This window comes from Hydrocarboniphaga daqingensis (assembly GCF_900129825.1).
In the GTDB taxonomy this organism is placed as follows: domain Bacteria; phylum Pseudomonadota; class Gammaproteobacteria; order Nevskiales; family Nevskiaceae; genus Hydrocarboniphaga; species Hydrocarboniphaga daqingensis.
In genome coordinates this window covers 317354-375024 of record NZ_FQWZ01000004.1, presented here as the reverse complement: position 1 = coordinate 375024, position 57671 = coordinate 317354, and the positions used below count along the sequence as shown (strand labels likewise).

Below are 57671 nucleotides of genomic sequence, written 5' to 3'. Positions count from 1 at the left end.
CCGGCCGCACGGATACGCAGCGTTAATGCGGCGCCCGACTCGATCACCACCGCCACGCTGACGCGATCGACGACGGTCTGCTCGGAATCGGCCGCCTGCAGCATGAACGTCGCCAGTCCGGGCGCGCGGGCGGCGGTCGACACGACAAAGCCGCCATCAGCCGCCGGTGTGGCACGGTCGACGATCTGCCCCGCCGGATCGCGCAGCAGCACCTGGCGGACGCCCGGCGCGACACGGCCACGCAGCCTCCATTGCGTGCCGGCGCGCGCCCGCGGTGCGGCGTCCAAGGCCGTGATGCCGAACGGCGGTGCGGCGTCGAAATGCAGCGAGCGCCCGCGCGTGGCGTCGAGATCGCGCGGCGGCAGGCCGGCGCCGACCACGTCGATGCGCTGTGCGCTGCGATGCCGGCGCAGCGCCGTGGCCAGGTCCGGCGCGTACTCGGCGCCAGACGGCAAGCCCACCCGCTCGCTGCCCGGCAGCACGATCAGCGACTGCGTGCGCGGCAGCGCGTCGAGCTGTGCGTCGCTGGCGCCGGGCGTCAGCACGGTGATCGCATCCATCCGCAGCGTGCTCAGCGGCGGCGCCAGCATCAGCGCGAAGGCCAGCGCAGCGCCCAACTGCAACGCCGCCGACAGCGCGCGGCTCGCGCCGCTGTGCGTGCGCTGCATCGCCGTGCGTAGCATCGCGTACAGCGATGCAACGGCAACCAAGGCCAGCGCCGCGATCGTCAGCGGCGTCATAGCGGGCATCGTGATGGCGCTGATCAGGCTGCTCATCGCGCGGCCCCCGGCAACGGCGCGGATGCGGCAGCCGGCAGCGCTTGCAGATACGTGGCCGCGCGCGCGTCCGGCGCCGCGCGCGGCTGCAGCGCGGTGCCGGCGGGCGGCAGCAGCGGCCACAGCTGCGCGGCCAGCGCGTCACGGCAATCGCGGCAGCGGGGATCGCGGCCGACGCGCTCGACGTCGCGCAGCAGCGTCAGCCGGTCGGGCACCGCGTTAGCGTGGTCGCGAACCCAGGCCTTGATCGCGTCGATGTCGGGCGTCGCGCCCTGCTGCAGCGCCTGCCAGGCGCGCGCGGGCTCCGACAGGCTCGTCGCAAGCGGCGATGGCGGCGGCGGGTCGACCAAGCCCGCGCGCTCGCCCGTCAGACGCCGCGTCTCGTCCACCGGCGGCAAGTCCTGGCCGACGCGCGCCAGATAGATTCGCGTCGATTGCTGCACCTGCTTGATCGCGTCGAGCGCGCGCAACTCATGCGGCAGCGCGGCTTCCGGTTGCGCGGTGCGCAACTGCCCTTCGGCACTCCACATCTCGCCGAGCGCGGCGCGCAGCAGCGTCCGCGTTGCATCGTCGAGCAGCGTCGCCGCTTCTTCGATGTCGTGCGTGTGGCCGAATTCGTGCAGCACTGCATCACTGGAGCCGGGTGGTGGCTCATCGGGCGCAGCATCCTCATCGTGGTGCTCGCTGTCGCCCGGTGCCGCGGGCTCATCCCCTTCGGCTTCTTCGCCAAGGAACTGGCCGTAGCGCAGCCGTAGCAAGCGCTGATCGACGCCGATCGCGCTGGCGCGTTGTTCAAACTCGTCGGCGTCGAGTTGCCCGCGCGCGGCGATCAGCGCCTCGGTGTCGATGATGATCTGCCGTTGACTGCGAAAGTAAGCCGGCATCGTCTTCTTGACCAAGCCGTCCATGCCGGCGCTGTCGCTGCTCGGCTCTGGCGGCCAGCGCAGGATGAAGCTGGCGCTGCGCGCGCGGTTGGGCTCGGGCTCGCGACGGTCGCTGACGCTGAGCCGCACGATCAAGTCATCGCCTTGGGCAAAGCCAAGCGCGGCGAGGTCGAGCGTGCGCTGGTAGCGGCGCTCGCGCGCGTTGCCGTCGCCCATGATCGCCTCGTTGCGCTGCGTCACTTCGATGCTCTCGCCCGATCCCTGCGCGAGTGCGATCGACAGCTCCGCATCGCCCAAACCGTAGTCGTCACGCGCCTCGAAGCTCAGCTGCCACTGCGGCTGCGCCGCGTCGATCACGCTCAGTGTCCGCTCCGGCGCGCGCACGGTGATATCGGGCGCGCGATCGACGATCACGTCGAGCCGATAACTCAGGTCGTCGGTGTCCGCTCCGGGGGCCTCGATCCGGTACAGCATCGCCGCTTCGACGGTTCGCGTTGCGTTCCAACGGCCACCGCTGCGCGTCAGCGGGACACGGCCGCCGTCGTCGAACACCAGCGCCGCCGATGCCGGCTCGCGCGCAAACGCGAGGCTCCATTGCACTTGGCTGCGTTCGGGTACGCGCAAATCGAGTGTGCGCTCGCGACGCGGGTCAAGCCCGGTATAAGCCGGTGGTTGCACGGTGATCCGCGCGTCGATGCCGCCCACCGTCGCGATTGCGGCCGCCGATGACGACGACGTGCGTTCGCACGCTGACCACAGCGCAGACCAATACGGCAGGCTCAGCGACAGCGCGGTCAGCAGCAGCGCGATGCTGGTTGCCATCAGCAGCCGCCGACGCGGCCACGGTGGCGCCAGCGACGGCAGCGGCTGCGAGCTAAGCCGCTGCACAACGCGGTGCGCCTGCAAGCGACGCAGCGTCGGGCCGTCGTCGGGGTCGTCGTCGGCATCCCAGACCAGCTCGGCGCTGTCGTCGAGATCGGGCCGCAACGCGTTCAAGCGCCGCGTCAGCCAGCGCCGGTCGTAGTGCCGCAAGCGCCAAACGCAGCCAGCCAGCAGCGTCAGCGCGCCGGCGGCAAGCCACACGATCGCAATCACGTGATGCAGTCGCCACGCCATCAGCGTGCTGGCGATCAGCAGCGGCAGCCACTGCCGCAGCCAGCTGGCGACGACGCGCCAACGCACACGGCGCAGCGCGCGATTCAGTTCGGCTTGCAGCGGTGCGGAACTCATCGGCGTGACAGGCCAGCCGCCAGCGCGCGTTCGGCAGCGAACAGCGCGGCAGCGATCAGCAGCAGAAAGGGATCGAGCGGATCACCGGGTGCGCGGCCGGCGCGCGCGCCATTCAGCGGCGCCACACTGGCGGCGTAGGCCGGCAATGCGAGATCCGGCAACAACACAGCGCCAAGCCGCGACGGCAATGTGGCATCGCGCAGCGCCGCATCACGCGACGCGTCGAACGTCCCCGGCCAGCGCCACCAGCGGCCCGAACCGAGCCGCTGCACAGCGTCGGCGGCATCGGCGCTCAGTGCCGTACCGGTCGCATCGTCCGGTACAGCGACTAGGGCGCGGCCGCTGCGTCGCAGCCAGCCGAGTTTGGCTGCATCGAGCTCGCCACCGAGTTGGAACAGCAGATCGTTATCGGATGCGATCGGCGCGCTAAGGTCCGCGACGTCGACAACGATGGCGCGACCCGCACTGCGCCAGGCGTCGATGACCGCTTGCGCCGTGGCGCGCTGTGCCTCGTCGTCGCTGCGCACGGCGACGCGCAGCGCTGCGGCGGGTGCGGCAGCGCCGCCACCGGCTTGGATCTGCCAGCTGACATCGCGGCTCAGCCGCAGCCGCTCGGCATCCAGACCGTCGAGCACTTCAGGCACCTGAACCGTCAGCGCCGTTCCCGGTGACAGCTCGGCGTCGATCTGTCGCAGCGCGCTGGCCGGCTCGCGAGGATCGAGCGAGGGCGTCGCGGCATCGGCTGCCGCGCCGGGCCAAGCCACGGTCATGGCCGGCGTCGGCTCGGCATCGCGATACCAGACCAGCTGCGACAACAGCAATGCAATAACGGCGATCAGCAACAGCCGCAATACCAGCAGCAGCCAGTGGCGCAGACGCAAGCGTTCGCGCGGGCGCGCCGGCTCGAGCAAATAGCGCCAGGCCGCAAACGGCAGCACGCGGTCTTCGGGCCGGCGCAACAAATGAATCACCAGCGGCACCAGCATCGCCGCCAGCGCAGCGAGCCCCAGCGGCGCCAGCAGGCCGATCATGCCGACACCGCCAGCGCCCGCTTCAACAACGCATCGATTGGCTCGTCGAGCACGTGTTCGTGCAGCGGCACGCCAGCGCGAGCGAGTCGCTGGCGCAACTCCAGCCGGGCGGCGCCAAAGCGCTGCAGAAAGCCGCTACGCGCGGCTTGTGCATCGACACGACGCGACAGCGCCGGCTGCTCGGGATCGCAGAATCGGGGGCTGCCGTCGATCGCGAAGTCACGCTCATCGACAGTCAGCAGCCGCAGATAGACCAGATCACGATTCGCTGCCGACAGCTGCGCGGCAAGCTGCAGGACACCGTCGTCGAAGCCGTCGGACAGCAACACGACGCGCTGCGGCGCCGCGATCTTTTCCCAGACCGGACGCAACGTGGCGGCTGCCGGAAACACGCCGCGCGGCTCGATCCGGCGCAGTGCAAAGTCGATCCGGTCGCGCTGGCGTCGACCGCCGCCGGCATCGATCACCTGCAATCCGTCGCCGCCGGCCACGATCAAGCCGATACGATCGTTCTGCCGTAGCGCCAGCTCGGCGATACACGCGGCGATGGTCCTCGCCACGCTGATGCGGCTGCGCTCGGGCGTGGCGGCATCGGACTGTGCCATCGATGCGCTTGCATCGATCAACACCCAGACCGTCAGCGGGCTGTCGCGCTCGGCCTCGCGAACGAAGAAGCGGTCGGATCGTGCGTAGAGCTTCCAGTCGACGCGGCGCGGCTCATCGCCGGGTTCGTAGCCCCGATACTGCGCGAACTCCAGGCCTGCGCCGCGCGCGCGGCTGCTATGCGCGCCGATGCCATGGCCGGTCGCCAGCCGCGCCGACAGCCGCACGCTCGCCAGGCGCGCGATCAGATCAGCTGGAATCAGCGGCGTCATGCGCAGCTCGGACCGTTATGAATCGGCGCGCCTCGCAATCAGCCGGGGAACGGCAGGCTACGCAACAGCGCGGCGACGACGTCATCGGTGCTGCGGCGCTCGGCCTCGGCCGCGAACGACAGCAGCAGCCGGTGGCGCAGCACCGGCGCCGCCAGCGCCTGCACGTCGTCGCGCGTCGCCGCAAAGCGACCATGCAACAGCGCACGCGCTTTGGACGCCAGCACCAGCGACTGCCCGGCACGCGGCCCTGCGCCCCAGCGCACCCAGTCGCGCACTTCGGCGACGGTGCTCGTCTGCGGGCGCGTGGCCCGTACCAGCGACGTGATCCAGCCGAGCACGTCGTCGCCGACGTGGACCTGGCGCGTCAGCCGCTGCAGCGCCAGCACTTGATCGGCGTCCATCACCGCCTCGACCTTGGCGCCACGGGTGCCGGTGGTCTGCGTGATGATCGCGCGCTCCTCGGCTTCGCTCGGGTAATCGACGCGCACATGCAGCAGGAAGCGGTCGAGCTGCGCTTCGGGCAGCGGATAGGTACCCGCGTTCTCCAGCGGGTTCTGCGTCGCCAGCACGAAGAACGGCTCCGGCAGCGGATACGTTGTGCCGGCATAGCTGACGGTGTGCTCCTGCATCGCTTCGAGCAGCGCGGCCTGTGTCTTCGGCGGTGTGCGATTCAACTCGTCGGCCAGCAGCAGGTTGGTGAACACCGGCCCTTGCTGGAACTTGAAGTAGCGCTTGCCGGTACCGTGGTCTTCTTCGAGGATTTCGGTACCGAGGATATCGCTGGGCATCAGGTCGGGCGTGAACTGCACGCGTCGAAAGCCAAGCTTCAAAGCCTCGCCCAAGGTACGCACCAGCAGCGTCTTGCCCAGGCCCGGCACGCCTTCAAGCAAGCAGTGCCCACCGGCGAGCAAGCCGATCAGCAGTTGTTCGACCGTTTCGGTTTGGCCGACGATCGTCTGCGCGATCGCCGTTTTGACGGCGCCCAGACGGGCAAGCTGTTCGGCGACATCGGCTTCGTTCAGAGCAGCAGGGTTCACGGCATCAGACTCAGGTGGTGAGCGCGTAAGTGACGATGTTGACGGCGAAGCGGGTCACGTCTTCGCCCTGGAAGCGCTTGTTGCGCCAGTCGAAGTCCCATTCGCAGCCATAGTCTTTGTTGCTGTACAGCAGGCCGAGACGGCCGTTGACGCTGACGCCCTTCAAGTAGTCATGCACCAGATCATCGCCCCAGCCGTTGAGCTCGAAGCCGGTGGCGGGCGGCTTGTCGAAGTTGAAGAACGCGCGATAGATCGGATGATCGGCCGGCAGCTTCTGCAAGGCCTCGGCGCCGAACATCGTGGCGACTTCAGCTTCGAAGGAGCGCGCGAACAGCCCGTCGATGTCGTGGTTGCAATCGTCGACCAGTACGAAGCCACCGTTGTCGACATAGGCTTTGAAATTGGCGCGTTCCTCGGGGCTGAACTCGACCAGCTTGTGTCCCGTCAGATAACAGAACGGCGCCGACAGCATGCGTCGGTCCGACAACGGCAGCACGTGCTCGACCGGGTCGACCCGCAAGGTCGTGTACTGCAGCAGCGCATCGGCGATGTTCGACGGCATCCGCGCGTCGACGTCCCAGTCGCCGGACTCGTACATCAGCCGCGTCAGCCAGAAATCGTAGGCCGCGCGGCCGGCGGCGACGGCGCGCGGTAGCGGCAGCATCCAGCCTGCCGCTACCGCCAGCGACGCGCGCAGAAACTCCGATCGGGTCATCGCAGGCGGGGCGCCATCGACGCCCGATCGGAACCAATGCGCGGCATCGACGGTGCCTAGACCGCGTCCGACAGCGACGTGAACGTGAACTCGCGGATCTTCATCGGCGGGATCATCATCACGAACGGCGACTCGTCGTCGGCGACACGCTCCGGCTTGCCGATCTCGTCGACGTTGTTGAGCATGATCACCGGCGATTCGTTGAACCGGAAATTCTTAATCGGATACTTGATCTCGCCGTTCTCGATGTAGAACGTGCCGTCGCGCGTCAGGCCGGTCAGTAGAACGGTCTGCGGATCGACCATGCGGATGTACCAGGTGCGCGTGACCAGCACGCCCTTCTTGGTGCTCTTGACCAGATCCATCGTCGACTTGTCGCCGCCGACCATGATCAAGTTGCCCGGCTGGCCAACGGCCTTTTTGCCCTGCTTCTTGGCCCAGTAGCGCGAATACGCCAGGTAGTCGACGACGCCCTTGTTGACGATGCTGGTGCGCTCGCGCGGCAGGCCGTCTTCATCCCACGGCATCACGGCCGCGCCGGGCGCTGCCGGGTCGGCGTACAGCGTGACGCGCTCGTCGAACACTTTCTCGCCGACTTTGTTGCCGCCGCCCTTCTTGGTCAGAAAGCTGCGGCCTTCGTCGGCGCGCCGCGCATCGAAGCCGAACATCATGAACGAGATCAGGCCGGCACTGGCCGCCGGTTCCATGATCACCGTGTACTTGCCGGGCTCCAGCGCCTTGGCTTCGGCCGAACGTGAGGCCTTGTCCATTGCGATCTGGATGTCGCTCTTGGCGCTGAAGTCCCGGATGTCGGCGACGTTGCGCGCAACCCAGCCCGAGCCGCGACCGTCGTCGGTACGCACGGTGCAAGTAAAGTCCGCCGCCGTCGACTGCTGGTAGCCGAAATTGCCCTTGCTGTTGGCGATCGCGGAAAAGCGATGCGCGTCGGACAGAAAGCCGGCCGCGACCAGCTTGTTGGCCTTGCACGGCGCGATGCAATCCGCAGCGACTTGTGCGCGATAGTCGGGCGTGATCGCCGCCGTGCTGGCGACGAAGGTATCGGTCGGCTTGTAGGTCTGCTTGGCGATGGCCGGCATGAACTCCGGGTTTTCCGGTGCCAGCCGCGCCAACTCTTCGGCACGCTGCACGACGCGCAGCAGCGAGGCGTCATCGAATTCGTTGATCGTGGCGATGCCGACACGCTTGCCGAAAGCGACCTGCACGGCCAGCTCGGCGTTGCTGATGATGCCGCTGGTGCTGACGCTGTTGCGGGCAAAGCGGATGTTGCCGTTGATCGAGCCTTCGATCGTGGCCGTGCACTCGTCGGCCTTCGACAGCTTGATCACTTTCTGCAGCAGGGTCTTGGCGTCCTGCTCGGTGTAAATCGTCATGGGCGGGATTCCTTAGCCGAGGCTGCGAGCCGTATTGATGACATTGATGCCGTCGAAGCGCGCCGTCGACGAGCCGTGCGACACCGCCGATACCTGGCTGGGCTGGCCCTTGCCGTCGAAGAAGCTGCCGCCGAAGCGGTAATCGCGCTCGTCACAGACGGCGCTGCAGGCGTTCCAGAATTCCGGCGTGCGGATCTGGTAGGCCACGTCTTCGATCTGCTCGGTGATCTGGCCGTTCTTGATCTCGTAGAACAGCTGGCCACCGAACTGCGCGTTGTAGCGCTGCTGGTCGATCGAGAACGAGCCGTCGCCGATGATGTAGATGCCGTTCTCGACGTTCTTGATCATGTCGGCCACCGACAGCGGCGTCTTGCCGGCCGCCAGCGACACGTTGGCCATGCGCTGGAACTGCACGTTGGACCAGGAATCGGCATAGCAGCAGCCCTGCGATTCCTTCAGGCCCAGGATATGTGCCTGATCGCGGATCGCCTGGTAGTTGACCAGCACGCCGTCCTTGACCAGATCCCAGCGGCCGGTCTTGACGCCTTCGTCGTCGTAGGCAACCGCGCCGAGCGTGGTCGGCTGCACCTTGTCGGCGAACAGCGTGACCTTGTCGCTGCCGTACTTGAAGTTCTTGCTCTGCCACTTGTCGATCGTCGCAAAGCTGGTACCGGCGTAGTTGGCCTCGTAGCCCAGCACGCGATCCAGCTCCAGCGGATGGCCGACCGATTCGTGGATCGTCAGCCACAGATGCGTCGGGTCGAGCACCAGGTCGTAGCGACCCGGCTTGACCGAGCGCGCCTTGAGCTTGTTGCGCGCCTGCTTGGCGGCTGCGACCGCGTCGTCGATCATGTTGTAGGCGCTGCCATAGACCACGGCGCCGCCCGGCAGCGCGATGCCCTTGCTGCGGGTGTCGAGATACTCATAGCCCATGCCGCGTGGCCCACCGAGTTCTTCGCGCGTGCGGAACTTGCCGGTGGCCTTGTCGATCACGGTGACTTCCATCGGCGCCCAGATCCGATGCACGTCCTGATCGATGTACGAGCCGTCGGTGCTGGCGAAGTACTTCTGCTCGTTGACCAGGAACAGCGTCGAGCGGATGTAGTCGGCACCGGCTTTCATCGCCGCGCCGTTGACCGACATCAGCAGATCGACTTTCTCCTTCAGCGGGACTTCCATCGAATTCTTGACGATCGGCGTCTTCCAGCTGACGTCGCCGACGCCCTTGACCGGCGCCAATTGCACCGGCTCGGTCTGGAACTTGGAATTGGCCTTGGCGATCTGCGTGGCCTGCACGGCCGCCTTGGCGATGCCGTCTTCGCTGAAATCGCTGGTGGCCGCAAAGCCCCAGGTGCCGTTGACGATCACGCGGATGCCAGTACCCATCGACTCGGTGTTGACCACGTTCTCGACACGGTCTTCACGGGTGATGACGAACTGGCGCAGGTAGCGGCCGATGCGCACATCGCAATAGCTGGCGCCATTCTTGGTGGCCGCATTCAGCGCCACGGTGGCCATCTTCTTTTTGGTGGCGACGTCCATCGTCGTCGCCAGCACGTCGGCGGCCACGGCGCGGCCGTAGATCGGCAGCATCAAGGCACCCGCACCGGCGCCACTCATCTTCAGAAATTCGCGTCTGAGCATCGCTACTCCCTAACGGTTGGTTCGGCACGGCACCGCGCACGCGGGCCGCAAGCCCCATCGCAGGCACGAAGTGCGCCCGCAGCTGACGGTGGCTCAGGATGCACAATGCAGCCGGTGCGGCAAGAGTGAAACCCCGGCCGAAGATCGCCCCATTCGCGCCGAGTCGATGGCGATCGGTACGACCGCCGACACGCCGCGCGTTGCCGACCGCCGACATCGCCTGTCCGCTGCCGCCGGCGACGGCGTCCGCCCACTGTCCGCGGACAGTGGGCGGACACCTCCGTGGTCACGACGACGCTTTGCAAGCTGCAATCCGGCGACCGGCGAGCCCGGCAAATTGCGTCGATGCCAATCGGCGCCAAATGGACGCCAAAGCCTATCGTGCTGATTCGTCGGCGATTTACTGCCGGTTATTGACGGCATGAAACTTGTTGCGCTGCACCGACGATGAAGGACATCACCCATCACGACGCGGACTACGGCGCCCATGCGGTCACGCGCGATGCCGCGCCGGAGGGTCCGCGCCGAGCACCGCTGCGCCTGATCGCAAGCCGCGTTTACGACGATACGGACCCGGCCTTGGGCGACAGCCATCGAGCCGGCTCGGTGCCGCGCGCACCGGGTCGCCCGGCATTTTTGCGGCGCGATCCGGCATTCATGCGTCACCACGTCTGCGCCGCCTTCAGCCGGGTACGCCGCCGCGGTCACTACGTGTTCCACTGCTAGTGGCGGCTTGCGCGGTGCCGTTGGCGTCACCGCTATCATCGAGGTCGAACGGGTCCAGAGCCGCACGCCGATGATCGTTACCAAACACCTCACGAGTTGCGTCACCGTTTGCCCGGCGGCAGGCCATTGATGCGCCCGACCGGCCCGATCAAGTGCCTGATCGTCGACGACGTCAACGAGAATCTGACCGCGCTGGAAGCGCTGCTGCGCAGCGACGACATCGAGGTCTTGAGTGCGCACTCGGGCTTCGAGGCGCTGGAACTACTGCTCAAGCATGATGTGGCGCTGGCCTTGCTCGACGTCCACATGCCCGACATGGACGGATTCGAGCTGGCCGAGTTGATGCGCGGCGCCGAGCGGTCACGCCACGTTCCGATCATCTTCGTCACGGCGGCGTCGCGCGAAACGCAACGCGTGTTTCGCGGTTACGAAACCGGCGCCGTCGACTTTCTGTTCAAGCCGATCGACCCGAATATCCTTCGGCACAAGGCCGATACGTTCTTCGCACTGTATCGACGCAAGCAGGAACTGGCGCGGGCACTGCAGGTGCGCGATGACGTCCTGGCCGTGGTGTCGCATGATCTTCGCGACCCGCTCAACGTCGTGGCGATGGCGGGGTCGATGCTGCAGCAGCTCGGCACGATGCGGAGTGATCCGCAATCGCTGGAAATCGCCGGCATGCTGCAACGCTCGGTCGACCGGATGCAGCGGATGATCAGCGACCTGCTCGACATGGCGACGCTGCGCACCGGCCAGCTGTCCATTCAGCGGCAAGCGAACGAAGCCCGCAGCCTGATCACCGAAGCGATACAGGCGCATCAGCCGGCAGCCCGACACAAACGCATTGAATTGCGATGCGAGCTACCGGCTGAAGCACTGCCGCTGGAGTGCGATCGCCAACGACTGCTGCAGGTATTCGCCAATCTGATCGGCAACGCGATCAAGTTCTGCGATGCCGGCGCTCAAGTCACCGTTCGGCTGATGATGCACGCCGACAATATCGAAGTCGCCGTCGAAGATACCGGCCCCGGGATCAAAGAAACGGACTTCGAAAAGCTGTTCGACCCTTACTGGTCCGGTGGGCGCGAAGCCCGCGGCGGTACCGGCCTGGGTTTGTACATCACACGCGGCATCGTCGAAGCGCATGGCGGTTGCATCTGGGCCGAGAACCGTAGCGGCGGCGGAGCGGCGCTGCGCTTCGTACTGCCGCGCCCGCTATCGCCGATTTGACCGCTAGCGTGGCAACTGCAGGCTCACTTCCAGACCGCCGCCCGGGATGTTGACGGCATCGACGCGGCCACCATGGGCGGTCGCGACACGCTGCACAATGGCCAGACCCAGCCCGTGGCCGTCGGCACGCGCGGCATTTCCACCGCGAAAGAACGGCCGGAACAATCTCGGCAGGTCCGCTTCGGGAACGCCCGGGCCCTGATCGCGTACGCGCAGCGTCGTCTGCACCGCATCAACAGTCCACTCCACCGAGATGCATCCGCCGCGATCGCTGAATTTGATTGCGTTGGACAGCAGATTATCGACGGCGCGGCCGATCAGCATCGCACTGCCCGGCACCACCACCGATGTCGTCGTCAGCAGATCAAGGCGCACGCCGCGCTCCGTCGCCTGCAGTTGCCAATCGGCCACGCGCTCTCGGACGAGATCGAGCAGCTCGACCGGCTGACGTTCCTCTCCCGGCAAGCCGGACTCAAGCCGCGACAACGCCAGCGCTTGGCCGATCAACTCGTCGAGCCGGCCGATCTCGTGCTCAGCACGGTCAAAGTGGGTGGCGGCTTGATCGCCTCCGCTACGCCGCGCCATGTCGAGCAGCAGATGCAGTCGCGCCAGCGGCGAGCGCAGTTCGTGCGACACGTCCTGCAGAACGCCGCGTTCGGTCGTCACCAGCGTTTCGATCCGGGCCGCCATTCGGTCGAAGTCGCGTGCCAGATCACCCACTTCGTCACGCGATCCACTGTGATGGGCCGGCACGCGCGCCGCCAGATCGCCGTTGGCAAAGCGGCGCGCCGCCTCGCGTACGGCGGCGATCGGTCGCGCGATCGAAAGCGCCAGCCACCAGCCCACGACGGCAATGACCAGGATCGACAGCGCGATCTGCACGACCAGCAACAACTCGGGCCGTGGCGGCGTACCCGGATGACGAACTACGACCAAGTGACGTGGGACGCCATCACTGCCGATCGCACGCTGACCAATGAAGCGCAGCCCCGGACGCGGCCGGAACTCCACGCTTTCCGACTCCAGCATCTGCGGCAGCAAGCGGCCGATCGGCAGGCGCTGCGACGACAGATTGCGCCGGCCCTCCATCAGCGTCATCTCGATGCCGCGGCGGTCGTGAGCGCGCAGCCATTGATCGAGCGCGGCCGTACCACCTGCGATGTAAGCCGTGTTGGCCTGCTGCGCATACTCAGACCAATCCGGGTCGTCCCCCATCGCATGGCGGGCAATACGCTGCGTCAGATAGACGCTGACCAGCAAGGTCACGATGTTGGCGACGACGAACCACAGCAGCAGCCGCAGATAAAGCCGGCTCATGCGCCGGGACCGCCCGAGCCCTGCAGGATCAGCTGATAGCCGGCGCCGCGAATCGCTTCGATCCTAGGGGCATGGGTCGAGGCTTCGCCGAGCTTGCGGCGCAAGCGCGACAAGTGGACGTCGACACTGCGATCGAAGCGTTCGATCTCGCGTCCCAGTGCCTCGCGTGTCAGCAGTGCCTTGTCGACGATCTGTCCCGCACGCTGCGCCAGTGCGAGCAACAACGAATACTCGGCACCGGTCAGGTCCAGCTCGGCGTCGTCGATCAAGGCGCGACGCTCGGCCGGATACAAACGCAGCGGACCGGCATGGACGGCCTGCGGCTGGGACGACAACGGCGGTCGCAGCCGCGCACGCACTCGCGCCAGCAGCTCTCGGGGCAGACAGGGCTTGGCCAAGTAATCGTCGGCACCCAGTTCCAAGCCGACGACGCGATCGACTGGCTCCCCGCGTGCCGACAACATGATCACCGGCAAGCCGTGGCGGGCGCGCAGCTCCGACAGCGTCTGCAGGCCGTCGCGCCCGGGCATCATCACATCGAGGATCAACAGGTCGGGTCGTCGCGCTGGATCGCCGAGGCGATCCAGCGCCGCTTGCCCGTCGTGGACCGCATCGACATCGAAGCCTTCGAGCCGCAGGTAGTCCTGCAGCAGTCCGCAGAGTTCGCGATCGTCGTCCACGATCAAGATGCGGCTGCGGTTGCGGGCTGCGGGCTGCAGGAGTTCGCGGTTCATGGGCCTACTGTTGCCGGTGTGACGGTGCATCGCAAGGACGGCAGGATGCGTTTACCGATCTTTACGCGCGCGCAACGCTTCGCCAAGCGCCGTCGGGCTCCAATACTCGGGCAGACGACCCGCATCACCCACCCCCTTCTTCCTGGAGATCATCATGCGCCGCACTCTGATTACGACATCCTTGCTACTCGGTCTGACGCTGTCCGGCGCGGCGAGCGCAGGTCCCGACCACGGTCGCGACGGCCGCGAACACGGCCCCGGCCGTGGCATGCCCCTGATGCGTGAACTGCGCGAGCTCGATCTGAGCGATGAGCAGCGCGCGCAGATCAAACAGCTCGCGCAAGCCACGCACCAGCAGTCGCAGACGCAGCGCGACGCGCTGGCAGAACTGCACCATCGGTTCACGCTGGCCACACCCGGCAGCAGTGAGTTCCGCGCGCTGACCACGCAGCTGGCCGATGCCGAATCGACGCAGGCGCGGCAGCGGGTCACGGCGATGGCCGAACTGCGCACGCAGATCGACGCCCTGCTGACGCCGGCTCAGCGCACGCAGCTCGCCACTGAGTTGGCCAAGATGCCGCCGCCAGACGAACGCGAGCATCGTCGCCGCTAAGGGGCCGTCGACCGGCGCCACGGCCCGAAAGGCAACGGCGCCGGTGTTAGACAAATGCTCAGTGGCTCTGGTGGGTCCGTATCATCGGTTGCTACACGACACGTATCGGCACCGACCGGATGGCTCTTTTTGCAAGGCTCAAGGACGAGACCGAGCCCGATCATCGTCGGCTTGAGCAAGAACTCGATCTGACCCGCGACGGGCTGACGCTGGATCGCTACCGAGAACGACTGCAAGCGTTCCACGGCTTCGTCAGCGTCTATGAGCCCGCACTCGAGTCCGGCGCGCCAGCGTCGTGGATCCCGCTGATGCAGGCACGACGCCGGTGTCACTGGCTGCGCCAGGATCTGCTGACGCTGGGCCTTGGGCCCGGTGACATCGACGACTTGCCTTGCATTCAGAGGCTGCCACCCATGCAGTCGCTCGCCGAGCGACTGGGCTGTATGTATGTAATGGAAGGCTCGACACTCGGCGGACTGATCATCGCCAAGCAGTTGCAACGATACCTGTCCGGCCAAGCTCAATCCGCCAGCCGTTACTTCACTTCATACGGGTCCGACACCGCACGCAACTGGCACGAATTCCGTCGCCACATGGACGATGCACTGCTCGGCGCCGAACACGACGAGGCGATTGCCGCAGCACGCGGCTGCTTTGAATCACTGCTGGCGTGGTTCATCGCCACACGGCATCACGTCGCGTGCGCGTGATGCCGGCCGCGGTCGCGCCACCGACGATCGGGCCCAACGGCTGCGAGCACGAGCCGATTCATATTCCCGGCGCGATTCAGCCCCATGGCCTGTTGCTGGTGCTGTCCGACCCTGGCATGCAGATCATCCAGATCAGCGCCAACGCAATGCAATGGTCGGGCTTGGCGGCAGAAGCGCTGCTGGGGCAACCAGTATCGGTACTGATCGATGATGCGCTGCAGGCAGGCTTGCATCACCAGCTCGGCGAACCCGCCGCGCTGGAACAACCACACTACTTGGGCGCCACCGCGATTGGCTCGCAGCGCTGCGATGTCGTTGCACATCGCCGCGGCGGTCAGCTGATCCTGGAGCTGGAGCCTCAGCCGGTGGATGCCGGCATGGGCGTTGATCTGGGATGGACCAATACGATCTATCCGCAGGTGCGTTCCTTCGTCGCGCAGTTGCCCAGCTGCCACGCACTGGAACCGCTCTGCATGCTGGCGGCCGACGAAGTCCGGCTTATGACCGGCTTCGGACGCGTGCTGATCTATCGCTTCGAGGATGATGATCACGGCTGCGTGCTGGCCGAGTCACGACAACCCGACTACGACTCGTATCTCGGGCTGCATTTTCCGGAAAGCGACATTCCACGGCAGGCTCGCGAGCTGTATCGGCTCAACCCGATTCGACTGATCGCAGACGCCCACTATCAGCCGGTGCCGCTGATCCCCGCGCATCACCCGCAGACCGGCGCTGCGACCGACCTGAGCTTGGCGGCGCTACGCAGCGTATCGCCGCTGCACCTACAGTACATGCGCAACATGGGCACGCTGGCATCGATGTCGATCTCGATCATCGTGGGCGGCCGGCTCTGGGGCTTGATCGCCTGCCATCACGCCCAGCCGCGGCACGTCGCGTTGCCGATACGGATGGCCTGCGAGCACTTGGGACAGATTCTGTCGCTGCAGATCGAAGCCAAACAGGACAATGAAGAGGCACAACACGGCCGCGACTTGAGCCGGGTGCTGGTTCGGCTGCTGGCATCGATGGCCGAGCGCGACAGTCTCGTCGACGGATTGACCGCGATGCCAAACGAACTGCTGCAGCTGGCCGGTGCCGACGGCGCGGCGGTGGTTTCATCCGGACGCTGCGTGCGGATCGGCGATGCACCGACCGAATCGGCGATTGTCGATCTGGTCGATTGGCTGTCTCGCCAGGACGTCGGCGGCCGCTACAGCAGCGAACATCTGGAGGCTGACTATCCGGGAGGCTCCGCGTCGCTATCACCGGCAGCTGGCGTACTGGCGATATCGATTTCGCAGCTGCACCGACACTACGTGCTGTGGTTTCGTCACGAAATCGTGCGCACCGTGGACTGGGCTGGCGACCCGACCAAGACCGGTCATAGCCAGGACGGCGAGGCTGCATTGACGCCGCGCAGCAGCTTTGCCCGTTGGCGACAGACGCTGCACGGCTACGCGCGGCGCTGGCGCGCCAGCGAGATCGATGCAGCCGATCAGCTGCGCCACGCCATTCTGGCCGTGGCCTTGCGCCGGGCCGAGGAGATGGCCGCGCTCAACGAAGAGCTGACTCGATCCAACCGTGAACTCGAAGCCTTCTCGTATTCGGTATCACACGACTTGCGAGCGCCGCTGCGGCACATCGTCGGCTATGCCGATCTGCTGCGGGAATTCGATGGCGAGCGGCTATCGGAGCGCGGTCAGCGCTTCTTGAGCAACATCACCGAAGCCTCGCACTTCGCCGGCACGCTGGTCGACGACTTGCTGACGTTCTCGCAAATGGGACGCGCCGCGCTACGCCGTGTACCGGTCGCGATGAACGACCTGGTCAGCAGCGTCGTGCGCGACTTGGGCGACGAGATCATTGACCGGGATCTGCAGTGGCAGATCGGTGTGCTGCCCGTGGTGGTGGCCGACTCAGCATTCCTTCAGCTGGCACTACGCAACCTATTGGCCAATGCGGTCAAGTACACGCGCACGCGCACGCCCGCCGTCATCACCATCAGCGCCGAAGATCAGCCCGACGCCTGGGTGTTCCATGTGCGCGACAACGGTGTCGGATTCAACATGAAGTACAGCGACAAGTTGTTCGGCGTGTTCCAACGTCTGCATCGAATGGAGGAATTCGAGGGCACAGGCATCGGCCTGGCCAATGTGCGGCGCATCGTCGAGCGCCACGATGGTCGCGTCTGGGCGCATGGTGAACCCGATTGCGGAGCGACGTTTTCGTTTTCGCTGCCCAAGCGATCTCGGCCTTGATTGTCTTGACGGAGCGCCGCCCATGCTAAAGCCGATACTGCTGGTCGAGGATGATCCCAAAGACCTCGAACTGACGCTGATCGCGCTCGAGAAGAGCCAACTGGCCAACGAGGTGATCATTGCGCGCGACGGCGACGAAGCGCTGGACTACCTGCTGTGCGGCGGTCGTCACAGCGATCGCGCCTCGGGCAATCCAGCGGTGATCTTGCTCGACTTGAAGTTGCCCAAAGTTGACGGCATCGAAGTGCTACAGCGCGTCCGCGCGACGACTTCGCTGAAGAGCATACCGGTGGTGATGCTGACCTCGTCACGCGAGGAGAAGGATCTGCTGCGCAGCTACGAGTTCGGCGCCAATGCCTATGTCGTCAAGCCCGTTGCGTTTCGGGACTTCGTCGAGGCGATCAGCGATCTGGGCGTGTTCTGGGCTGTCGTCAACGAGCCGCCGCCAGGCTCAGCCCGCATTGCCAGGAAGGTCAATCCCCTGTGACCCAGCCGCCACCGATCTGGCCTAGCCGGCTCAAAGTATTGCTGGTGGAAGACAATCTGCTGGACGCCGAGCTGACGCTTGCACGCCTGTCGACGATGGATTGCCAATGCGACGTGACCCGCATCGACACGGAAGCCCAATTGCGTGAGCAACTCCGCAACGAGGTGTATGACGTGATCCTGGCGGACTTCATGCTGCCGATGTTTTCCGGGCCCGAGGCGCTGGCGATTGCGCAGCAGCAAGCACCGGATGTTCCTTTCATCTTTGTCTCCGGCGTGCTGGGCGAAGAGCATGCCGTCGACATGCTCAAACAGGGCGCAACCGATTACGTATTGAAGCAGCGCTTGCAGCGCCTGCCGATGACCGTTCGCCGTGCGATCGGCGAGGCGCAGGAGCGGCGCAGCCGCATCAAGGCCGAGAGTGCCTTACGCGAGTATGAGACCGGCTTTCGACTGCTGGTCGACGCGCTGCGCGACTACGCGGTGATCGGCCTGGATCGCAACGGCAGCATCCGTAGCTGGAACAGCGCTGCTGAGCGGCTACTGGGCTATCGCGCCGATGAAATCACCGGCGAATCGGTCAGCCGCCTTTATGCCGGAGAGCCCAACAACGGCAGTGACGAGGTGCTGCAGTCGCTCAACGGTGCGCTGCAAAAAGGCAGCTACGTGCGCGACCGCTGGCTGACCAGCCGCACCGGCAAGGTGTTCTTCGCCTCGATGGTGACCACGGCGATCCGCAATGACGAAGGCGATTTGATCGGGTTTTCGAAGATCATCCGCGACACCACCGAGGAGCGGCGCGCCGGCGACGCGCTGCGTTTGGCCAAGGAGCAAGCCGAGGCCGCCAACGCGGCAAAGGATCGGTTTCTGGCCATGCTGTCGCATGAACTGCGCACGCCGCTGACGCCTATACTGGCGGCCACGACGTTCATCGAACAACGCTTCATCGATCAAGGCGCGCCGCTGCCGGATGGTTTGTCCGAGCTGCTGCCGCTGATCCGCCGCAACATCGAACTGGAGGCCCGCCTGATCGACGACCTGCTCGACCTGAACACGATCTCGCACGGCAAGCTCAGCCTGGAGCTGGCGCCGATGGACCTGCACGAGGCCATGCAGGACCTGATACGGACGGCGCGTATCGAGGCGGCCGACAAGAATCTGCAGATCAACACGAGACTCGACGCGGCCCGCTGCTGTATCAACGGTGATGCCGCGCGAGTCCAGCAGATCATCTGGAACCTACTGCGCAACGCCATCAAGTTCACGCCGACCGATGGCGGGGTATTGATCGAAACCCGCAATCCCGACGACGCGCACATCGCCATCCGTGTCACCGACAGCGGCATCGGCATCGGAGACGCGGCGATGCCACGTATTTTTTCGGCCTTTGAGCAGGCCGATACCTCGATCACCCGGCAGTTCGGCGGGCTGGGCCTGGGGTTGGCGATCGCTCACGCGCTGACCTTGCGCCACGGCGGCAGCCTGCAGGCCTACAGCGCGGGCGAAGGGCTCGGCGCCAGCTTCACGGTAACGCTGCCGCTGACCGACGCAATTCCAGTGGAGCGCGCCGCGCCGACGCTGAGTCGCGGCGATGGCGGGCCATTGCGGATTCTGCTGGTGGAAGACAATCAGGACACGACGCTGGCCATGGTCACGCTACTCGGCATGAGCGGCCACTCGGTCGACGCCGCGGCCACCGTCGCCGACGCGCGATCGATGGCGTCCAACGGACGCTACGATCTATTGATCAGCGATCTGGGCCTGCCTGACGGCAACGGCATGGATGTGGTGCGCGCATTTGCACAGCATCAATCCGCGCCGTCCATCGCCATGACCGGCTACGGCATGGACGAAGATATCCGCCGCTGTCGCGATGCCGGCTTCACTGCCCACGTCACCAAGCCTGTGGGCTTCGACCGACTCAACGAGTTGATCGTATCGCTGACCGTGCAGCGGTGACGCTCGATACACGGCCCTCATCGGCTCAATAAAAACGCCGCGCCCCCGGTTGGCGGCGCGGCGTCTCGGAATACAGCGGTCGCATCGCGACCGCGCGGCGGCTTCAGGTGCCCGCTTTGGCCAAAGCGACGATACGGCCGCGATCGGACACAACCGTGCCGCCCGGCTGTTCGACAGTGACCGCGAACATGGCCGCGTTACGAACCGGGATCGGCACGCGAATCCACAATTCCAGCTCGCCGTCCTTCGACACGTTGAACAGACCGCCGTCGACCGGGTAGCGCTGGTCGCGGGTGCCGTCGAATACCCACAGCTGGTACTGCTCGCGCTTCGGATCATTGACCGGCAAGCCGCGCAGCTTCAGGTAGCCGCCGCTGCTGCGCGGGTCCCAGACGACTTCGCCGCGAACGGCGCTGCCGGCAGCATCAGGGCCGGGCTGTACCGGGTAGTGCGCCGCCTGGTCGAGCGCGATCTGCGGCTCGTCGACACCGGGAGCGACCGCCTGAGGCAGCATCGCCAGCCGGACAGCCAACGCCACGGCCACGAAACTGGCAAAGCTTGCCGATCCCCAAGCGAGCCCGACGCTGGCCCACAGGCTGCGACGCGGCGCGGTGGGCGCAGCGGCAGGCTGGGTCAGCGCATCGGCGGCCGCCATCAGCTTGTCGGTCAGCGAGGCCGGCATCGGTTCGAGCGTGCCCAGCTGCGCCAGCGAGTACATCGCGGCGGCGGCTTCGGCCTCGAACTGCTCGTCATCGAGCCGGCTGAAATCGATCTGACTGCGCCGATCCTGCGTCAGCCACGACAGCACCTCGTCGTCGAGCATTGCTTGATGCTCGGGAGTGGAAGGCTTACGAATCATAATCAAGCCTCCTGGCCGTTGGTGGGATTGACGGAAACGCCCATGTACTCACGCAGCCGTATTAAACCGCGGCGCATATGCGACTTGACGGTACCCAAGGGCATGCCGGTCTGTTCCACGATCTCAGACTGCGTCATGCCATAAACGAAACCCAGGTCCAACACCTTACGTTCCTCGGGCTTAAGTAGTTTCAGCCCCTGCCGTACCGCGCCGTAGTCGGCGCCGATTTCGGCCTCATGCGACGGGCTGTCCTCCGAGGGCAGCTCGACATCGGCAATGTCGACGGTCTCTGGCGCTCGTGCCCGAAATCGGTCGATCAGCCGTCGCCGCGCGATCATCGCGACGAACAGTGATTCGCTGCCCTTTTCCGGGTTGTATTTCGCCGCGGACCGCCACACCTCTATGAAAATCTCCTGTACCGCGTCTTCGGCCTCGGCCCTCTGGCCGTGCGTCGACCGCAACGCCAACGACCAGACCAGCGGTCCATGCCGGCGGATACACTCCTGTGTCGCCCGCCTGTCGCCTTGCGCAATGCGGATCAACAAATTGTCAGACACGTCCTGCGCCATGTTGTATTCGTAATTAGTCAGGGCCCGGATGCAATCCGGTTGGTCCACTAGGCTACTGGCATATGGTGAACAGGGAAAGCCGGCTACCCCGGGGGATGGCGGGCGCCCTGCGGCAAATGACCGGGACCGGCCGGGGATTGCGGTCGGTTGGCAGTCAGCTAGCGAGCGTAGCGTTGCGGCGAGCCTGTTTCGGCTCGTGCGCAGGGTCTCCGCATGAACCTCGACCTATCCCTGTCCTACCGTCGCCTGTTGGTCATTATCCGGACCGGACACGACGACTGTGCTGCCCTGGCCTTGGGTGAGGCGATCGCCGCGCGCTGCGGGGCGCTGCTGCTGCTTCGCGCGTTTGATGATCCGTCCGACCCGATGCCGCCCGGCGCCGCGCTGAGTTGGCTGTCCACCACCGTGGCCCGGCTGTCCGGACAGGTCCGCGAGGTATCGGGTGAACTGATCGCACGCCAGCCGCTGCACGAGGCAATGCGGGCCGACATCGAGGCCCTGCAGCCCGATCTGGCGATCAAAGAGCTGCGCCGCGAGTCGGCGCTGCGCCGCTGGCTGTTCACCGCCGAAGATACCTTCCTGACCCGGCATGCGACTCGACCGTTGCTGGTCGTCGGCGAAAACCAGAGCCCGCTGCCCAAACGCGTCGTCGCAGCGGTCGACCCGGGACCCGCCGATCAGGAAGAGGCGCTCAACGGGCGCATCGTCGACGAAGCGCGCCGGTTCGCCGACGCGGTCGGCGCCGAACTGCACCTGGCACATGCCGTCGACCCGATCATCGACCTGCCGGCCGATCCGACGATGCAATTGGTTGGCACGACGCCGTTGATGGCCGAGGAACTGCAAGCGCTGCAGCGCGGCCGCTTCGAGCGCCTCGCCGAAACAATGGGCTTTGATCGTAGCCAGTGCCATCTTTTGATCGGCCGCGCCGACGTGGCACTCGAAGGCTTGTGCGAGCGGATCGGGGCCGATCTTCTGGTCACCGGGCACCATCGACGCCAGCCTCTGGAGCGGCTGCTCGGCGGCAGCGTCAGCGAGGGTTTGATCGGGACCGCGCGCCGCGCGGTCATGGTGATACCAGACGGCATTGCGCCCCACGCCGATTGAGTCCTGGGCAGCGTCGGCGGGGGGTCAAAGCAGGGGGGCTCGTGTGCTAGCCTTCGGCCTCCAAATTTCCCTCTGGTCGTTTCCCCCATGGCAACCTACAAGGCGCCGCTGCGCGAAATCGGTTTTGTACTCAATGACGTTCTGAATGTGGGCCAACTCGCCGAGCAGCTGCCGGCGCTGGCCGAAGCCACGCCCGACACGCTGATGGGCCTGGCCGAAGAAGCGGCCAAATTGATCGAGGGAACGATCGCGCCGCTGAACCATCCTGGTGATGCCGTCGGCGCCCGCTGGAACGCCGGCAATGTGACGCTGCCCGACGGCTTTGCCGAGGCCTACAAGCAGTATTCCGAAGCCGGCTGGGTCAGCCTGTGCAACCCGCCGGAGTACGACGGCCAGGGCCTGCCGTTCACGCTGGCCAAGGTCGTCGAAGAAATGCTGTGCTCGGCCAACGTCGCGTTCGCGTTGTATCCGGGCCTGACCACCGGCTGCTTCGAAGCGATTCTGGCCAGCGGCGATGAGGCCCAGAAGCAGAAGTACCTGCCGAAGCTGTCGACCGGCGAATGGACCGGCACGATGTGCATCACCGAGCCCAATGCCGGCTCCGACGTCGGTGCGGCCAAGACCAAGGCCACGCCCAACGGCGATGGCAGCTATTCGATCGAAGGCGGCAAGATCTTCATCACCAGCGGCGAACACACGATGGCCGACAACATCGTCCACTTCGTGCTGGCGCGGATGATCGACTCGCCGCCGGGCGTCAAGGGGCTGTCGACGTTCGTCGTGCCCAAGTACTTGGTCAACGACGACGGCTCGCTGGGCGAACGCAACCGCCTGGAGTGCGTCGGCATCGAGCACAAGATGGGCATCCATGCCTCATGCACCTGTCAGATGCAGTTCAACGGCGCCACCGGCTGGCTGGTCGGCAAGCCCAATGAAGGCATCCAGAACATGTTCGTCATGATGAATCTGGCGCGCATCATGGTCGGCTTCCAGGGCTTGGGACAGTGCGAGCTGGCGACGCAGAACGCGATCGCCTACGCGCGTGACCGCAAGCAGGGCCGCGCCAGCAACGGCCGCGCCGAGATCATCGAATTCCCCGACGTGCGCCGCATGCTGCTGACGATGAAGGCGACCACCGAAGGCGCCCGCGTGATGGCCTATGAGACGGCGATGTACGTCGACATCGCCCACCACCACCCGGACCCGGCCGTGCGTGAAGAGGCCCAGGACTGGGTCGATTTGAACACCCCGTTGGTCAAGGCCTTCTGCACCGATGCGGCGTTCGAGTTGGGCAGCACGGCGATCCAGGTCTACGGCGGCCACGGCTTCGTCCGTGACCACGGCGTCGAGCAGATCGTCCGTGACTCCAAGATCCTGTGCCTGTACGAAGGCACCAACGGCATCCAGGCGATGGACCTGGTGCGCCGCAAGCTGCTGATGCATGACGGCCGTCTGGCGCAGCGCTTCTTTGCCCGCGTGCGGGCCGAGAATCAGTCCGATGCACCGGTCGGCTATCTGGTGCGGCCGCTGATGAAGGCGCTCGAAGCGCTCGAATCGACCACCGCCTGGCTGCGCGAGAGCTACAAGCAGAACCCGGACGCCGCTGGTTTCGGCGCGACCGATTACCTGCGCGCGTTCTCGCTGTGCTACCTCGGCTACAACTGGCTGCGGATGGCCAAGGCCGTCAGCAATAGCAGCGACGAGGCGTTCAAGCAGAGCAAGCTGGCGACGGCCGAATTCTTCGCCACGCGGATGCTGCCGCAGGTGTCGTCGCTGTGTGACAACGTCAAGAGCCCCATAGAGGGCCTGATGAAGCTGGACGCTGCAAACTTCTGAGAGCCGCTCGGCTCGCAAAGGAGAGGAGAAGCGCGGTCGCGTCACGGGTGCGTGCCGCCGAGCAGTCCAGATCGGACCGTCGGCGGCACGAACCGATCACGTGATCGTCGTTGTGCAATAAAAGCCTGCCCTGCATGAGGCGGGAACGATGACGGCGCTCGATCGCCGTCGCAACCACCGGGAGTTTGCCGTGAAGCTGACTGGACGTCGTGCTTTGTCGTGGTCGTGGGTCTGGGCACTGCTGTTGCCTTTGTTGGCCGTATCGATAGCCGGTTGCGCCCACCGCCTGGATGGCGGGAATGCCGGATCAACACCCGTCGCCGCCTCACCGGACCGACCGGCCTGGATGCCGGCGCCGCTGACCAGCATGGCCTACAGCAGTCGCGTCGGCATCATGACGGTGCTCGACAACGAACTGGCCCAGGTCACGGCCGGGACGGCCGGCATCGGCAACGGCAGCAGCGCGCTCAAGCCCACGTTTGACTACCCCGGCTACGTCAGCGAATCGCTGCGCAAGGGCATCCTGGCGCATACCCCGTATCAGCCGGTGCTGGTGCGTCCGAGCGCGCGTCTGATCCGCGACAATCGCATTTGGCAGCAGAGCTGGAACAAAGACGCTGGAAAGTTCGAAACCAGCTGGCAGCATGAGTTCGACGCGGTCATCAAACAGAACCAGCTCAAGCTGCTGATCGTGGTCACCGCCCCGGAAGAAGACGATGGCATCGTCGGCACGTCGCAGACGATCACCGGCTCGGGTTACTACGCGCGCAGCTTTCTGGGGCGCAAGCAGACCGCGGTGTTTTCGACCGTGCATTTCTATCGGATCGCCGGCCAGCCGGGGAAGCTGCTGCATCCGGTCAGCGCGCCCGCCGAAAGGCTGTATGCCGACCTGCCCGACTTCCCGAACCCTGCACCGCAGCCGCTGCCGCAGCCTCTGCAGATCAAGCTCGAAAAGGCCGTCAAGGACATGATCGACCAGAAGGTCGGCGCGTTCATTTCGATGATGAAATAGGCTGTCAGGCCGGCGCATCATCGTCCGCCCTCCCCATTCAAGCGACTCAGGAATCACGCCATGACCGCCACCAGCGTCCACGCATTCGAAGCCAAGACCATCGACGGCAACACGCAGTCGCTGGGTGATTACCGCGGCAAGCTGCTGCTGATCGTCAATGTCGCCAGCAAGTGCGGCTTCACCCCGCAGTACAAGGGCTTGGAGCAGCTGTACCGCAAGTTCAAGGACAAGGGCCTGGTCGTGCTCGGCTTTCCCTGCGACCAGTTCGGTCACCAAGAGCCTGGTGACGAAAACGAGATTAAGAACTTCTGTTCGCTGAACTACGAGGTCAGCTTTCCGATGTTCGCCAAGATCAAGGTCAACGGCGACGATGCGCATCCGCTGTATCAGCATCTGAAGCAGACCAAGCCGGGCCTGCTCGGCACGGAAGGCATCAAATGGAACTTCACCAAGTTCCTGGTCGATGCCAGCGGCCATGTCGTGGCCCGCTATGCACCGACCGACACGCCCGCGTCGATCGAAAAAGACGTCGCCAAGATTCTCGGCTAGCCCCGCGCCCCAGCCGCCTCAGGCGGCGTCGGTCGAGCCGCGGACGATGCAGCGGCCGCTGAGCACCACTTTGCGCACCGGCAGGCCCGGGGTTTTCAGCCGCTCGAACAGCAGCGACATCGCGGTGCGGCCGATGTCTTCGACCGGCTGTTCGATCACCGTCATGCCGGGCTCGACCAGCTCGGTCCAGCTTTCGTTGTCGAAGCCGGCCACCGCCAGGTCCTGCGGAATGCGCAGCCCCGCCGCCCGGGCGGCGCGGATCACGCCGATCAGCAGCAGGCTGTTGCTGACCAGCAGCGCGCGCGGCCGCTGCGGCGCGCGCAACCAGTCCTGCATCTCGCGCTGCGCGGCCGCCGACGACGGCGCCGTCAGGCGTGCGTCGGGCGTCAGGCCGTGCTGACGCATCGCCGCCTCGTAACCCTCGCGGCGCTCGGCACCGGTGCTGCTGGCATTGCCGAACAAACCGCCGATCTGCCGGTAGCCACGCGATACCAGATGGGCGACCAGCGTCGCCGTGGCTTCGCGGTTGTCGAGCACCACGCTGTCGTGCAGCCCCGGCGGACCGGCGCGGTCGATCAGCACCACCGGAAAGTCCACCTGCCGCTTCGGCAGTTGCTCATACGAGGCGCGCGTCGGCGCCAGGATCAGACCGGTAACGCGTTCTTCGTGCATCAGTTGCAGATACGAGGCCTCGCGATCCGGGTCTTCATCGGTGTTGCACAGAATCACGCGCATGCCGGCGCGATACGCGCTGTCCTCGACCGCGCGACTCACGGCCGTGAAGAACGGGTTGCGGATGTCGGCGACGATCAAGCCGATCGTGCCGCTGTCCTGCGAGCGCAGCCGCCGCGCTGCGAGGTTGGGCCGGTAGCCGGTGGCACGCACCGCCGCCTCGACCTGCGCCCGCAGTTCGTCACTGACCGGGCCGCGCCCCAGCGCCCGCGAAACCGTCGCCGGTGACACGCCCGCCGCGCGGGCGACGTCCTTGATGCTGACGCTCATAGTGTAATCGTTTTCAGTTCCGTTTCAGCATTTTCTGCCGGAACTCGGGCACTTAGCAAGCCGTCATCGAAATTTCCCGAAGGCTTCGCTTGACAGATGGCATGAAAACGATTTCATATCGCATCCACACAAGGCGCTGCCGACACGAGCAGCCCGCACTGGAGGAGTCCAGCGATGCTCACCGACACTTTGATCGCCCTCGAGTCGACGGCCCTGATGCCGCGCGACCGGGTATGCCTCGGCGCTCAGCCCGCCGACAAGGAAAGCGCGATCCGCCAGGCCGCGCAGCTGCTGATCGCCGCCGGCTGCATCGACCCGGCGTATGCCGCCAGCATGAGCAAGCGCGAAGCCGTAGCCAACACCTTCCTCGGCCACGGCGTTGCCATCCCGCACGGGCTCGGCGAGGACCGCCATCTGGTGCGGCGCAACGGCATTGCGGTGCTGCAGGTACCGGCCGGCGTCGAATGGAACCCCGGCCAGACCGCGCACTTGATCGTCGCGATCGCGGCCCAGTCCGACGAGCACATCACGATCCTGCGGCGGCTGACGCGGCTGATCCAGAACCATTCCCGGTTGGTGACGTTGTTTGTCACCGACGACGCCGGCGCGATCGTCGACGCGCTGACGACCGACGGCGCCGATCCCGTGCCGACGACCGACGTGCACGACCTGCCCGAGCGGCTCGACTGGACCGTGCCCTACCCGGCCGGCCTGCATGCGCGGCCCGCATCGCGCTGGGTCGAAACCGCGCGCAGCTTCGGTGCCCGCATCCAGGTCCGCGCCGGCCAACAGGTGGCCGATGCCAAGAATCTGGTGTCGCTGCTGCAACTGGGCTTGCGCGTCGGCGACGCCGTGGTGATCTCGGCCGAGGGCCGCGACGCCGGGTCGGCGTTGCTGCGCTTGAAGGCGGTCATCAACGGCCTGACCGCGCAAGAAATCGCCGATGCCGAGGCGGCCGCCCGCCGCGCGGCCGTGCCGGTGCAGGGCTGGACGCCGCCCGAGGGACCCGCCGCGATCGCCGGCATCGGCGCCAGCCCCGGCGTGGCCATCGGCGTCGTCCATCGGCTGACCGCCGTCGAGGCACCGGTGCCGGACCATCCGGTACCGCTGACCGAAGGCGGCGAGCAGCTGCACGAGGCGCTGAGTGCAACACGGCTGCAGCTCAAGGCGGTCGCCGACGACACCGCGCGCCGCTTGGGCGCCGCCGACGCGGCGATCTTCAAGGCGCAAGCCGAGCTGCTGAACGACACCGACCTGATCACGCTGGCCTGCCAGCTGATGGTCGAAGGCCACGGCGTGGCCTGGAGCTGGCACCAGGCGGTCGAGCGGATGGCCGGCAAGCTGTCGGCGCTCGGCAATGCGGTGCTGGCGGGGCGCGCGGCCGACCTGCGCGATGTCGGCCGCCGCGTGCTGGCGCAGATCGACCCGACGCTGCACGGTGGCGACGCCCACCGCGCGCTGCCGGCCAACTGCATTCTGGTCGCGTCCGACCTGTCACCGTCAGACACGGCCACGCTCGATCCGCAGCGGGTCGTCGGCCTGGCCACGGCGGTCGGCGGGCCGACGTCGCATACGGCGATTCTGGCGAGGACGCTCGGGCTGCCGGCACTGGTCGCCGGCGGTGCCGCGCTGCTGGACGTCGCCGAAGGTGTGGAGGCGATCATCGATGGTCACAGCGGCCGGCTGTATTTGAATCCGTCGATGGCCGACCTGGCATCGGCGCGCGAGTACATCGAGCAGCAGCGCGTCGCACGCGCCCGCGAAGCCGAGCAACGCAGCCTGCCGGCGCAGACCCGCGACGGCCATCGCATCGACATCGGCGCCAACATCAACCTGCCCGAGCAAGCCGCGCTGGCGCTGTCGCAAGGCGCCGAAGGCGTCGGCCTGATGCGCACCGAGTTTCTGTTCCTGGAGCGCGGCAGCACACCGAGCGAGGATGAGCAGTACCAAACCTATACGGCGATGGCCGCGGCGCTCGGCGGGCGGCCGCTGATCATCCGCGCGCTGGACATCGGCGGCGACAAGCAGGTCGCCCATCTGGATCTGCCGCGCGAAGACAACCCGTTTCTCGGCGTGCGCGGCGCGCGGCTGCTGCTGCGTCGTGCCGACCTGCTCGAACCGCAGTTGCGCGCGCTGTATCGGGCGGCACGCGATGGCGCGGCGCTGAGCATCATGTTTCCGATGATCACATCGGTGCCGGAGATCATCACGCTGCGCCAGATCTGCGAGCGCATCCGCGTCGCACTGGCGGCGCCGGTCGTGCCGGTGGGCATCATGATCGAAGTGCCGGCGGCGGCGATCCAGGCCGATGCGCTGGCACGCCATGCCGATTTCTTCTCGATCGGCACCAACGACCTGACGCAGTACGTGCTGGCGATCGACCGTCAAAACCCGGAGCTGGCTGCCGAGGCGGACAGCCTGCACCCCGCCGTGCTGCGGCTGATCCGGATGACGGTCGACGGCGCGGCGCGCCACCAGCGCTGGGTCGGCGTCTGCGGCGGGCTGGCCGGCGACCCCTTTGGCGCGATGCTGCTGGCCGGACTCGGCGTGCAGGAGCTGTCGATGACGCCGCGCGACATCGCCGCCGTCAAGGCTCGGCTGCGCAGCGTCGACCAATCCGCGTTGCGCGATCTGGCCGAACGCGCTCTGTCGGCCGACACCGCGGCCGATGTCCGTGCGCTGGAGCCTTCGGCATGAACACGACCCAACACCGCGTGCCGATCGTCACCGTCACGATGAACCCGGCGATCGACCTGACCGTCCGCTGCCAAAGCCTGCAGGCCGGCGCCGTCAACCGCGCGCACGCCGCGCGCATCGATGCCGGCGGCAAGGGCATCAACGTCGCCAGCGTGCTGGCGGACTGGGGCGTCGCCACGGCCGCCACCGGCCTGCTCGGCCGCACCAATGCCTCGGTGTTCGAGGCGCTGTTCGATCGCAAGCAGATTGAGGACCGCTGCCTGCGGATCAGCGGCGAGACGCGCACCAACATCAAGATCGTCGATGGCGACGGCTGCACCACCGACCTGAATCTGCCGGGCCTGGCCGCAAACCCCGGTGATCTGCGCGTCGTCGCCGACACGCTCGACGACCTGTGCCGCGAAGGTGGCTACGCGGTGCTCGCCGGCAGCCTGCCGTCTGGCCTGGCCGACGACAGCTATCTGCCGCTGCTGCGCGCCGTCGCGGCGCGCGGCGCGCGGGCGGTGCTCGACACCAGCGGCGCGCCGCTGACAGCGGCGCTCGGCGCACCGCGTGAACTGCTGCCGTATGCGATCAAGCCCAACCGCCACGAACTCGAAGCCTGGGCGGGCGAGCCGCTGGTGCGCACCGATGATCTGATCCGCGCCGCGCGCCGCCTGCAAGCGCTCGGCGTGTCGCTGGTGGTGGTGTCGCAAGGCGAGCACGGCGCGTTGTTCGTCGACCAGCACCGCGTGCTGCATGCCGGCATCAGCGCGGTAGCGGCGATAAGCAGCGTCGGTGCCGGTGACGCGATGGTGGCAGGCCTGACGTCGGCGCTGCTCGACGGCGCCGACCTGGAAGGGATCGCGCGCCGTGCCACCGCGTTCGCCGCCGCCAAGCTCGGCCTACCCGGCCCCCACCTTCCCGACCGGCACGCGGTGCAACGGCTGGCCGCCGACGTCCTCGTGACTCGACTGGCGTAAAGCCAGCCCGCTGAAATCCAGGAGAGACACGATGAAACATCCCCTTGTGGCCGTCGTCGGCGCCGGTGATCGCAGCACCCAAGCGGTGCTCGCGGCTGCCGCGCTGCGTCGCGCCGCGCAACAAGCCGGCGTGTCGATCCGCGTCGAGGTGCGCACGCCGCAAGGCACGCTGACGCCGCTGGCCGATCCCCTCGGCGACGGCCCCGTGCTGCTGATCGGCGACGGCGATCTGGACGCGGCGCGCTTCGGCGCGCAGCAGCGCATCGTCGCAACGCTCGATGACGTGCTGGCCGATGTATCGGCCGTACTGGCGCGCGCCAGCACAGCCGAAGCCGCCGCGCCCGCCGCGCGGATCGTCGCGATCACCTCGTGCCCGACCGGCATCGCGCACACGTTCATGGCGGCCGAAGGCATTCAGCAAGCCGCCAAGGCGCTGGGTTACCCGGTGCGCGTCGAAACCCAGGGCTCGGTCGGCGCGCGCGACACGCTCAGCGACGACGAGATCCGCAGCGCCGATCTGGTGTTGATCGCCGCCGATACGCAGGTCGACCTGAGCCGTTTCGTCGGCAAGCGCGTGTACAAGAGCGCCACCAAGCCGGCGATCAACGATGGCAAGGCGCTGATCGCGCGCGCACTCGACCAGGCACAGATCCACGGCGCCAGCGGCACCGCTACGGCGGCCGGCGGCGCGACGACCACGTCCACCGCACCCGCTCGCGCGGCGCGCACCGGCCCGTATCAGCACTTGATGACCGGCGTGTCGTTCATGTTGCCGTTCGTGACCGCCGGCGGTTTGCTGATCGCGCTGGCGTTTGCGCTGGGCGGCATCTACGCGTTCGACGACGCGCACAAGGGCACGCTGGCCTGGTCGTTGTTCCAGATCGGCGCCAAGGCCGGCTTCGTGCTGATGGTGCCGGCGCTGGCCGGCTACATCGCGTTCTCGATCGCCGATCGTCCCGGTATCGCGCCGGGCATGATCGGCGGGCTGGTTGCGGCCAATCTCGGCGCCGGCTTTCTCGGCGGCATCGCGGCCGGCTTCATCGCCGGCTACGGCGTGGCCGGGCTGAACCGGTTGATCCGCCTGCCGCGTCATCTCGAAGGCCTGAAGCCGGTGTTGATTCTGCCGGTGCTCGGCACGCTGCTGACCGGCCTGCTGATGATCGACGTCGTCGGCGGCCCGGTCGCCGACCTGCTGGCAGCGCTGACCTCATGGCTGCGCGGCATGCAGGGCAGCAGCGCCGTGCTGCTGGGCCTGCTGATCGGCGCGATGATGGCCTTCGACATGGGGGGCCCGGTCAACAAGGCGGCCTATGCGTTCTCGACCGGCTTACTGGCCAGCGAGGTCTACAGCCCGATGGCGGCCGCGATGGTCGCCGGCATGACGGCGCCGATCGGCCTGGCAATGGCGACCCGGCTGTTTGCCGACCGCTTCACGCTCGAAGAGCGCGAAGCCGGCAATGCGGCCGGCGTGCTCGGGCTGGCCTTCGTCACCGAAGGCGCGATCCCCTTCGCCGCCCGCGATCCGCTGCGCGTGATCCCGTCACTGGTGCTCGGCTCGGCAGTGGCCGGCGCGATCTCGATGGCTGTCGGCGCCGAACTGAAAGTGCCGCACGGCGGCATCTTCGTGCTGCCGATTCCGAATGCCGTGACGCACTTGGGCGGTTATCTGCTGGCGCTGCTGGCCGGCTCGCTGCTGACGGCGGTCTGCCTGCGTCTGCTGAAAAAACCCGCGCCGCTGGCCTGATCCCCGCGGGCCGCGCGCCCGCCGACCCCGCTGTTCCCCCACTTCATTTCGATGGCCGTTGCGGCCGTCATAGGAGCTGCTGTGCCCCATCTCCGGCCTCAAGCCCCGTCGCTCCCAGTGCCCACCCCCCAGCGCCCGCAGCCGGCTGCGCGGCGGCGGCCGCACTTCACCGGCCTGCTGCTCGGCATCGTCGCGCTGATCGCCAGCCCGGCGTCGCCGGCGGCCACGCTCGCCGACACCGGCATCACGCTCAGCGGCAGCTACACCGGCGAATCGGCCGCCGTGGTCGACGGCGGCAAGCGCCGCGGCAGTGCCTATGCGGGGCAGTTCTTCGTCGGCGCCGATGTCGACTTGGCCCGGCTCGCCGGCTGGACCGGTGCGACCGTGCGCCTGTACGGCGCCAGCCGTCACGGCGACAACTTGTCGCGCGACGAGATCGGCAACAGCACCAGCATCCAGGAAATCTTCGGCGGCCAAACCGAACGCCTGGCGAACTTCACGCTGGAACAGCAGTGGCTCGACGGTCGCCTGCTGCTGGAAGCGGGCCGCACGGTCGCCAACATCCATTTTCTCGGCTCGGAGCTGTGCCAGTACTTTCAGACCAACTCGGCCTGCGGCAACCCGACCTTCGTGTTCCGCACCAGCAACTTCACCTACTGGCCGGTTTCGAGCTGGGGCGCACACGCCAAGGGCTATCTGACGCCATCGATCTACCTGCATGCGGGTGCCTATGAGGTCAATCCGAGGCAGGCCGAGGACGACCAGCACGGGCTGGAATGGAGCACGCGCGATGCCACCGGACTGATCGCGCCCTATGCCATCGGCTACAAGACCACGGCCGCGACGGCGCACTTGCCAAGCATGATCGAGCTGGGCGGCTGGTACGACACCAGCGACTATCGCGACCCCTTGCGCGACGCCTCCGGCGCAGCGGCCGCGATCAGCGGTCGGCCATACGCGACGCGCAGCGGCCGCTCGGGCGCGTACTTCCGCGTCGAGCAGCGCGTGACCCGCAGCGACCCGGCCGGCAACCGGGGGCTGACGCTGTTCGGCGCCGCGCTGATCGGCACGCACGGCGAGGCCGAGCAGCAGCATTTCCTCGAACTGGGGCTGGTACAGCGCGGCACGCTGGCCGGTCGCGATCGCGACACGCTCGGTCTGGTCGTCAGCCAGCAGCGCTACAGCGATCAGGCGCTCGACAACCAGCAGCTGCTGCGCGCGGCCGCCGGCGGCAGCGGCCGACCGGCAACGAGCCAAGTGATGGTCGAGCTGAGCTACGGCATCCAGGTCAATCCGCTGCTGCGCGTGCAGCCGAACCTGCACTACATCGCCAACCCCGATCAGTTCGGCGAGCCGGCCCGCACCCGCGACCTGGCCGACGCGCTGGCCGTCGGCTTGCGCGTCGACCTGTCGCTGAGCCCGTTCGTGCGGGATCTGGCGGAGGCGATGCGGCCGTAGCGAGCGTCCCGAATAGCACCATGGCGTCAATAAGCTTGGATGGCAGCGTTTATTGGTCGGCCTACAGTCGGTTAGTCCTCGGCAAGTAAACGCTGGACATAGTCAGGGTCTTCGTCAAACAGGATGTGGCGGTCGGCAAGATCTTGGCGAGTAACATTCCAATGCAACGCCATCTCGTCGGCAGCCGTCACCGAAACGATGAAGCTCTCTAAGGTGATCGATGGATCGGAAGGCTTAAGCCTGGCCTCGATGTCCTTAATCGTCCGGTAAAAGTCGAGCTTGGGCTCGTTGTGCCAGCTCAAACTTCGGATGCCCTTCGGGTCAACGAAGGTGATGCGCTGCCGGTCGCCGTCCAGCCGCCAGAGCATGAAGTCCGGGTAAAAATTACCGGCCTCGAAGAAACCTACACCGCGGCCTCGGCTGAGGTTGCGCAGCAGGAATAGAGGACGATTCACGAACTCCTGTGGATGCTGCTCGCAGTAATCCTTGAGCTGCGTCACGAAGCGCATCTCACCGTCATTCAGGGCAACCGGCTTGACCGAGATGCTCGCTCCCGCAGCGCGGATTAGCGGCTCGAACAGGTGCTGCTGAAAGCGGATCAGCTCTACCGATGCATTGGCGCCATCCATCGCGGCACGCGGCCCATGCCACGTACGGTGACGAAGCTCTTCGGCGATAGCACGGAGCTGGGTGATCAGTTGCTGTTCTGATCTCTCGACGGTCACCTTGTAGACCCCCTGCTCCTCGCCCGCACCGGAGGCAGCGTCGGGAAAGTTCGGGTTATCGGCGGTCAGTACCGCATACTCCAAGTGGGGCTCCTCCCAAGCTTTCTTGCGAAACACGTAATAGCGCTCCGCGTACTTCTTCAGCAGCGTCTGCGCGATCTCCTGCCAGGTCTGTAGCTTGTCGAGGCTGTCCAGCGCCAGCACCGCCCTGGGGATCAGCAGGTCGTACCAGTCGGTCCGCGACATCAAGGCATCCACGGATCCCCGCGGGATATTGAAGTTGTGCCAGCCACGCTCGTTCTTGAAGCGGATCAGCTCGAACCACGCGGCGTCGAGGTCGAGCAGCGCGACGTGTGGCGCGCCCAGGGAGCCGGTGTCCAGCGCCGCTACGCCGTCCCCGCCACTCAGCTCCCGCGCCCGCATCGCCTGAACCTTGGGATACCAGTTGAGCTGCACCCGATTGTTGAGTAGCCATTGGTCGTTGGGAACACGCGGCGGGGCCAGCTCGGGCACGGGCGCCAGCTGACGGAACGCGGTACCGAACTCGGTGCGCACGCCGTTGATCTCCGGCTTGAGCCGAATCACCTTGAGCCTGTGCGTGCCCAGGTTGCGGATCACCGGTAGGTTGATGTCTTCGGTCTCTTGGTCGGGCGGCAGTCCTTCGTCTTCCAGGAACTGCTTGAACTGCGCCATGTAGTCGGCATGGATGCCGAACACGTTGAGTGTTTCGAGCAGCTCGATGTGAGATGGCTTGACCACCGCCGGCGGCAGGCGCATCGCCCGGCTGCGCTTGAGGCTGTATCCGTGGCCCTTGAGTCGCACGCCGCGGCCGAACAGCTGGATGATCTGCGCGCCTTCGCTCTGGCCGATCTTCATCAAGCCCAGCGTGCTGACGCGCCAGCTGTTCCAGCCCTCGGTGAATTTTCGTGAGCCAATCAGCAGGCTGATCTGGTTGTCGCGATCATTGAGACGACGGAACAGAGAGCCCGAAAAATCCCGCTCCTCCGCCACCAGTCCGGGCGTGTTCGCGCACAGCTCGTGGAGCTTCTTGGCATCACCCACGTTGATCACACCGAAAGCGGGGTTGTCTCCCAGCTTCACGGCGAGTTCGCCATCGGCGCCCTTCAGATATTCCACGTGCAAGCCACCGCCACCGGGCGCGTTGAACAACCGTCCACATACGTCCGCGAACAACTCACTCGCCGGCAGGTTCAGCTCCGCCAGGTAGCCAAAGCGATTGGCGAAGGGGTTCTGGCCGGATGCCGTGGGCAGCCCGGCCGTCAGGATTCCCTGAATCGCACGCTCTGACTGCGCACGGTTAGCGACGAAGCGGGACAAGAACAGCAGGATCTCGGTCACGTCCGAGACCGTGCGCCGGTTCTCCGTGCGCACCGCGTTTACGCTGCCGCCGACGAAGATCCACAGCGGCCGCTCGATGTTGAAATCCCGGAGCGCGGTCTGTCGGTCGTCAAACAGGCGGCGCTGCTGATACGCCGCCAGCAGGCAGGCGGTCAGGTAGCGATCGAGGCCGGTCTGCTCGGTCGCGTCATCCAGGTTGAGGATCTGGTAGTCCTTGCCGAAGCCGTCGCCGTAGAAATAGCGATAGGAGTAGTCGAAGACGATGCTGCGGGCATAGCGGCGCGTCAGGGCCGCATTGCCCTTGACCGCCTGCTTGAAGGTGGCCGAATACTCGAAGGAAAAGCCCTTTTCGCAGAGCTGATCGCGTCGCGTCAGCCACTTGCCGGCTTCGCCGCCCGAGGTTCCCCGGTGTCCTTCGTCCACCAGCACCAGGTTGCCGGATTCGAAGGCGTCTACCGCGACGGTCTTGTCCCCCATCTCATCGGCGAGCTTGTGGATGTCGATGATCTCCACCGCTCGCCCGGCGAACAGCCCGCGCGCGTTCTTGTCGAACAGCTCGGCCTCGATGCCTGCGGCGGCGAACTCCTCCAGATGCTGCTGGCTCAAGCCCTCGTTGGGCGTCAGCAGCAGGATGCGGTTCAAGCTCCCGGCGCGGCCGACTTGCGCCAGGTGATGCTGGTACTGGTGCAGGTTCACATGCATCAGCAGCGTCTTGCCGCTGCCCGTGGCGCACCACAGCGCCAGCTTGTTCAAGCCCAGCGCGGCATCGCGGCCCTCGTCCATCAGCGGCAACTGCTCGGCCTCGTCCTTGCCTTCGTTGAACTTCGTGATGTGCGCATTGAGCGCGGCGGCCAACGCCTGCGGATCGCGGAAGTAGCGGTCTAGGTAGATCTCAACAAACAGCAGCGACAGGTACTGGTAGTACTTCCACACCACGGGGCGTTCACGCTTGAGCGCCCGCTGCGCGTTCAGCGCCAGCGTGTGGCGGACAATGTTCTGGTCAAAGGCCAGCAGCTCCTCACGGCTCACACCCGGCAGCTCGCCGGTGATCTGATTGATCAGGGCGTGATGAAAGCGGTGGATGTTGTTCTCATCCAACCCTTCCTCGCTGTACTGGTTGAGCTGGAAGCGCTCCTTGAAGGCTTCCAGCAGCGGCACACGGCGATTGCCCAGGCGATACCAGCCGTCGATGCTCTCCAGTCCGAATAGGCCGAACAGCCACTGGTTGAGCACCAGCGACTGGGTGAACTCCAGCGCCTGCGCCGTTCGAGCGCCGGGCCCGCGTGCGGCACGAGGGGTGGTCGCAGCCGTGCTGCCGCGAGGACGTCCGCGCGGCATGTCAGGACTCCGTCCCTTCAAACATCAGGCGATGGAAGTCTTCCTCGATGAGGCGCACCTTCCAGGACTCATCCGGCAGGCGCAGGTTCTCCAGCGTGTTATCGCCGTTGACGTAGATCAGGTCGAACTCGGAGTCCTTCACCGAGAACGCCTGCTTATCGCGGAACCAGGTTTCCAGCACCAGATTGTCCTGCTCGGCATTACCAGTGAGCTTGCGCCAGATCACTACCGTCTTCCGTCCTTCCGGCGTAGTACCAGTCACTGTGCGGAACCACCACGGACCGTCGGCGTCCTGCTTTAGCCTGCCCGCGAGCTTCAGCCGACCCTCGGTATCACGCTCAAATTCGGCGCTGAAGCTGCGCGGCGCGGCGATGTGCTGCACGGTCAGGCCCAGCAGCCAGTTGAAGGTTTCCAGCAGATCGACGTTGACCTCGCGGCTTTCATCGCTGCCCGGCGTCTTGACGGACAGCTTGTAGGCGGTGGGGTCGGTGAAGGCGCGGACATTCAGCAGCGAGGCGCTGCCGCGGGATTCCACGTCCAGCTGATAGCGCAGCAGATATTGCTCGCGCAGACTGCTGGCGCCCAAAGCCGCTTGGAAGTCGAGTGCAGACTGCTGCTGTGCGCTGCGTCGCAGCGCGAGATTGTTGAGCGTGTCTTCGTAGGATTCGAGACGGAGAACTTTGATAAAGCGCGGACCGCGCTCTGCCTCCAGCGTGGTGGCGGGTCTCTTTGGTTGTCCGCCATTCCACTCTGGAGAAAATGTCACCTTCTTAACTCTCGGCAGGACAATTTCATCGAAGGAAGCGCCCATTTCAACCAAGACCATCTTCCGCTGGCCACCGTCATCCCGATTGCACTGAACCACGGCGTGTGCGGATGTTCCGGATCCTGCAAAGAAGTCGAAAAATATATCTTCATTAACTGCGTCAGAAATTTTTATAAGTCGCTTGATAAGGCGAACAGGTTTCGGTGTGAATTTTCTGTCAGGGAATAAGTCCCGCAATTCCTTAGATGCTTCATCGGTATGCCCCACATCTTCGTGGGATAGCACGGAAGATGGCGCTATACCCTGCTTTATTTTGTCCAGAAAGTTCTTCAGCGCAGGAGTGCGGTTCGTTCCTTCGCGGCCCCACCATATTCGATTCTCAGAAACATTCCGCTCATGTGTTTCTTGCGACATTGCCCAAACTCTTGAGCGTTTAGGCCATATCTCTTCCCCTGTGTTGGGATTAATGACCGGGTAAAAAAGCGTGGGCCTCTCGTCTGCAGTGTATCGACAGGTGTAATCTGCGGGCTTCCAAGGACCTCTTGGGTCTCCATCGAGATTCTCGTAGCGATCTTTCTGTGCTGCCGTCATTGGGAGCAATCCCGCTCGAAAGCCGGTCGCCGCATATGCCATGATCGTTTCGTGAACGTAGCCGATTCCCTCTACATCCGGCGGCGGCGCGTATCGTTTAATCCATGTCATAGCAGACTGAAATCTCTCTGCTCCAAAAAGTGAATCCAGAAGTTCTCTCAAGCGAGAGGATTCGTTGTCGTCAATGCTGCAGAAAAAGACACCGTCACTCGATATGAAATTGGAGCTCAAGGATAGGCGGTCGGCCATCATTGCAATCCAGCTTGAGTGCCTGTAACTATCTTTGTAGGCAAACTCATCGTTTGCAGTGTTGTATGGAGGATCAATGTATATGCACTTGATCTTTCCGCAATAGCTTTTCTGCATTAGCGAAAGCGCGTGAAAATTATCGCCATTCACTAGAAGACCGGCGGTTGTGCTGGCGACTTCGCTATAGCTGTCCAACACCTTCGCTGCGGTTGCTTCATCAAAATGCCGCGTATCCACCATCAGGCTCGGATGCGCTCGCAGATACTCTGCCGTCAGCGGCTCGCTATAAGCCGGTCTCGTGATGTCTGCCGGCAGCTCGTGCAGCGAGTGCAGCGCTTTCCATTCCTCAAGCTGCGCGGCGTTGGCGCAGATCTCCGGCAGCAGTACATCAGGGATCTGCGAAATCGCGACCAGCCAGTGCGACTCGACGACAAACTTCTTCTTCAGCCACAGCTTCTTCTGGAAGTTCTCCAGCTGCGCCAGAAAGTCGATGACCTTGCCGGCGATGCGGCGGACGACCTTAATCTTTGACAGGTACTGCTCGACCTTGGCCGCGGTTTCGCTCTCCACGTCGTCAAGGTGCATGACCTCGTTCTTGATGTAGAAATCCAGCTCGCGGCGCAGGAAGCCGCCCAAGTCCTTGTGAATGAAGTAATCGAAGGTGTTGCGCGCGGCGTAGCGGTGCAGATGGGCTTCGAGGCGCGAGTAGTCCGCGGCTTCGCCGTCCGCCTTCGTGTGCGGACGAGCAAGTTCGGCGAGCCAGCCCGTGAAGTCGCCCCCGGCTGCCAGAATCTGGCGGGTCGCTAGTGCGATTAGATCCTTCTGCGCTGGCGGCTTCTTTTTGTCGGCACGCTGATCTTCAGGCCAGTCCTCCAGCGTCGCCGGACGGTACTCGAAGCGGATGTCCAGCTCGCCGCCTTCCACAGCAATGAAGCCTTCGCGGGCCAGCACAAACACGCGATCCTTGCCGTCGGCAGCCTTCACGTTGCCGTGCTCGCCTTCGGCGGCATCCACGAGCCGGAAGTGCACGCGCCGGGAGTCTTCACCCTTAGTCTCGTCGGCTTCCGGCCTTAGCCGAAAGGCGTAGTCGCGCAGGTATTCGCTGGTCTTGATGTAGTACTGGTCCTTGTTGGCCCAGTGCAGCGTGACTTCTTCGCCTTCGTAGGGAATGGCGTAAACACCCGGCCGGTAGACGCGCTTGGCAAGGAAGTCGCCCTCTGAGTAGTAGCGGCGGAAGAAGCTGAACAGATGGTCGTAGACCTCGTTCTCCAGCGCGCCGAGGTCGATGGCGCTCTTGAGCTGTTCGCGCAGCTCGCGGACTTTGGGGGACGCTTCCGGGTCCATGCCCGCCTCGGCGACCTGTGCAGCCAGCTGGTCGATCTTTTTCTTGATCTCGCTGCTGTCCGCCGACTGGTACTGCGCGAAGGCCTGGCTCACCTGCGGCAGCAGATCGCGTTCCAGGAACTGGGTGATCTCGCCCGCCTTGGCATGCATGATCCGATAGATGCCGAAGTCCAGATCCGGCTGATCGAGCTGGAACAGCTCCTTGAGCAGGGTCACCAGTTTCTTGAACTTGGGAAGGCCCGCGGCGGGGTTGGACGCGGAATTGGCTTGGGTCATGAATCAATCTTTCCGGTTGCTGGTGATCGCGCCGTAGGGCAGCACGACATGATCGTCACTGGTGAGCAGGCGAACGAAGTTGGGGTGCAGGAACAGCTTCTCGCGGCCGACCTTGATGTCGGTGAGCATGCCGATGTCGGCCAGCTGGTTGAGATACGCGGCCGCGGTCTGGCGCTTGGCGATGTCGCTATCCACCAGATTCTGGATGCGGCAGTACGGCTGGACGAACAGGGCATCGACCAGCTCGCGGCTGTAGATTTTGCTGGCGTGCGTGCGCACGAATTCAGTGGCCTTGCTGTGCAGGGCCTGGATGGCGAGCACCTTGTCGCGCGTCCAGATCGCGGTCTCTGTCACCGCGGTGAGGAGGAAGGCAATCCAGTCTTCCCAGGCGCCATCGCGGGTCACGCCGAGCAGCAGGCGGTAGTAGTCCGTGCGATGACGCAGGATGTGGCGAGATAGATAGAGGATCGGCTGGTCGAGCAGGCGCTGCTCCACCAGTATCAGCAGGTTGAGCACGCGGCCGGTGCGTCCGTTGCCGTCGTGGAACGGATGGATGGCTTCGAACTGGTAATGCGCCACCGCCATGCGGATCAGCGGATCGATGTCCTCGGCTTCGTGGATGAACTGCTCCCAGTTGGAGAGCTTCTGGCGCAGCAGGGCCTCGCCGTCCGGCGGCGTGTAAACAGCCTCCCCGGTGGCAGCGTTGGTCAGCGACGTACCTGGCACGCGGCGGATTTCCATATCGCGGCCTTTCAGGCGGCTGCACACGCGCACGGCGGTACTGGTGCTGAGTGGGCGTGCCGCCAGGGAATCGAAGCCCTCGCGTAGCGCAGCGCGGTAGCTCAGGGCCTCCTTGGTCGCGGGGTCGGCAGCTTGTTCGTCCTGGGCGAACCGGAACAGGGCGTCGCTGGTAGTAACAATGTTCTCGATCTCGCTGCTGGCCTGGGCTTCCAGCAGGGGGATGCTGTTGATGAGCACCGCCTGGTTGGGGATGGCCGCGCCCACGCTCTTGAGTTCGGCCAGGGCCGCACGCGCTCCGATGCAGGCCTTGAGCAGGCGCTTGCTCTCGATGTCCGCCCGCGGAGGCAGGTCGGGCAGGTCGTTGTAGGGAAGCCTAGGGTCGAAGTGGGGATCGATGCTCATTGGGCCGCCATGTCGATCATTTTTGAAATGGTCGACACGTTTTGAGGACATGTCGATCGCATCGACATTAGACGCATACATGTCGACAATCAACAATTATTTCGACACATATTCGGAATGTGTCGAAATATCTGCGCTGTGTAGATCAATGCAGACGCCAGCGAATCCGGAACAGACGCAAGCTGTGACTACTCTGGTTGAGCCGCTTCTCAAGCGCGGCAATCAACGCGTCACGCCTGGCTCCGATCTCGTCCTCGACGTCAAATATCTCCTGGCGCTGCCGGCGTTGTTGGCGCTCCAGCGTTTTGATCTCCTCTTGTACGCGGGCCTGCTCCTCGACCGTAGCGGCCGACCGAGCGCGTCGCTTCGCATCCTTAAGCCGGGCCTTGGTGTCGTGCAGGGACTGCTCGGCGGCCAGCAGCTGGTCTTCGGCCCACCGATCCAGTTTGTCGCGCTCGGCCTGGAAGTAGGTGTTGTTTTCTTCCAGCGCCTGGGCCAGAGCGGCGTCAATCTGCCGCCGAACATTGGCTTCGAAATTGGCGGGCAGGATTTCGGCAGCGGAAGTATCAGGGGTAATCGCGGCCGCAAGCTCCAGCATCCGCTGGCAGGCCTCGGCGTCCACCCAGCGGCCGTCGTCGGCCTGGGCACTGAAAACCAAGTGCTCTTCGAGCTGGAAGCTCTCCAGCTCCAGCAGGTTCAGCTCCAGCCAGCCTGACTTGCTGGTGAGCTGTTCCAGCGCCGCGATGCGCTGTGGCGCCGACGACAGATCGAACACCAGCTCAGCCGGTAGCGCATCGAGGCGACGGCCGGTATCCAGCACGAACTCGCCCAGCGGGTGCGTAAGTCGGTAGACGTGCCCGCCTTCGGGCATTGGCTGCCCTTTGCGGATCAGGTGGTAGCGTCCGGCTTCGGCGTCCTTGGATGGTGACTTGGCTAGCTCGAACGACAGAGCCTTGTCGTTGAACTGTGCCAACGATGCGAGGACGTGGCGAGTGAGCCGCCAGAACAACTGACTGATACGGTCCAGCTGCACGATGGCTTGATCGCGATGCAGGCGCAGGCGCTCGACTACGCCTGCATCAAAGGTGGCCAGCAGGGCCTCCTCGGTGTCCTTCATCCGCTCCTGAATCTGGCTCTCCAGCTCGCTGCGCAACGCCGCGAACGCGGCGTCGATATCAGCTGGGGTGCGGCAGGTATCGAAAATGCCGGCGATCCGGCGCTCGATATCCACGCCATTCTCGATGCGCCCGAGGATTTCATCCGAGGCACCGAAGACGCCGTCAAACAGGTGGAATTTCTCGGAGAGCAGTTCTAGCACGCGCTGGTCGGCTGCGTTTCGCTGGTTAAGGAAGTTCACGACAACCACGTCGTGCTTCTGGCCGTAGCGGTGGCAGCGACCGATACGCTGTTCCACGCGTTGCGGGTTCCACGGCAGGTCGTAGTTCACGACCAGTGAGCAGAACTGCAGATTGATACCCTCGGCGCCGGCTTCGGTGCAGATCAAGATCTCGGCTTGATCGCGGAAGTGGTCAATGACCGCGGTGCGGCGGTCGATGGCGGGGCTGCCGGTGACGCGATCTGTGCCCTGGTGGGTTGCCAGCCAGCGCTGGTAGATACCGTTGGCACCCGGATCTGAAGCCCGGCCGCTGAACTTGGCGACGCGACCTGCATGGCCGTGGGCTTCGAGGAAGCGAGCGAGGTAATCCTGCGTGCGGACCGACTCGGTAAAGACGACGGCTTTGCGTGCCGCGCCAATCGACGCCATGCGCTGGAAACCGATGTCGAGCGCCTTTACCAAGGCATGGGACTTCTGGTCCTCACGAACGCCGTTGGCGATCAGCAGGTACTGCTCCAGCTCGACGATTTCGCCTCGGAGTCGTTCCCGGTCAACAGCGGGCTCGGCCGTGGATTCGACTAGGCCAGCTTCCTGTTCGTCCTCGTCTAGCTCCTCGGCGTCGAGTTCCTCGCTCCGAATCAGCTCGGTAAGCCAGTCGCCTTGGTCGGCCTGGCTTTCCTCCAGCCGCCGCAGCCGAGCCAAGATCGCTTCCAGCGTTGCAACCACGGCCGGGGTCGACGAAGCCAGCAACTTGCGAAGGATCAGCCCAACCAAATGGCGCTGCCGGGATGGCACGCCGTAGCCGTCCACCCTAAGCAGGTAGCCAGACACCAGGTCGTAAACGCGTTGCTCATCGTCCCCAGGAGTGAACGGAAAGGTCATCGCCTTGCGTTCGGTGTACTGAACGTACTCCAAAACGTCACGACGCAACGATCGCTTTGAAAAGTCGGCTAGCCGATTCCTGAGCGCCGGAATCGCCGAATCGCCTCGCATAAAGCGGGACCGAAAGCTGACGCGATCGCCGAAGAGGTGCTCATCGATGATGGTCGATAAACCGTAAAGCTCCAGCAGGGAGTTCTGCAGGGGCGTAGCGGTCAGCAACACCTTCCTGACCCCTGCTAGTCCACGCTTGATGGCCTGCCCGGTGGTGTGAGCTTCGCGGTATGCATTGCGCAGCTTGTGCGCCTCGTCGATGACCGCGAGGTCCCATCGAATTGCACTGATCGCCTGCTCCATCCTCGCCGCAAAGTGGATGGAAACAATGCTGATGACATCTTGGTCAAGCGGGTTGTACACCCCGGCTTTTCTGGCTTGTGACCAAGTCTCCGCGTCGATCACCTGGGTCGGGAGATGAAACTTCTCGCTCAGCTCGGTCGCCCACTGCTTACGCAACGATGCCGGGCACACGACCAGAAGCCGACGGCGCCGCTCAGCCCAGTACTGGCCGAGCACCAGAGCAGCTTCGATGGTTTTGCCGAGCCCCACCTCGTCCGCCAGCAGCACGCCCCTCGACAGCGGATTCGCCAGGGCAAAGAGAGCGGCTTCAATCTGGTGCGGGTTCAGGTCTACAGAGGCATCAAACAGCGCTTGCCCCACACGATCCAAATCACCACCTCGGCGCCGCCGAGTGAGCTCCCACGCGAAATACTTCGCTTGGTGCGACGTTAACTGGCTCATTCCCACCCCCGGTGTAGATTCCCCTGTCGACAGAGCGCCACCGGGCTCGATCGACGGTCTAGGGTCCCGCGTTATCCCTACGTAAGAGTGTAGCGTCCCAGTCGAACAACGCTCGTGGATGGTCTCGCATGAGGTTCATTGGGATGCCACTGCAACCGCCGCCTGCCCCGACACCGTAAAATCGCGCTCCAGTCGAGCCGATGATCCTGCACGTGTCCGAATCCGACGCAGCACCCCCCTCCCCGCCGGCCGTCGCGGCGCTGGCGGCCGTGCGCGCGGCGCAGGCGCATCGCGGCCTGGTACTGGCGATCGCGGCCGACGAACGCGAGGCCTACCGGCTCGAGGACGAGTTGCGCTTCTTCGCCAGCCCGGACCTGACCGTGCTGCACTTGCCCGACACCGAAGTGCTGCCCTACGACCAGTTCTCGCCGCATCAGGAAATCCTGTCGAACCGGATGGCGGCGCTGTATCGGCTGCCGACGACGCAGCGCGGCCTGCTGCTGGTGACGGCCGATGCGCTGCTGACGCGACTGCCGCCGCGAAGCTACGTCGAAGGCCGCGCGCTGATGCTCAAGGTCGGCGAGCGTCTCGACTTGCTGGCGTTTCGCGAGCGCCTGGTCGGCGCCGGCTATACCAGCGTCTCCGAAGTCCAAACCCAAGGTGAGTTCGCGGTACGCGGCGCGCTGATCGATCTGTTTCCGATGGGCGCCGACACCGCCTACCGGATCGACCTGTTCGACGACGATATCGAATCGATCCGCCGCTTCGACCCGGAAACGCAGCGCTCGGTCGACAAGGTCGACGAAGTCCGTCTGCTGCCGGCCCGCGACTTTCCGACCGACCGCGAAGGCATCGAAACCTTCCGCCGTCGCTACCGCGAGTATTTCCCCGGCGACCCGGCGCGTTCGCGGGTCTATGCCGAAGTCAGCAAGAAGCTGATGCCCAGCGGCATCGAAGCCTGGCTGCCGTTGTTCTTCGGGCAGACGGCGACGCTGTTCGATTACTTGCCGGCGCAGACGCAGGTCGTCGCGCTGTGTCCGCTGGAGTCGGCGATCGGCGCCGACTGGGCGCAGATCAACGAGCGCTACGAACGCCATCGCGGCGACATCGAACGGCCGCTGATGAAGCCGTCCGATCTGTACCTGACACCGGAAGAAGCGCTGAGCCGGCTGGCGCAACTGCCGCAAGCATCGGCGACGCTGCCGAGCGAAGCGCTGGCCGACGGCGAAGCCAGCTTGCGCGAAGGACTCAAGACCGGCAGCGACCGCGTGCTGTTCGTCGCTGAATCAGCCGGACGACGCGAAGCGCTGATCGACTGGCTCAAGCCGCTCGGCGTGCTGCCGCGCGAACAAGCCGGCTACGACGCCTTCGTCCGCGACAAGAACCGCTACGGCATCACGATCGGCCCGCTGCAGACCGGCTTCCGCCTGCCGGCCGACGGGCTGGCGCTGGTCAGCGAAGCGCAGGTGTTTGGCCGCCGCGCGCCGGTGGAATCACGCAGCCGGCGCGGCAAGGTGCGCGACCCGGAAACGATCCTGCGCGATCTGTCGTCGCTGGCGATCGGCGCGCCGGTGGTCCACGCCCAACATGGCGTCGGTCGCTATCGCGGCTTGCAGAAGCTCGATGCCGGCGGCGTCGAAGCTGAATACCTGCTGCTCGAATACGCCGGCGGCGACAAGCTGTACGTGCCGGTGGGATCGCTGCAGATGATCCACCGCTACACCGGCGCCGAGGACGACGCCGCGCCGCTGCATTCGCTCGGCTCCGAACGCTGGGAAAAGATGCAGGCCAAGGCGCGCGAAAAAGCGCACGACGTCGCCGCCGAGCTGCTGCAGATTCAGGCCCGCCGCGCCGCCAAGGTCGGCATGAAGCTGGAGCTGGACGAGGAAGACTACCGCCGCTTCTGCGACGGCTTTCCGTTCACGACGACGGCCGATCAGCAGTCGGCGATCGACGCCGTGCTGGCCGACCTGCAGCAGGACAAGCCGATGGATCGCGTCGTCTGCGGCGACGTCGGCTTCGGCAAAACCGAAGTCGCGTTGCGCGCCTGCTTTGCCGTGGCGCGCTCGGGCCGGCAGGTGTGCCTGCTGGCGCCGACGACGCTGCTGGTGGCCCAGCACGAAAAGAACTTCCGCGATCGTTTCGCCGGCTGGCCGATCCGCGTCACCGCGCTGTCGCGACTACGCACGGCCAAGGAGCAGACGCAGATCCTCAAGGAAGTCGAGAACGGCACGCTCGACGTGGTGATCGGCACGCATCGGCTGCTGCAGGAAGACGTGCGCTTCAAGGACCTGGGCCTGGTCGTCATCGACGAAGAGCATCGCTTCGGCGTCCGTCACAAGGAGCGGCTGAAGAACCTGCGCGCCGAAGTCGACATGCTGACGCTGACCGCGACGCCGATCCCGCGCACGCTGAACATGAGCATGGCCGGCCTGCGCGACTTGTCGATCATCGCCACGCCGCCGGCCTCGCGCTTGTCGATCAAGACCTTTGTCGCCGAATGGGAGCGCAACCTGGTGGTCGAGGCGATCCAGCGCGAGCTGCGCCGCGGTGGCCAGGTGTATTACCTGCACAACGAAGTCGCCGATATCGCAAGAGTCGCCGACGATGTGGCCAAGATGGTGCCCGAAGCGCGCGTGCGCTTTGCTCACGGCCAGATGCGCGAGCGCGAGCTGGAGCAAGTGATGCTCGACTTCTATCACCAGCGCTTCAACGTGCTGGTCAGCACGACGATCATCGAATCGGGTATCGACGTACCGACCGCCAACACGATGCTGATCGACCGCGCCGACAATCTTGGCCTTGCACAGCTACATCAGCTGCGCGGCCGCGTCGGGCGCAGCCATCACCGCGCGTACGCGTATCTGCTGGTGCCGAGCAAGCGCAACCTGAGCGTCGATGCGCAAAAGCGACTTGACGCGATCGAAACCCTCGGCGACCTCGGCAGCGGCTTTGCGCTGGCCACGCACGATCTGGAAATCCGCGGCGCCGGCGAGCTGCTCGGCGAAGGGCAGTCCGGACAGATCGAGGAAGTCGGCTTCACGATGTATGCCGAGCTGCTGGCCCGCGCGGTGCGCGCGCTGCGCAGCGGCAAGCTCGACGACCAGCCATTTGGCGTGGCCGCCTGCGAAGTCGATCTGGGCGTGTCGGCGCTGCTGCCGGAAGCCTTTATTCCCGACGTGCACACGCGCCTGGTGTTCTACAAGCGCGTCTCCGAGGCCGGCGACGAAAAGCAGCTGCATGAACTCAAGGTCGAGATGATCGACCGCTTCGGCCTGCTGCCGCCGCAGGCGGAACGTCTGTTCGATGCCGCGCGGCTGCGCGTGATGGGCGAAGCGCTGGGCGTGACCAAGATCCGCGCCGGCGCCAAGGGTGCGGCGCTCGACTTCGGCCCGCAGCCGAAGATCGAGCCAGCCAAGCTGATCCGCTTGATTCAGAAGCAGCCGCGCGTCTACAAGCTCGAGGGCCAGAAGCGGCTGACGATCACCGCGCCGTTGGACGATGCGGACAAGCGCGCCGACCAGATGGCAGCCCTGCTGAGTACACTCGCGCAATGACCGACGCCCGCTCCCTGTTGCGCCCCTGCCTGCGGCCCGCGCTGCTGCTGCTCGCCCTGTTCGCCGTCCCGGCACAGGCCGAAACCTACCGGATCGACGTGATCGTGTTCGTCGATCTGTGGGCCGGCGGCGCCGAAGCCGGCAACCCGCCGGCAACACCGAGCTTGCGCAACGCGATCGACGTCGACGACGCGGCGGCGCTGCGCGCCGCTGGCATCGAACTGCTGCCCGAAGATCAGTCCGCGCTGAACGACGCCTGGCAGCACTTGCGCTACAGCAAGCAGTTCAAACCGCTGATGCGGCTGTCGTGGACGCAGAAGGACCCGCCGCAGGAGCGCGGCCCTTCCGTTCACGTTCGCATCCCCAAGCCGGGCGACGAAACCGGCGCACCGATCGTCGATGGCAGCATCGCGCTGCTGCTGGGCCGCTACCTGCAGATCGATGCCGACCTGCAGTACGTGGCCGACGGCCAAGCCTGGCCGCTGGCCGAGCGCCGGCGCATGCGCCGCGACGAGACCCACCATCTCGACAGTGCCCGGCTCGGCATCCTGACCCAGGTCAGCAAGCCCGGCGCCGCGCCCGACGCGGCCGAGTAGCCCGCCGGGCCTCGGGGCCCGCAACACCTTCAGCGGCCGCAACCGCGGCCCGCAGTGCGTGTCGCGCGCCACTGTTCTTTTTTGGCATATGCAGATAGCCGCATATTCTTTTGAGACCTTAACGTAGCGCCCTAGCATGGCGTCTCACCGGACCCACCGGATGCCAGACGCGATGACTGACCAATCCAACCGCCCCGATACCCGCAACGACCTGCGCCTCGCTGATCGCATCCGCGATGCGCTCTCCGGCTTGCGCTACGGATCTGTGGAGATCGTCGTCCATGACGGCCGCATCGTTCAGATCGAACGACGCGAGCGGGTCCGTTTCGAACGCACCGAATCCAATCCCGGCGCGTCCCAATGACCGCTGCTGTTCTCCACCCGTCGAAAGCCCAATCCATGCTGAAGAAATTCCTGGCAACGAGCCTGCTGGCGATCGTGCCGACGCTGTCGCACGCCGCATCCGTGACGCTGCTCAATGTGTCGTACGACCCGACCCGCGAACTGTACAAGGCGGTCAACGCTGCCTTCGCTGCAGACTGGAAGGCCAAAACCGGCGATAGCGTGACAATCAAGCAGTCGCACGGCGGCTCGGGCAAACAGGCGCGCGCGGTGATCGACGGCCTGGAAGCCGACGTGGTCACGCTCGCGCTGGCGGCCGACATCGACGCGATTGCCGAAAAAGCCAAGTTGCTGCCGCTGGACTGGGAGAAGCGGCTGGCCCACAACAGCGCGCCGTACACCTCGACGATCGTGTTCCTGGTGCGCAAGGGCAACCCCAAGCAGATCAAGGACTGGAACGACTTGATCAAGCCGGGCGTCGCCGTCGTGACACCGAATCCGAAGACCTCCGGTGGCGCGCGCTGGAATCATCTGGCGGCCTATGCCTACGCGCTGAAGGCCAACAACGGTGACGCGGCCAAGGCCAAGGCCTATCTGGCCGCGCTGTACAAGAACGTGCCGGTGCTCGACACCGGCGCCCGTGGCGCGACGACGACCTTCGTCCAGCGCGGTATCGGCGACGTGCTGATCGCCTGGGAAAACGAGGCATTTTTGTCGATCGACGAGTTCGGCAAGGACAAGTTCGAAATCGTCGCGCCTTCGCTGTCGGTGCTGGCCGAGCCCTCGGTCGCCGTCGTCGACAAGGTCGCCGACAAGCACGGCAACCGCAAGGTCGCGGACGCCTATCTGAGCTTTCTGTACACACCGGCCGCGCAGGACATCATCGGCAAAAACTACTACCGCCCGGTCGATCCGGCCGTTGCCGCCCGCTACGCGAGCGTGTTCCCGAAGATCGAACTCAAGACGATTGCCGATTTCGGCGGCTGGGCCAAGGTGCAAGCCGAGCACTTCGCCGAAGGCGGCCTGTTCGACCAGATCTACGGCGGCTAAGCCGCCCCGCTGTCCTGCTTCGCTCCGCTCCCACACGAAAGGCGCACGCCATGTCTATTGCAGCCGTCAATACCCGCAACCAGTTCCGCGGTCAGGTCGCCAACATCCGCCGTGGGTCGGTGGTGTCCGAAGTCGAGATCCTGACGCCCAACGGCATCATCTCGGCCGTGGTCACGACCTCGTCGGTCGACCTGATCAACCTGCAGGTCGGCGAAGAAGCCTTGGCGATGTTCAAGGCCACCGACGTGCTGGTCGCCAAGCTCAGCTGATCGCCCGCTCGCGCCGCCCTGCCGCTGAACGCCGATGTGCGTGATCCTGCACAAACCCGCCGGAGTGGCCATCGCGCCGCAATTGCTGCGCGCGGCGGCGTCGCTGAATCGCGACGGTTGGGGCCTGATGGGCTTCGATCGAAACGGGCGCTTCCTGCTGCAGCGGCATGCTCGCGTCGATGTCGACCAAGTGATCGATACCGTGCGAGGGCTGCGTGACGCGGAGTTGGCGCTGCATCTGCGGATGCTGACGCGCGGCTCGACGCACGAGCGCAACCTGCATCCGGTCGCGGTCGACGGTGATGAGCCCGCTGACGACGATGTGTACCTGATGCACAACGGAACGATCGGCGGGCTGGCCACGCCCGAAGTTGGACACTCGGACAGCTGGCATTTCGCGCGCCGCGTGCTCGGGCCTTTGCTGCGCGGTAATCCCGATCTGCTGGATCAAGACGCGTTTCGCCAACTGGTGGCACTGGCGCTGGGCCCGGACAACAAGGCCGTACTACTGCAACGCAGCTCCGGCCGCCTGCACATCATCAACCGTCATTACGGCGCCGAGTTCGACGGCCTGTGGTGCAGCAGCACGCGCTGGATCGACCAGCGTCTGCTGACGCTGCGCTCGGCACCGCAACCGCAACAACGCAGCCTGGCAACCGAACGCCTGCACTTCATTTGACCGGCCGATACCTCTCACTAGGCCGACTGTACCGACAGAGACCTGAACCACATGACTGACATCGCCGTACCCACCTCACGACACCGACGCCCGCCGCGATCGGTGATGCCCGGCTTCGGACTGACGCTGGGCTATACGATTTTCTACCTGTGCTTAATCGTGCTGATCCCATTGGCCGGCGTGTTCGTCAAAGCAGCGGGCCTGGGCTTCGACGGCATCTGGCAGGTGGTCAGTTCACCACGGGTCTATTCAGCGCTGCGTTTGAGTTTCGGTGCTGCTGCGATCGCCGCGACGATCAATGCCGTGTTCGGCTTGTTGGTCGCCTGGGTGTTTGTCCGCTACGACTTCTTCGGCAAAAAACTGCTCGACGCAACGATCGACTTGCCGTTCGCGCTGCCGACCGCCGTCGCCGGCATCGCGCTGACAGCGCTGTACAGCGGCAATGGCTGGATCGGCCAGTTTCTGGAGCCGCTGGGCATCAAGGTCGCATTCACGCCGTTGGGCGTGATCCTGGCGATGACCTTCATCGGCCTGCCCTTCGTTGTGCGCACGGTGCAACCCGTGCTCGAGGAAGCCGAGAAGGAGCTGGAAGAAGCGGCTGCCTCACTGGGTGCAACGCGCTGGCAGACGATCACGCAAGTGATCCTGCCGACGATTCTGCCGGCGCTGCTGACCGGCTATGCGCTGAGCTTTGCGCGGGCCGTTGGCGAATACGGATCGGTGATCTTCATCGCCGGCAACCTGCCGCTGAAGTCCGAGATCGCACCGCTGCTGATCATCATCAAGCTCGAAGAATTCGACTACGCCGGTGCCACCGCCGTTGCCGCGATCATGCTGGTGCTGTCGTTCCTGCTGCTGCTGATCATCAACCTGCTGCAGGGCTGGAGCCGTACGCGCTCTGGCGCCCGCGCTTGAGCCCGTCATGAATCGTCCCGTCGACCACACGCTGCAAGACCCGCCCAAGCTGCCGTTCGAGCCGCTGATCCAGAAGAACGCCGTGATCACCGAAGCGCGCTGGGTGCGCGTGTCGCTGACCGCGGCAGCGCTGATCTTCCTGCTCGGCTTTCTGCTGATGCCGCTGATCGCGGTCTTCGTCGAAGCACTGCGCAATGGCATTGGCGCCTACTTCGAGGCCATCGTCGAAGACGACGCCATGGCGGCGATCCGCCTGACGCTGACCGTGTCCTTGATCGCGGTGCCGCTGAACCTGGTGTTCGGCGTGATCGCGGCCTGGGCGATCACCAAGCACAGCTTCCGCTTCAAGCAACTACTGATCACGCTGATCGACCTGCCGTTCTCGGTCTCTCCGGTGGTATCGGGACTGATCTACGTGTTGATCTTCGGCGCCCAGGGCTGGGCCGGGCCGTGGATGTCCGAACACGAATTCAAGGTGCTGTTCGCGGTGCCCGGCATTGTGCTGGCGACGACGTTCGTCACGTTTCCGTTCATCGCCCGCGAGCTGATCCCGCTGATGCAGGCGCAAGGCACCGACGACGAACAAGCCGCGCTGTCGCTCGGCGCCAATGGCTGGCAGGTGTTCTGGCGCGTGACGCTACCGAACATCCGCTGGGGTCTGCTGTACGGCGTGCTGCTGTGCAATGCGCGGGCGATGGGCGAGTTCGGCGCCGTATCGGTGGTCAGCGGCCACATCCGCGGGCTGACCAATACGATGCCGCTGCATGTCGAGATTCTCTACAACGAATACAACTTTTCGGCCGCATTCGCGGTGGCCTCGCTGCTGGCGATGCTGGCCTTGCTGACGCTGGGCTTGAAGAGCCTGCTCGAATGGCGCCACGGCAACGAACTTGCCGCCACGCGCCGTCACTGATCTGCACCGGAGCTTTCGATGGACATCCAGATTCGCAATATTCACAAGGGATTCGGCAGCTTTCCGGCACTGGCCGGCGTCGACCTCGACATCGCCTCGGGCGAGCTGATCGCCTTGCTCGGTCCGTCCGGCTCGGGCAAGACCACGCTGCTGCGTACAATCGCCGGGCTGGAATTCCCCGACACCGGGCAGATCCTGTTCGGCGGCGAAGACACGGTGGCGCTGCCGGTACAGCAGCGTCGCGTCGGCTTCGTGTTCCAGCATTACGCGCTGTTCCGGCACATGACGATTCTCGAAAACGTCGCGTTCGGCTTGCGTGTGCGGCCGCGCCATGAGCGGCCCTCGGACAAGGACATCAAGCGCAAGGCGGCCGAACTGCTCGACCTGGTACAGCTCGGCGGCCTGGAAGCGCGCTATCCGACGCAGTTGTCGGGCGGCCAGCGGCAACGCGTGGCGCTAGCGCGGGCACTGGCGATCGAGCCGCGTGTGCTACTGCTCGACGAGCCGTTCGGCGCGCTCGACGCCAAGGTGCGCAAGGACTTGCGCCGCTGGCTGCGTGAGCTGCACGACAAGACCGGCTACACGACGATCTTCGTCACGCACGACCAGGAAGAAGCACTGGAACTGGCCGACCGCGTCGTCGTCATGAGCCGTGGCCGCATCGAGCAGGTCGGCAGCACCGATGAGGTCTACGAGAATCCAGCGACGCCGTTCGTATTCGACTTTCTCGGCAACACCAACATTCTGCCCGGCGAAGTCCGCGAGCATCACATCTACGTCAACGGCGGCCCTCAGCCGATCGCCGATACCGCAGGGCACGAGCCCGGCCCGATCGACATCTATGTGCGACCGATCGACTTGCGCATCGCCGACGCGGGCGTGCCGTCGTTCGACGTCGACGTGCTCAGCACGCAGCGCACCGGACCGGTGGTCCGCTGCGAAGCGCGTGCGGTGACCTCCGGTGCCGTGATCGAAATCGAACTGCCGCATCTGCATCACGACGTGCCGGCATTGAAGGCCGGCGCCCGCGTGCCGCTGCGCCTCAGCAACTTCAGCGTGTTTGCACGCGGCAAGCCGATCAGCCGTCAGGCGCTGCCCGACGTGGTCGCCAATGCGCCGGCCGAGTATCGCGAACGGGCTCGCGCCGGCTGAGTTCAGCCACGCCGGGGCATCGTGGAAGTGACGATCCGGTCATCTCGACCGGTCGTCACCGCAGGGCGCCAGCTGGCTTGGCCGGGGCGTCACGGAGTCGTCATACTGCGACGTCCTCCCTCGACGGCATGAGATTTACGCTTGCTGATCAAATTCTTGTTCCTGCTCGTCAGCAAATTGCCATTACCGGTCCTGCATCTGGCCGGGATCCTGATCGGTCGCCTGTACTGGCGCTTTGCCAAGTCCAAGCGCCACTTGGCACTGTGTAACCTGAGGCTGTGCTTTCCCGAACTGAGCGAGGCCGAACGCGAACGCATCGGCCGCCGCTCCTGTGAGCACTACATCAAGACGCTGCTGGAAACGCCGCTGATCTGGGTTGGGTCGGCCCGTCGGGTTTGCCGACTGGTAACCTGCGTCGACGGCGGCGAGCGTGTTGATGCCGCGCTGGCGCACGGCAAGGGTCTGATCATCGCCGCGATGCACTTGGGCAACTTCGAAGCCGGCATTACACCGATGGCGGCGCGCTATCCGATGACCGGGCTGTTCAAGCCGGTCAAGTATCCGGCGCTGTGCGAGCTGTCGCGGCGCGGACGCACGCGCTTCGGCGGTACGGTGATCCCGATCATCAAGCGCAACGGCAAACGTGCCGTCGGCAGCCAGCTGCTGCGGGCGCTCAAGCGCGGCGAAATCATCTACGCGCTTCCGGACCGCGATCCGCCGCGCGGCCAGGGCGTGTTCGCACCGTTCTTCGGCGTCGAAGCGCATTCGCCGGTGCTGGTACCCAAGCTGGTCCAAGCCACGGGCGCGCGGCTGCTGTTCTGCGTCGGCGAGCGGCTGCCGCGGGCCGCCGGCTTCCGGGTGCGCTTCGTCGAACCGCCGGAGGGCTGGGACAGCCCCGACCTGGACGTGGCGACAGCGGCCGTCAATGCCGGCATCGAAGCCTGCGTCCGGCAATGCCCCGAGCAGTACTGGTGGGCCTACAAGCGCTTCAAACGCCGTCCTTACGGCCAGACCTGCGTTTATCGCGGTACGGTTCAGCTGGCGCCGGCCGAGGTCAACCCACCGCAAGCGCAGGCGGCTTGACCAGCGTGCGCAGCGCCAGCTGCGCCAGCAGAGCCCAGATCAGAATCGCCACGGCCATCGTCACAACGCCGCCGCTGTGGAGTCGTGCGACCACGACGCTGGCCAGCCCGGCCAGCAGGAACTGCAAGGTACCGAGCATCGCCGACGCCATGCCGGCATGCGTCGCGAACGGTTCCATCGCGGCGGCTTGAGAGTTCGGGAACGTAAAGCCCAGGCTGGTGAGGCACACCAGCAGCGGCAGCGCGATGCCCCAGATCCCGCCCCAGCCGCTGATCGCGCACACCATCATCACCAGCGCGGCGACCAGGTAGGCGCCCAGTGCCGCGCGCAGCAACTTCTCCGCACGTAGATGACGTAGCGCCCGCTGGTTTAGCTGGGATGCCAGAATCAGCCCCGCCGCGTTGGCGCCGAACAGCATGCCGAACGTGTCCGGCGCCAGGCCGAAGTGATCGATGAACACGAATGGCGACGCCGTGATGTAGGCGAACATGCCGGCCTGCACGCAGGACCCGGCGAGCGCGTAGCCCATGAAGCGGCGGTGGCTCAGGATGCGCCGGTAGTCGCGGGCGATACCGCGCCCGCTCAGCGGTGCCGCCAGCGCACGCCCGGATTCGCGGACGCCGAACACGGCGATCGCCAGACCTGCCAGGCCGAAGCCCAGCATCAACATGAAGTTGCTGTGCCAGCCGAACCATTGCTGCATGTTGCCGCCTAGCGTCGGTGCCAGGATCGGCGCCACGCCCATGACCAGCACCAGCGCACTGAGCACGCGCGCCATTTCGTTGCCGGAAAAGTGATCGCGAACCAGCGCGCGGCACACGACAGCGCCAGCGCAACCGCCGAGCGCCTGCAGCAGTCGCATCACGACTAGCATTTCGATGCTCGATGCCAGCACGCAGCCCAGTGAGCTGAGGCTGTACAGCATCAGGCCGAAGATCAGCGGCGGACGCCGGCCGAAGCGATCGGTGATCGGCCCATAGACCAACTGCCCCAGGGCCAGACCGATGAAATAGGCCGACACCGTCATCTGCACGGCGCCCATGTCGGCATCCAGCGCAGCGCCGATCGCCGGCAAGCTCGGCAGATACAGATCGATCGACAGCGGACCCAGCGCCGAAATCAGGCCCAGCATCACGATGAAACGCCGGCGCGCGGACGGCGTCATCGGACACCACCGTCATCATCGCCGCGACGACGCGCTCGGGCGATCGGCGCAGCGCGCGGCATGTCGTGGTTCAGCCGTGGTGCTCCGGCTTCATCTGCGGGAACAGCAGCACGTCGCGGATGCTGGCGCTGTCGGTCAGGAACATCACCAGGCGGTCGATGCCGACGCCGACGCCAGCCGTCGGCGGCAGGCCGTATTCGAGCGCGCGGATGTAGTCGGCGTCGTAGTGCATCGCCTCGTCGTCACCAGCGTCTTTGGCCGCGACCTGTTCCATGAAACGCGCCGCCTGGTCGTCGGCGTCATTGAGCTCGGAGAAGCCGTTGGCGACTTCGCGTCCACCGGCAAAAAACTCGAAGCGATCGGTGACGCTCGGATCGCGGTCGCTGCGGCGCGCCAGCGGCGAGACTTCGGTCGGGTATTCGGTGATGAACGTCGGATCGAGCAACTGCGTCTCGACGGTCTTTTCGAACACTTCGGTTAGCAGCTTGCCCCAGCGGTAGCTCGGCTTGGAATCGCCGCCGACCTGCCGCGCATAGCCAGCCAGGAATTCGCGGTCCGACAACTGCTCCAGCGTCAGACCTGGATTGAAGCGCAGCACGGCTTCCTTCATCGACCAGCGATTGAACGGCCGATCGAGGTCATAGTCACGGCCGGCGTAGACCAGCTTGCCGCTGCCGTTCACGGCCAGCGCCACGTTGCGGATCATGTTCTCGACCAGATCCATCGCGTCCTGATAGTCGGCGTAGGCCTGATAGAACTCCAGCATCGTGAACTCGGGGTTGTGCCGCGTGCTCAAGCCTTCGTTGCGAAAATTGCGATTGATCTCGTAGACGCGCTCGAAGCCGCCGACGACCAGGCGCTTGAGGTACAGCTCCGGCGCGATCCGCAGATACAGGTCACGATCCAGCGCATTGTGATGCGTCACGAACGGCTTGGCCGCCGCACCGCCGGCAATCGGCTGCAGCATCGGCGTCTCGACTTCCATGAAGCCGAGCGAGTCGAGGTAGTTGCGGATGAAGCGCACCGCGGCGCCGCGCTTCTGGAACGTGGAGCGCACGTCCGGATTGACGATCAGGTCGAGGTAGCGCTGGCGATAGCGGGTCTCGGTATCGGTCAGGCCACTCCACTTTTCCGGCAGCGGGCGCAAACCCTTGACCAACAGCTGCAGCTCGGCGACGCGCAGCGTCAGCTCGCCGGCCTTGGTCCGCATCACGGTACCGACGGCACCGACGATGTCACCAATGTCCCAGCTCTTGAACGCTTCGTAGGTGTCGGCGCCGATCGCGTTGAGCTGCACGAACAGCTGAATCCGGCCGCTGCTGTCCTGAAGCTCGACGAAGCTGACTTTGCCTTGGCCGCGCTTGGCCATCATCCGGCCGGCGAGGCGGAAAACCGTGGTCTCCGCTTCCAGCGACGCGGCATCGCGATCAGCAAAGCAGCCGTGCAGGTGCTCGGCGAGCGTGTCGCGGCGGAACGTGTTCGGAAACGCGTTGCCGGCCTCGCGCAGCTTGGCGAGCTTGTCGCGCCGGCCGGCGATGATGTGGTTTTCTTCGATCGGCGGCGCTGCGTTGTTATGTTCGGTCATCGGTCAAACCCTGCTGCTTGTTGCCTGCTCCCGACGGGAGAAGGTGGCGCGAAGCGCCGGATGAGGGGCTCCGAGCTTAAAACCCTGCTCGCATCTCAGAGGCCCTCACCCCTGCCCCTCTCCCGGTGGGAGAGGGGTTCCAAAATCAAA

44 protein-coding genes (1 of these 44 cut by a window edge) are annotated in these 57671 nt (G+C 65.3%); 25 read left to right on the top strand and 19 right to left on the bottom strand.

Annotated features, from left to right (window positions below; all coding sequences use genetic code 11):
• The 8 genes from BUB09_RS17000 to BUB09_RS10165 form a co-directional block, all read right to left on the bottom strand.
• Positions 1-776 carry the beginning of a hypothetical protein gene (locus BUB09_RS17000; RefSeq protein WP_139250234.1) on the bottom strand. Its footprint begins 1006 nt before the window's first position, so 776 of the gene's 1782 nt are visible here — the first part of the coding sequence; the start codon lies at positions 774-776; its stop codon lies beyond the left edge, outside the window.
• Positions 773-2890 carry a DUF4175 family protein gene (locus BUB09_RS10195; RefSeq protein WP_072897258.1) on the bottom strand — a complete coding sequence of 706 codons (2118 nt, stop codon included), beginning with the start codon at positions 2888-2890 and terminating at the stop codon, positions 773-775. Before BUB09_RS10195 ends, BUB09_RS17000 begins: the two co-directional genes overlap by 4 nt.
• Positions 2887-3921, bottom strand: a complete 1035-nt coding sequence (locus tag BUB09_RS10190) for a BatA domain-containing protein (RefSeq protein WP_072897257.1) — start codon at positions 3919-3921, stop codon at positions 2887-2889. The genes BUB09_RS10195 and BUB09_RS10190 overlap by 4 nt, the downstream gene beginning before the upstream one ends.
• Positions 3918-4796, bottom strand: coding sequence for a DUF58 domain-containing protein (locus BUB09_RS10185; protein ID WP_072897255.1), 879 nt, complete (start codon positions 4794-4796; stop codon positions 3918-3920). The genes BUB09_RS10190 and BUB09_RS10185 overlap by 4 nt, the downstream gene beginning before the upstream one ends.
• A gap of 38 nt (positions 4797-4834) precedes the next feature.
• Entirely contained in the window at positions 4835-5818 is a 984-nt protein-coding gene (locus BUB09_RS10180) for an AAA family ATPase (protein ID WP_175550173.1), read from the bottom strand.
• 25 nt (positions 5819-5843) lie between these two features.
• On the bottom strand, positions 5844-6497 hold the full coding sequence (locus BUB09_RS10175; RefSeq protein ID WP_217650289.1) for a DUF4159 domain-containing protein: 654 nt from the start codon (positions 6495-6497) through the stop codon (positions 5844-5846).
• A gap of 107 nt (positions 6498-6604) precedes the next feature.
• Complete coding sequence (locus BUB09_RS10170; protein ID WP_072897249.1) at positions 6605-7939, bottom strand: TldD/PmbA family protein; 1335 nt, start codon at positions 7937-7939, stop codon at positions 6605-6607.
• Between the two features lie 12 nt (positions 7940-7951).
• Positions 7952-9583: a TldD/PmbA family protein gene (locus tag BUB09_RS10165; RefSeq protein ID WP_072897247.1), complete on the bottom strand. Its 1632-nt coding sequence runs from the start codon at positions 9581-9583 to the stop codon at positions 7952-7954.
• A 447-nt stretch (positions 9584-10030) separates the two neighbouring features.
• Here BUB09_RS10165 and BUB09_RS10160 point away from each other — a divergent pair, with 447 nt between their 5' ends.
• Both BUB09_RS10160 and BUB09_RS10155 read left to right on the top strand, forming a co-directional pair.
• Positions 10031-10309, top strand: a complete 279-nt coding sequence (locus BUB09_RS10160; RefSeq protein ID WP_072897236.1) for a hypothetical protein — start codon at positions 10031-10033, stop codon at positions 10307-10309.
• A 129-nt stretch (positions 10310-10438) separates the two neighbouring features.
• Positions 10439-11539: a hybrid sensor histidine kinase/response regulator gene (locus BUB09_RS10155; protein WP_072897234.1), complete on the top strand. Its 1101-nt coding sequence runs from the start codon at positions 10439-10441 to the stop codon at positions 11537-11539.
• 3 nt (positions 11540-11542) lie between these two features.
• On the opposite strand, the gene BUB09_RS10150 is transcribed toward BUB09_RS10155, so the two are convergent.
• Entirely contained in the window at positions 11543-12856 is a 1314-nt protein-coding gene (locus BUB09_RS10150; RefSeq protein WP_072897232.1) for a sensor histidine kinase, read from the bottom strand.
• Positions 12853-13590 (bottom strand): response regulator transcription factor, encoded by a 738-nt coding sequence (locus BUB09_RS10145; RefSeq protein WP_072897230.1) that lies wholly within the window; start codon positions 13588-13590, stop codon positions 12853-12855. Before BUB09_RS10145 ends, BUB09_RS10150 begins: the two co-directional genes overlap by 4 nt.
• Before the next feature lie 154 nt (positions 13591-13744).
• On the opposite strand from BUB09_RS10145, the gene BUB09_RS10140 reads away from it, so the two are divergent.
• The 5 genes from BUB09_RS10140 (at position 13745) to BUB09_RS10120 (ending at position 19616) form a co-directional block, all read left to right on the top strand.
• Positions 13745-14203 (top strand): Spy/CpxP family protein refolding chaperone, encoded by a 459-nt coding sequence (locus BUB09_RS10140; RefSeq protein WP_072897228.1) that lies wholly within the window; start codon positions 13745-13747, stop codon positions 14201-14203.
• A 119-nt stretch (positions 14204-14322) separates the two neighbouring features.
• Complete coding sequence (locus BUB09_RS10135; RefSeq protein ID WP_072897226.1) at positions 14323-14913, top strand: biliverdin-producing heme oxygenase; 591 nt, start codon at positions 14323-14325, stop codon at positions 14911-14913.
• On the top strand, positions 14913-17171 hold the full coding sequence (locus BUB09_RS10130; RefSeq protein ID WP_072897501.1) for an ATP-binding protein: 2259 nt from the start codon (positions 14913-14915) through the stop codon (positions 17169-17171). Before BUB09_RS10135 ends, BUB09_RS10130 begins: the two co-directional genes overlap by 1 nt.
• 22 nt (positions 17172-17193) lie before the next feature.
• Positions 17194-17658, top strand: coding sequence for a response regulator (locus BUB09_RS10125; protein WP_072897215.1), 465 nt, complete (start codon positions 17194-17196; stop codon positions 17656-17658).
• Positions 17655-19616, top strand: a complete 1962-nt coding sequence (locus BUB09_RS10120) for a hybrid sensor histidine kinase/response regulator (protein ID WP_245793234.1) — start codon at positions 17655-17657, stop codon at positions 19614-19616. Before BUB09_RS10125 ends, BUB09_RS10120 begins: the two co-directional genes overlap by 4 nt.
• A gap of 103 nt (positions 19617-19719) precedes the next feature.
• Here BUB09_RS10120 and BUB09_RS10115 read toward each other — a convergent pair whose 3' ends face one another.
• Together BUB09_RS10115 and BUB09_RS10110 are read right to left on the bottom strand one after the other, a co-directional pair.
• Entirely contained in the window at positions 19720-20475 is a 756-nt protein-coding gene (locus BUB09_RS10115) for an anti-sigma factor (protein ID WP_084083330.1), read from the bottom strand.
• A 2-nt stretch (positions 20476-20477) separates the two neighbouring features.
• Positions 20478-21044 carry an RNA polymerase sigma factor gene (locus BUB09_RS10110; RefSeq protein WP_072897498.1) on the bottom strand — a complete coding sequence of 189 codons (567 nt, stop codon included), beginning with the start codon at positions 21042-21044 and terminating at the stop codon, positions 20478-20480.
• A 213-nt stretch (positions 21045-21257) separates the two neighbouring features.
• Between BUB09_RS10110 and BUB09_RS10105 the strand changes: the two genes are divergently transcribed.
• The 4 genes from BUB09_RS10105 to BUB09_RS10090 all read left to right on the top strand — a co-directional run bounded on the left by BUB09_RS10105 (position 21258) and on the right by BUB09_RS10090 (position 25548).
• The gene (locus tag BUB09_RS10105; protein WP_072897211.1) at positions 21258-22151 is read left to right on the top strand and encodes a universal stress protein; all 894 of its coding nucleotides are present in this window, start codon (positions 21258-21260) and stop codon (positions 22149-22151) included.
• Positions 22152-22238: 87 nt separating this feature from the next.
• Positions 22239-23987: an acyl-CoA dehydrogenase family protein gene (locus BUB09_RS10100; protein WP_072897210.1), complete on the top strand. Its 1749-nt coding sequence runs from the start codon at positions 22239-22241 to the stop codon at positions 23985-23987.
• A 190-nt stretch (positions 23988-24177) separates the two neighbouring features.
• Positions 24178-24999, top strand: a complete 822-nt coding sequence (locus tag BUB09_RS10095) for a hypothetical protein (RefSeq protein WP_139250233.1) — start codon at positions 24178-24180, stop codon at positions 24997-24999.
• A gap of 60 nt (positions 25000-25059) precedes the next feature.
• On the top strand, positions 25060-25548 hold the full coding sequence (locus tag BUB09_RS10090) for a glutathione peroxidase (protein WP_072897207.1): 489 nt from the start codon (positions 25060-25062) through the stop codon (positions 25546-25548).
• Positions 25549-25566: 18 nt separating this feature from the next.
• Here the strand turns inward: BUB09_RS10090 and BUB09_RS10085 are convergent, their stop codons facing one another.
• Positions 25567-26550 carry a LacI family DNA-binding transcriptional regulator gene (locus BUB09_RS10085; protein WP_072897205.1) on the bottom strand — a complete coding sequence of 328 codons (984 nt, stop codon included), beginning with the start codon at positions 26548-26550 and terminating at the stop codon, positions 25567-25569.
• A gap of 192 nt (positions 26551-26742) precedes the next feature.
• On the opposite strand from BUB09_RS10085, the gene ptsP reads away from it, so the two are divergent.
• From ptsP to BUB09_RS10065, 4 genes are all read left to right on the top strand, one after another.
• Entirely contained in the window at positions 26743-29247 is a 2505-nt protein-coding gene (ptsP, locus tag BUB09_RS10080; protein ID WP_072897496.1) for a phosphoenolpyruvate--protein phosphotransferase, read from the top strand.
• Entirely contained in the window at positions 29244-30209 is a 966-nt protein-coding gene (gene pfkB, locus BUB09_RS10075; RefSeq protein WP_072897203.1) for a 1-phosphofructokinase, read from the top strand. Before ptsP ends, pfkB begins: the two co-directional genes overlap by 4 nt.
• Positions 30210-30240: 31 nt before the next feature.
• The gene (locus BUB09_RS10070) at positions 30241-31953 is read left to right on the top strand and encodes a PTS fructose transporter subunit IIC (protein ID WP_072897201.1); all 1713 of its coding nucleotides are present in this window, start codon (positions 30241-30243) and stop codon (positions 31951-31953) included.
• 117 nt (positions 31954-32070) lie between these two features.
• On the top strand, positions 32071-33411 hold the full coding sequence (locus BUB09_RS10065) for a carbohydrate porin (RefSeq protein ID WP_245793232.1): 1341 nt from the start codon (positions 32071-32073) through the stop codon (positions 33409-33411).
• A gap of 71 nt (positions 33412-33482) precedes the next feature.
• Here BUB09_RS10065 and BUB09_RS10060 read toward each other — a convergent pair whose 3' ends face one another.
• From BUB09_RS10060 to BUB09_RS10045, 4 genes are all read right to left on the bottom strand, one after another.
• Positions 33483-36833 (bottom strand): DEAD/DEAH box helicase family protein, encoded by a 3351-nt coding sequence (locus BUB09_RS10060; RefSeq protein WP_072897199.1) that lies wholly within the window; start codon positions 36831-36833, stop codon positions 33483-33485.
• Position 36834: 1 nt separating this feature from the next.
• Positions 36835-40059 carry a site-specific DNA-methyltransferase gene (locus tag BUB09_RS10055; protein WP_072897197.1) on the bottom strand — a complete coding sequence of 1075 codons (3225 nt, stop codon included), beginning with the start codon at positions 40057-40059 and terminating at the stop codon, positions 36835-36837.
• Between the two features lie 3 nt (positions 40060-40062).
• The gene (gene fic / locus BUB09_RS10050) at positions 40063-41202 is read right to left on the bottom strand and encodes a protein adenylyltransferase Fic (RefSeq protein WP_072897196.1); all 1140 of its coding nucleotides are present in this window, start codon (positions 41200-41202) and stop codon (positions 40063-40065) included.
• Positions 41203-41347: 145 nt separating this feature from the next.
• Positions 41348-44215, bottom strand: a complete 2868-nt coding sequence (locus tag BUB09_RS10045; RefSeq protein WP_072897194.1) for an SNF2-related protein — start codon at positions 44213-44215, stop codon at positions 41348-41350.
• Positions 44216-44415: 200 nt separating this feature from the next.
• On the opposite strand from BUB09_RS10045, the gene mfd reads away from it, so the two are divergent.
• From mfd to BUB09_RS09995, 10 genes are all read left to right on the top strand, one after another.
• Positions 44416-47772, top strand: coding sequence for a transcription-repair coupling factor (gene mfd / locus BUB09_RS10040; protein ID WP_072897192.1), 3357 nt, complete (start codon positions 44416-44418; stop codon positions 47770-47772).
• Positions 47769-48368 (top strand): CsiV family protein, encoded by a 600-nt coding sequence (locus BUB09_RS10035; protein WP_072897190.1) that lies wholly within the window; start codon positions 47769-47771, stop codon positions 48366-48368. The genes mfd and BUB09_RS10035 overlap by 4 nt, the downstream gene beginning before the upstream one ends.
• Positions 48369-48540: 172 nt before the next feature.
• The gene (locus BUB09_RS10030; RefSeq protein WP_072897482.1) at positions 48541-48732 is read left to right on the top strand and encodes a YezD family protein; all 192 of its coding nucleotides are present in this window, start codon (positions 48541-48543) and stop codon (positions 48730-48732) included.
• Positions 48733-48767: 35 nt separating this feature from the next.
• On the top strand, positions 48768-49760 hold the full coding sequence (locus tag BUB09_RS10025; RefSeq protein WP_072897188.1) for a sulfate ABC transporter substrate-binding protein: 993 nt from the start codon (positions 48768-48770) through the stop codon (positions 49758-49760).
• A 50-nt stretch (positions 49761-49810) separates the two neighbouring features.
• Positions 49811-50029 carry a TOBE domain-containing protein gene (locus BUB09_RS10020; protein ID WP_072897187.1) on the top strand — a complete coding sequence of 73 codons (219 nt, stop codon included), beginning with the start codon at positions 49811-49813 and terminating at the stop codon, positions 50027-50029.
• Between the two features lie 34 nt (positions 50030-50063).
• Positions 50064-50708: a class II glutamine amidotransferase gene (locus BUB09_RS10015; protein WP_072897185.1), complete on the top strand. Its 645-nt coding sequence runs from the start codon at positions 50064-50066 to the stop codon at positions 50706-50708.
• Between the two features lie 51 nt (positions 50709-50759).
• Entirely contained in the window at positions 50760-51623 is an 864-nt protein-coding gene (cysT, locus tag BUB09_RS10010) for a sulfate ABC transporter permease subunit CysT (protein ID WP_072897183.1), read from the top strand.
• A 7-nt stretch (positions 51624-51630) separates the two neighbouring features.
• Positions 51631-52536, top strand: a complete 906-nt coding sequence (gene cysW, locus BUB09_RS10005) for a sulfate ABC transporter permease subunit CysW (protein ID WP_072897181.1) — start codon at positions 51631-51633, stop codon at positions 52534-52536.
• A gap of 18 nt (positions 52537-52554) precedes the next feature.
• Entirely contained in the window at positions 52555-53688 is a 1134-nt protein-coding gene (locus tag BUB09_RS10000; protein ID WP_072897180.1) for a sulfate/molybdate ABC transporter ATP-binding protein, read from the top strand.
• Positions 53689-53829: 141 nt separating this feature from the next.
• Complete coding sequence (locus BUB09_RS09995; protein WP_072897178.1) at positions 53830-54771, top strand: lysophospholipid acyltransferase family protein; 942 nt, start codon at positions 53830-53832, stop codon at positions 54769-54771.
• Here BUB09_RS09995 and BUB09_RS09990 read toward each other — a convergent pair.
• Both BUB09_RS09990 and lysS read right to left on the bottom strand, forming a co-directional pair.
• Positions 54743-55936, bottom strand: coding sequence for a Bcr/CflA family multidrug efflux MFS transporter (locus BUB09_RS09990; RefSeq protein ID WP_072897176.1), 1194 nt, complete (start codon positions 55934-55936; stop codon positions 54743-54745). The genes BUB09_RS09995 and BUB09_RS09990 overlap by 29 nt on opposite strands.
• A 70-nt stretch (positions 55937-56006) precedes the next feature.
• A complete protein-coding gene (gene lysS, locus BUB09_RS09985) occupies positions 56007-57521 on the bottom strand; it encodes a lysine--tRNA ligase (protein ID WP_072897174.1) in 1515 nt (504 codons plus the stop codon).
• Positions 57522-57671: the final 150 nt, after the last annotated feature.

Excerpts from the sequence above, each read along its gene's own strand:
- BUB09_RS10195 (WP_072897258.1), bottom strand. The coding sequence starts at position 2,890 with ATGAGTTCCGCACCGCTGCAAGCCGAACTGAATCGCGCGCTGCGCCGT.
- BUB09_RS10190 (WP_072897257.1), bottom strand. The coding sequence starts at position 3,921 with ATGATCGGCCTGCTGGCGCCGCTGGGGCTCGCTGCGCTGGCGGCGATG.
- BUB09_RS10185 (WP_072897255.1), bottom strand. The coding sequence starts at position 4,796 with ATGACGCCGCTGATTCCAGCTGATCTGATCGCGCGCCTGGCGAGCGTG.
- BUB09_RS10175 (WP_217650289.1), bottom strand. The coding sequence starts at position 6,497 with ATGCTGCCGCTACCGCGCGCCGTCGCCGCCGGCCGCGCGGCCTACGAT.
- BUB09_RS10170 (WP_072897249.1), bottom strand. The coding sequence starts at position 7,939 with ATGACGATTTACACCGAGCAGGACGCCAAGACCCTGCTGCAGAAAGTG.
- BUB09_RS10165 (WP_072897247.1), bottom strand. The coding sequence starts at position 9,583 with ATGCTCAGACGCGAATTTCTGAAGATGAGTGGCGCCGGTGCGGGTGCC.
- BUB09_RS10160 (WP_072897236.1), top strand. The coding sequence starts at position 10,031 with ATGAAGGACATCACCCATCACGACGCGGACTACGGCGCCCATGCGGTC.
- BUB09_RS10155 (WP_072897234.1), top strand. The coding sequence starts at position 10,439 with ATGCGCCCGACCGGCCCGATCAAGTGCCTGATCGTCGACGACGTCAAC.
- BUB09_RS10150 (WP_072897232.1), bottom strand. The coding sequence starts at position 12,856 with ATGAGCCGGCTTTATCTGCGGCTGCTGCTGTGGTTCGTCGTCGCCAAC.
- BUB09_RS10145 (WP_072897230.1), bottom strand. The coding sequence starts at position 13,590 with ATGAACCGCGAACTCCTGCAGCCCGCAGCCCGCAACCGCAGCCGCATC.
- BUB09_RS10140 (WP_072897228.1), top strand. The coding sequence starts at position 13,745 with ATGCGCCGCACTCTGATTACGACATCCTTGCTACTCGGTCTGACGCTG.
- BUB09_RS10135 (WP_072897226.1), top strand. The coding sequence starts at position 14,323 with ATGGCTCTTTTTGCAAGGCTCAAGGACGAGACCGAGCCCGATCATCGT.
- BUB09_RS10130 (WP_072897501.1), top strand. The coding sequence starts at position 14,913 with ATGCCGGCCGCGGTCGCGCCACCGACGATCGGGCCCAACGGCTGCGAG.
- BUB09_RS10125 (WP_072897215.1), top strand. The coding sequence starts at position 17,194 with ATGCTAAAGCCGATACTGCTGGTCGAGGATGATCCCAAAGACCTCGAA.
- BUB09_RS10115 (WP_084083330.1), bottom strand. The coding sequence starts at position 20,475 with ATGATTCGTAAGCCTTCCACTCCCGAGCATCAAGCAATGCTCGACGAC.
- BUB09_RS10110 (WP_072897498.1), bottom strand. The coding sequence starts at position 21,044 with ATGGCGCAGGACGTGTCTGACAATTTGTTGATCCGCATTGCGCAAGGC.
- BUB09_RS10105 (WP_072897211.1), top strand. The coding sequence starts at position 21,258 with ATGAACCTCGACCTATCCCTGTCCTACCGTCGCCTGTTGGTCATTATC.
- BUB09_RS10100 (WP_072897210.1), top strand. The coding sequence starts at position 22,239 with ATGGCAACCTACAAGGCGCCGCTGCGCGAAATCGGTTTTGTACTCAAT.
- BUB09_RS10090 (WP_072897207.1), top strand. The coding sequence starts at position 25,060 with ATGACCGCCACCAGCGTCCACGCATTCGAAGCCAAGACCATCGACGGC.
- BUB09_RS10085 (WP_072897205.1), bottom strand. The coding sequence starts at position 26,550 with ATGAGCGTCAGCATCAAGGACGTCGCCCGCGCGGCGGGCGTGTCACCG.
- pfkB (WP_072897203.1), top strand. The coding sequence starts at position 29,244 with ATGAACACGACCCAACACCGCGTGCCGATCGTCACCGTCACGATGAAC.
- BUB09_RS10070 (WP_072897201.1), top strand. The coding sequence starts at position 30,241 with ATGAAACATCCCCTTGTGGCCGTCGTCGGCGCCGGTGATCGCAGCACC.
- BUB09_RS10060 (WP_072897199.1), bottom strand. The coding sequence starts at position 36,833 with ATGCCGCGCGGACGTCCTCGCGGCAGCACGGCTGCGACCACCCCTCGT.
- BUB09_RS10055 (WP_072897197.1), bottom strand. The coding sequence starts at position 40,059 with ATGACCCAAGCCAATTCCGCGTCCAACCCCGCCGCGGGCCTTCCCAAG.
- fic (WP_072897196.1), bottom strand. The coding sequence starts at position 41,202 with ATGAGCATCGATCCCCACTTCGACCCTAGGCTTCCCTACAACGACCTG.
- BUB09_RS10045 (WP_072897194.1), bottom strand. The coding sequence starts at position 44,215 with ATGAGCCAGTTAACGTCGCACCAAGCGAAGTATTTCGCGTGGGAGCTC.
- mfd (WP_072897192.1), top strand. The coding sequence starts at position 44,416 with ATGATCCTGCACGTGTCCGAATCCGACGCAGCACCCCCCTCCCCGCCG.
- BUB09_RS10035 (WP_072897190.1), top strand. The coding sequence starts at position 47,769 with ATGACCGACGCCCGCTCCCTGTTGCGCCCCTGCCTGCGGCCCGCGCTG.
- BUB09_RS10030 (WP_072897482.1), top strand. The coding sequence starts at position 48,541 with ATGACTGACCAATCCAACCGCCCCGATACCCGCAACGACCTGCGCCTC.
- BUB09_RS10025 (WP_072897188.1), top strand. The coding sequence starts at position 48,768 with ATGCTGAAGAAATTCCTGGCAACGAGCCTGCTGGCGATCGTGCCGACG.
- BUB09_RS10020 (WP_072897187.1), top strand. The coding sequence starts at position 49,811 with ATGTCTATTGCAGCCGTCAATACCCGCAACCAGTTCCGCGGTCAGGTC.
- BUB09_RS10015 (WP_072897185.1), top strand. The coding sequence starts at position 50,064 with ATGTGCGTGATCCTGCACAAACCCGCCGGAGTGGCCATCGCGCCGCAA.
- cysT (WP_072897183.1), top strand. The coding sequence starts at position 50,760 with ATGACTGACATCGCCGTACCCACCTCACGACACCGACGCCCGCCGCGA.
- cysW (WP_072897181.1), top strand. The coding sequence starts at position 51,631 with ATGAATCGTCCCGTCGACCACACGCTGCAAGACCCGCCCAAGCTGCCG.
- BUB09_RS10000 (WP_072897180.1), top strand. The coding sequence starts at position 52,555 with ATGGACATCCAGATTCGCAATATTCACAAGGGATTCGGCAGCTTTCCG.
- BUB09_RS09990 (WP_072897176.1), bottom strand. The coding sequence starts at position 55,936 with ATGACGCCGTCCGCGCGCCGGCGTTTCATCGTGATGCTGGGCCTGATT.
- lysS (WP_072897174.1), bottom strand. The coding sequence starts at position 57,521 with ATGACCGAACATAACAACGCAGCGCCGCCGATCGAAGAAAACCACATC.